This is a genomic window from Sulfitobacter sp., from assembly GCF_036961165.1.
Taxonomy (GTDB): Bacteria; Pseudomonadota; Alphaproteobacteria; order Rhodobacterales; family Rhodobacteraceae; genus Sulfitobacter.
In genome coordinates, this window is sequence record NZ_JBALVJ010000017.1 from 1 (window position 1) to 55,097 (window position 55,097).

Sequence of the window (55,097 nt, forward strand, 5' to 3'; positions counted from 1 at the left end):
GCAAGGACATCTGTGCCCGCAGACCTCTCGATATCTCTTCTCGGTCGATCAAGGTAAGCGCGAGGCGAGACCGAACGCGATCTGGTGGACGGATGCCGCCCGTGCGCGCAAGGAGCGGGTAAATTGACGATGACCCCCGATCAAACACCCGACCAATCGAGCTCATCGACTCTCCGCGCTGCCATCTGTCCCAAATCTCCGACTTCTGCTTGTCCGTGAAAAATACGCGGCGACGATACTTCATTTTGATCACTCCATCTTTGGCTAAAGACTAAAGTGTTGCGTCGACCCGTTGAAATCGCCGGTGATACCTGACATGAAAAACCTTTTAATCGGAACTGCCATTGCGGCACTGACCACCGGTCTTGCCCATGCCGAAGCTTGGAAGATGTCGGTTGACGCGCCAGACGGCACCTATCTGACGAAAAACATCCGCGCCGTTGCCGAAGATGTGGCCCCCTGTCAAACGGTGTGTTGGAAATCGACGTTGTTTCGTAAACGGTATTGCTGAACCCCGCTAACTAACGCGCGGGGTTCAGTGCGGCATCTTACCAATCGGTGAAGTTTTAATTTAAGCGCTTGGCAACGAAGATCCGACCTATTCCGCTAATGCGGTGCTGTTTCTGTCGACTACGCTTGATGAAGCACGCGTTCTCTGGGAAGCATCGCGTCCGATCTATGAGGAAAAGCTTACGTAGGACGGGCTTGTTTTGTTGTCTGCCGCGCCTTGGCCACTACTGGGTATCTACATGAAACAGGAAAGACCGGTGCAACCTCGTTCGACGGCGTGAAATTTCGCGCCTACAATCCCTCAACAGTGCGTCTGGCAGAACTGCTGGGTGCCGTGCTAGCAACAATCGTCACGTCTGAAATCAGTCAGGCATTTTCGACAGGCGTGATCAACGGCATGATTACGTCACCATCAACCGGTGTGGACAGTCAGGCGTGGGCAGTAGAACGCCGGACCTTTGTGCAGCCGGTTGAGATGTAGGCACCTCGAACGCTTTCCTATTTTGGAGCCCCCTGAGATATTGCTTTACGCGCCATCTATATAACTTTTGCGGAGCGTTGGCCGCGCTATCCCTATCGGGAGTTGCAGTCCTGATCCTCTCGCAAAACGGCCTTTGCCTGATGGGAAGCCAGATCCTGTCAGCCGATGATTTCGCGCCTTAGGGGCTCAGCGCTTCGACCTTCCTCGCACTGTCTGCCACACTGATGCAAGTGGATCATATTCGCGCGACCTCTTTGCTGCAACTGCTGCCAGAGCGGCTGGGCCATGTCGCCGATATTCTCGCGACAGGCTTTGCCACCATGATGATGGGCTTGGGCGATCTTTGACTATGTCTTGGAAAGTTGAGCTTATCACGCATTCATCCAAGGCGTAGTGGCTGTACCGCCTTGGATAAAGAAATCAGCAATGGTGCCGGGATCAACTCTATTCGCACTCGACTTTGCAGAGCACACCTTGCGCCTGATCCTTGGTTTGCCAGTGGCAATTTGATGGCACTCACGAACAAGGCCAGGAAAAACAGGCATGCCTATTATTCTGCAATATTTCGTTCTCGTCTTAATCTTACGGGTGCGGTTAGCGCTGGGCGTTTGGGTCGGCGTGGCACAGATGGCTTCGGGCGTTGTCATATTCATGATGTTCACCTCGACACCGGTCGATGCAATTCTTGACACTACCATGTGGGCACATTCGACAAGCTGGATATTGACCGGACGGCCGCTGTTCATCTGAAAGGATGAAATATTGTATCGCACCCGTTTGACCAAAGACCCGTTTTCGGGCCTCGCCCCTTGGGTCGGGTAGCTGCCAGACGGTCTGGCGCACGTTAATGTCGTGGGCTGCGGAATCTTTGCCGTGTGTCCGTATCTCTGCGGCGACCACGGCCACAGGGGGCCCTATTTCCCTGCCTGAGTTGAAATCACGTGGCTATGCTGCCCGCTTGGTCATCGGGTCTTTGGCAGGGTCGAGTACGCTGGGGCTTTTGATACCGCCATCGATCGTGATGATCGTCTACGGAGTTGCGGCCCAAGTGTCGGTCAACCGTCTGTTCACTGCCGGTCTAGTGCCTAGCTGGATGCTGATGGCGCTATTTTCCGGCTATATCGCGATCTGGTCTAAGTTGAACCCGATGGCGTTCAAGCGAACGAACTGCGGATTTCTATGGGCGAACGCTTGTGCCGCCTGCGGATGTTGTTGCCAGCGGTCGGTTTGATCAGCAGGGAAATTGGTTCGATATGCAGGCGTTGCCACAGCGACCGCCGCCGCCGTTGGTGTGGCCGGAGCATCGATCATCGCCGCCCTCGGCCGCTCCCTGAACACTCGAACATTCATCGCTTCACCTATAGGGCCTCCGCGATAATCCGGCTGTGCACGGCTTTTCTAATCTCCACGATGAACTTTTCCGGCTTGCACGGATAACTTGCTGAAATCATCTCGGCCAGTAGGTTCGGTCCGTCGGGCATGATCGCGGTGCTGACAACCTCCGTTGTCATGCCTGTCGTGGCCACAGTGGGAATCGATCCGGTCTGGTTCAGCATCTATCTGACTATCGTTGTCGATCTGGCTCAGATCACGCCACTGCCGGGGTTCAACCTGTTCGTGCATCCTCGTGCTGGCTGTGAACTTTCTGACCGTCTTTCCAGGCATCGCGACCTGGCTTGAACAGAAAACACGTTGAAGGCTTGCAACATGACCAACACGCCTCAATCCCCTCTGAACGCTGCGTGTGCAAGCGCCAAAGGCCCTTATTTCACCCGTGTTTTCAACGGTTCCGTCGAAGGCGAAGGCCCTTTGTCCGTACTGAACGTTGCAGTCAATGATCTGTTCGATGTGCGCGGCCATATCACCCATACGGGATCGGAGGTGCGTAAAAACACGTTGCCTGCGCTTAAAGACGCAGAGGCAGTTGCCCACCTACGCGGCGCGGGTGTCGGTTTTTTCAGTCACGCCAATATGACGGAATTTGCCTATTCGGGCCTTGGGCTAAACCCGCACAACGGCACCCCGCTCACACCACTGCGTGAGGGTTGCATTGCGGTTGATTCGACCTCGGCTGTAGCCTCTGATGTGGCGCGCGGAGTGGCAAGTATCGCACTTGGGAGGGCAAAGGCGCCCCGGCGCGGTTTCCTGCCGTCTTTTGCGGGTTGTTCGGCTTAAAGCCTACAGCGCAAACCATCCCGCGCGAGGGCACTGTCGCATTCGCTCGACAATGTCGGTGTGCTGATAAGGGACACTGGCCAGCTGCGCTCCGTGCTGAACGCACTGCACGACACGCCTCTTTCAACCACCTCCATGCCGCACTCGGTCATCGTACCGGAAAACTTTGGTATGGGCGATCTAGATGCTGAAGTGGCCGATGCCTTTGAGGCCGGTCTAAGTGCGCTGCGGGCTTCGGGCGCGTGCGTGCAACGGCTGTCTACTCGGTATGTTCGAGCGTTATCGCGCTTTGCCCGCGCGGCAATTTTCAGCCGCATAATCCCGTGCGCATCACGGTAGAAATTTTGACATTGCCCGCGATAGCCTTGACCCACGGCAAGCATCGCGTGTGGCACCGGCAGATGATGTCACCGCCATCGAATATGCCCGCACATTGATAACCCGCGCGGCGCTAATAGCCGAGGCCACGCGATCGTTTAGCGATATAACTGCTATAATGCCCAGCGTGGCCATCATAGCACCAAAGCTCAAAGAATTGCGCGGTGATGCAGCCTATGATCGCATCAATCTGCTGGCTTTGCGGAACACCAGATTCGGGTATCAGATCGACCGCTGGCTCAGCCCATGACTCAATGCAGGTGACGATGGCAGAAACGCTTCATGGCGCGCTGTGACCTCTAAGGTCAAACACACCTCTTCTTATGCCGCCCTAGGCCATCAACGCTACCAAGTGGTCGATGTCACCTATCCAGCACTATCCAGGATCACCGATGTTGCGGTCTAAAGCGACAGGATCGTGGTCCTCAGACGCCGCGCATGAACTGGCCATGCTGGGTCTGGGTAGCACGCTGCTGGACCAAAGCGCAGAGTTGCCGCAGTTTATTCGTGGACACGATCTGCGTGCTGCTGGCAATAACCGGTTGGCTGCCACTATGTCGCTGATGGCTATAGCAATAGCGTGGTTCATATATTTAATTCCGACCAGCGCCATCTAAAAACCATTGGCCAGCCCGGGAATGATCTGGGCGCGTTTTCGACGCCCCAGAGTATAACATTCGACACACAAGGTAGGCTTTGCGTAACGGACCGCGCAAACAACCGCCTCAAACTATTCGACGCCAAGGGCCACTGGTTGGGGCGGATCGAAGGGTTGCACAAAACCATGTATCTGGCCCTGCCCCCCCGATGGCACGCAGCTTGTCAGCAATCAGACGCCGCAACTATCTGCATATGCGCCGAGCGGGGAATTGGTTGGCCGCTGTCGCACCTTTTCCACCTCCGGCCACAGTTTGGCTGTGCAACGAGATGGAACGATCGTCATCGCAGACATGATCCCAACCGCGTGACCCTATTGTGGCCAGTCACCTGGCACTGATGGGCACGTCTCGGGTGTCGGCATCGGAACCCTTTACCAATACTCCCCCATCAAAGAAGCACCCCGTAATATGGTCGACAATGGGTTCAAGGAGACCCCGCCAATTTTCTACAAGCCACTATCACGCTTCATTTGCCTTGCTCAAACACTGGAGCACGCAGAGGTACTCTTACCGTTTGTGGAAAAGACTGACGCCCTGAACGGTGCTGCCTTGAACACAGTCACGGGATTTTTCTGCCTACTCTGGCCATCCGGAACCTGAGCAGATCGGACGGGATCTGCAGGCCTTTTTGCGCTGTATCATTGACGCCGCAGCCCTTGCTGGAGAGACAAATAAATCCGCCCTATTTCCACGGGCAAACAATCCGGCAACCGAATATCTCAGCTGACTTCCGAGTCTGTGGATTAAAAAGCGCAAATAAGTCTTCCTGATCCCCATCGCTCGTTCACGATAGCCAACCGATCACCACCGGCAGGGATCTAGCGGACAGTCACTCTGCTTCGGACTGCTCCGAATCTTCAGACTTGAAGCCGATCGCGACCACAAATTTCTCCGAGCTATCCTGTCGGCTCGACGGCGGTTTGTAGTTTGCAACCTTGCGGAAGCGCTTTTTCAGAAGCTGCTGGAGTTCCCCCTCGGCACCGCCCGCCAGAACTTTGGCGATGAATGTACCGCCTTCGTCCAAAACATCAAATGCAAAATACGCAGCGGCCTCGCACAGGGCGATAATCCGGTTGTGGTCGGTCTGCTTGTGCCCCGAAGACGCCGCAGCCATGTCCGACATGACCACATCAGCGCGACCGCCCAGCCATTCTTTTACTATCAGGTCAGCGTCATCTTCCATGAAGTCGAGCTGGTGGATTTCACAGCCGGCAATCGGCTCCATCTCCTGAAGGTCAATCGCCAGAATAGTGCCACGCGATTTACCGCCCTTTTCACCTAATACGTTGGAGCGTTTGACCGCCACCTGACACCAGCCACCGGGGGCAGCACCCAGATCGACAATCCGCGCGCCGGGCACCAAAAAGCGGTATTTGTCATCCAGCTCCATGATCTTGAACGCCGCGCGCCCGCGATAGCCTTCGGCCTTCGCGCGTTTCACGTACGGGTCGTTCAACTGACGCTGCAACCAACGGGTCGAGCTCAGCTTGCGCCCGCGCGCTGATTTCACTTTAACTTTCAGGTCACGTTGTCCGCGCCCTGATATATTCTTTCCTGTCGGCGTTTTGCCCATCAGAATGTTCCTTCTTCAAGCACGCCGTCCGCGCTCATTTGTGCATATAGCAGGCCTTCGCGCAGACCGCGATCGGCCACGCTAAGCCTGTCCGTGGGCCAGCAGCGCATCAGCGCCTGTAAGATTGCAGCCCCCGACATGATTAGGGCAGAGCGGTCATGACCGATACAGGGGTCGACCCGCCTGCCCTCTGGCCCCATGGCGAGGTATTTGTGAATAACTTTGTCGATCTGCTGGCTGGTCATACTCAGCCCGTCCACTTTCGTCCGGTCATAGCGCCGCAGGCCCAAATGGCTGGCCGCGACAGTGGTGACTGTACCTGAAGTCCCGACAATCTGGAACCGTTCTTGCGGCTGGGCAGATTGATAAGGCGTGAAATCCGTCAGGTTCTCCTCAAAGAACCAGCTCATAAGCGCAAAACGCGCTGCGTCGTCTTCGACATCCGAAAATTGGTCACGCAGCGTTGCCACACCCAGCGGTACACTGATCCAGTCCACCACCCTCGCGGCCGGAATATCGGTCGGTGCCTGAACAAACCCGTTATGCAACCGCATGATCGATTGGGCGCGGTCACGCTTGGGCACTTTGGAGATATCGATCCAGACGAGCTCGGTCGAGCCACCGCCGATATCCACCACCAGCAGGTTTTCGGTCTTCGGGCTAACCAGCGGTGCACAGGAGATTACGGCCAACTGCGCCTCTTGTTCAGGCGCGATGATATCCAGACGCAGACCGGTTTCGCGGGTCACGCGGCGCATGAAATCATCGCCGTTGATTGCACGGCGGCAGGCTTCGGTCGCGACAAGGCGCATCCGTTTGACTTTGTTCCGGCGTAGTTTTTGCTGGCAGATGCGCAAAGCCTGAATGGTGCGCGCCATTGATCCGCGCGACAAGCGCCCGGTTTTCTCAAGCCCCGCTCCCAACTGGACGGATTTCGAGAAACTATCCACCACATGAAAACCACCGCCCTTTGGTTGGGCAATCAACATGCGACAGCTATTTGTGCCCAGATCAAGGGCCGCATATAGGTCGTTCGATCTGGACGAAACTGGCGCGGGGCTCAGAACCGTCGGTTTTGTTTGTTCGAGCGCACCCGCACCTTTGGAGCGCTTTGGCGCCATGGTATGCGCCTTTCATTACGAGTTGATGACACGATACGTCTTGCGCGGCTCTGGCGCAAGGACCCGCGTGGGGCAAAGCGTGCCGAATTTAATCAAGCGCATGATCTTCATGTGGGGAATGAGGTTTCGCGCACCTCGCGGCCCTGTAAGGCTTGGGATACACAAAGGTCGCGGATGGTGCCGTTATTGTCGAAAACGACATTCGTGCAGTGCGGCCTATCCGGTAGAGAGATCGAAACGTAATGCAGGTTGGAGGAATCGCGCATGGCTGATGTTGTTGTCGTCTACTGGCGGGATATTCCTGCGCAGGTCATTGTCGGCAAAGGCCGCCGTGGCCAGAAGCGGGTTCTTCCTGAACGCTTCGAGCAGGCCATTGACCGCGCTGCCATGAAAGTGGGCGCAGGCGATACCGATGCCTATCTGGCCGAATGGCGCAAAGCAGCCCCCTATTCAGTTGAAGGCGATGATGCGAACGTGGCTGACGCCGAGGCAGCCCGTCTGGACGCCGAATATGATCGTGACCGTATCAAAGCATTGATTGCAAACGATGGCTGGGCCTGAACGTCCCCGTTTCGATTTTGGAAGGAGCCTGCGCATGGCACTGTTGAATTTTCGCAAAAAATCCGATCCAGCCGATAACGGGGTAAACCCCGAAATCGAAAGCTTTCTTAAGAATTTCTCGATTGAGGTGATGCCCCGCACCGCCGAGAAGATCGAAGACTTCCCCACGCTGCTGCCCACAGGCACCCGCGTCTACATCGCCCATATCGAAGGCACGCCCATCGAAGAAATGGTCGCCACTGCCAAGCGGTTGCACACGGACGGTTATAACGTCATGCCGCACTTCCCTGCCCGTATCATCAAGGACCGTGCCACACTGGCCGACTGGATCGCGCGCTACCAAGGTGAAGCGGACGTAAAGCAAGCGTTGCTGCTAGCTGGCGGTGTTGCTGCCCCCCACGGTGATTTCGCTGACAGTATGCAACTGATGGAAACAGGCTTATTCGATGAAGCCGGATTTACCCATCTGCACGTGGCGGGTCACCCCGAAGGCAACCGCGACATCGACGCGTCAGGCACTGCCAATGTCGATGCTGCCCTGCGCTGGAAGAATGATTTCCAGACGCGCACGGACGCAAAGATGGCCATTGTCACGCAATTCGCCTTTGAAGCCAAGCCGATCATCGCATGGGCTGACAGCCTGCGCGACGCTGGCATCACCCTGCCCGTCCACATCGGCATTGCAGGTCCAGCCAAGCTTCAAACGCTGATCAAATTTGCCATCGCCTGCGGCGTCGGCCCCTCGCTCAAAGTGCTGCAAAAGCGCGCGATGGACGTGACCAAGCTGCTGCTCCCCTACGAGCCGACAGACGTGCTGCGCGAACTGGCTTCCCACAAGGCCGCCAACCCCGACTTCAATATCTCTCATGTGCATTTCTTCCCGCTCGGCGGGATCAAGACCAACGCGACATGGGCGCACACACATGGCGGCGATTCCGCTGTCCCTGCAAACGCCGGATAATTAGGACTGAACATGACCAGAACGATCGTCGAATCCAAAACAAGAACCGCCATCATCGGCTTTGACCAGCCGTTCTGCGTCATCGGGGAGCGGATCAACCCCACAGGTCGCAAGATCCTTGCCGAAGAGCTTGAGCGAGGCGATTTCTCCCGCGTTGAGGCAGATGCGATTGCTCAGGTTGCCGCGGGTGCTAACATCCTCGACGTGAACTCTGGCGCGGTCTTCTCCAACAAGATGGCCGAAGACCCACGCTATGCCGACAACAACTTTGTCGAGCCGATGCTGATGCCGGAAATGATTAGACGTGTCCAAGCTGTCACCGATTGCCCTATCTGCATCGACAGCTCGGTTCCCGGCGCGCTTGAGAACGGCCTTGCAGCTTGCGAAGGCCGTCCATTGCTGAACTCCGTCACCGGTGAGGAAGAGCGGCTGGAGTTGGTGCTGCCACTGGTCAAGAAATACAACGTCCCGGTTGTGGCAATCTCGAACGATGACACCGGCATCTCAGAGGACCCCGATGTCCGCTTTGCCGTGGCCAAAAAGATTGTCGAGCGTGCGGCAGATTTCGGCATCCCTGCATATGACATCGTTGTGGACCCGCTGGTCATGCCGATTGGCGCAATGGCGACGGCAGGCCATCAGGTGTTCACCCTTGTGCGCCGCCTCCGCGAAGAACTGGGTGTGAACACAACTTGCGGTGCGTCCAACATCAGCTTTGGTCTGCCAAACCGCCACGGCATCAACAACGCCTTCCTGCCGATGGCGATGGGCGCAGGCATGACCTCCGCCATCATGAACCCTGTAGCGCTGCCCGTAAACGCCACCAAAATCGCCGAGAAGAAGGCCGAACTGGCTGCCCTTGGCCTAATTTTGCCCGAAGACATGGATGACGAAGCCTTTGTGAACCTGTTCGGTATGGGCTCCACCCTGCCCCGTCCGGGCAAAGAGATGGAAGCCATCCGCGCTGCCAACTTCCTGTTTGACCGTGACCCGCACGGTGGCGACTGGATCAAATTTAACAAAGTTGCTCCTAAAGCAGGCCATGAAGGCCGTGGCCGTGCAGGCCGTGTAGGCGGCCGTCGTCGCGGTTAAGTCGATCAAAAAATTAGATTGGGGGCAGTGCATCGCACTGCCCCCTTTGCGTTACTACAACAGGTTTTTCGCCAGCATCATATGCACGCCTTTCTCGCGGTTCACCGTCTGGGTGATCCGCAGATCTCCAGCGAGCGAACAGAGCATATAGGCCTGCGCACGGCTAATCCCTGCCTTTGCCGCGACTACGGCAATCATGCGGCGCAAGGCAATCTCGACGCATTGATCTAGGTCCGCGTGCATCCCCATGGTGATGATGTGGGTGGGCGTCTCTGCCTGCGGATAGCTCACATCCATTTCGCGCCGAACGGTCAGGCGGAACCGCCCTTGCAGCGCGGTCTCGATCGCTGTCACGCAGACCTCACCATCCCCCTGCGCTCCATGGCCATCCCCGCAAGAAAACAGCGCACCATCAACATGCACCGGTAGATAAAGCGTGCTGCCTACCACCAGTTCCTTATTGTCCATATTGCCACCATGAGCGCGCGGCTCAATCGTTGAGATGCGGCCCCATTGACGCGGCGGCGCCACGGCCATCACACCAAAGAACGGCGCAAGCGGCAGCTTCAGTCCCCAAGGCATCGTCGCCTCCCCCGTCTCAGCATCCAGCGGCAGGATGTTCAGGTGCGTGTCGTCGAAATCCAGCGGAAGCGTGCCAGCCAGCGGGCGGATCACGTTATAACCCCAGTCCTGCCGAAGTTGCACATCAAGGATATCAACCTGCAAGACATCACCCGCCTGCGCGCCGACAACCGTCACAGGACCAGTGAGGATATGACCGGGCATCGCGGGGGGCCCCTCTGCGTGCAGTTCCAGCAACTCGGTCGGGATATGGAAACCTTCAGGGGGCAGCACCTGCGGTCCGCCGCTGACGGTGTTAATGGTGACTTCTGCGCCACTTTCAACCGTCGCGACGGGCGCAAGGCCGGCGTCGAAAAAGCCCCAGTGGCAGGTCTTTGGTCCAGCTTCGATCAGCATTGAAGTATCTCCTTATCGGCCAATGGCATAGGCTTGCATCAAGCGCGGCGTGGCAGTTGCGCGCAGCATGCCATCGGGCGCACGCATGGCGGCAGTCAGACGCCCCACGGTCCACGGCTCTGCCACGGTGACGATATGGCCGCGCGCGCTGATCAGCGATCACCGCCTCGCCCACGTTTGGTTCAATCATCATTTCGCCTGTGGGCACCTCACGCGGGAAAAACGAGCCCTGAAAATGCATTAAGCGAAACAGCGGCGCGTCCATGCCTTCCTGCAAGCCCAACCCGTGATGCACAAAGCGCAAGAACCAGATCAGTTGCCACTGGTCCTGCTGGTCGCCCCCCGGCGTTCCGAAAGCCAGCTGGGTGCCGTCCTTTTCCGCAAGGCTTGGCGTCAGCGTGGTGCGTGGCCTACGACCCGGTGCCAACGAGGTCGGTAGGCCGTCTTCAAGCCAGAACATCTGCGCGCGGCTGTTCAGCGGAAAGCCAAGGCCGGGGATCACGGGGTTGCTTTGCAGCCACCCACCCGACGGCGTGGCGCTGACCATATTACCCCAACGGTCGATCACATCCAGATCCACGGTATCGCCGCGCTTTTCGGTGAGATGGGACATGGTCGGATCTTGTGCAGCGACCTCGCCCACGTCGAAGTCTCGCGCAGCGCGTTCGATATAGCGCTCTGCCAAATGCTCGAACCCAAGCACACGGCCCGGACGTTGTTCCAGCGACGCCTGAGATGTAATAAGCGGACGGCGCGTGTCGTTGTAAGCGTCGCTCAGCAGCTGCTCTATCGGGATGTCGCTTTGCGTGGAATCGCCGTGATATGCCTCGCGGTCGGCATGGGCGAGCTTCATCGCCTCGATCACCGTATGGGTAAACTCCGCCCCCATCGGGTCCATCCCGCCCAGATCAATGCCCTTGAGGATCGCCGGCGCCTGCAACATGACTGGTCCCTGACTCCACGCGTGGGTCTTGTGGACCGTCCAGCCGTGGTAGTCATAGCTCAACGTGTCTTCATACGGCGCTTCCCATCCGGCCATATCACCGCGCGCAAGCACGGCGCAGTGAGCCTGATAAGAGACATCCATGACGCACGCATCGTCCAGATAGTCAAAGATCGCATCGGCAACAAACCCTTCGCGCCACGCTTTGCGCGCGGCATCAATCTGCGCGGTGCGGGTTGCCCCTTCGCTTTGCGCCAAGCGGGCATAGGTCGCCGACAGATCAGGGTTCTTGAACATTGCATGCGGGTCCGGAGCGATACCTTCAGGCGCCCAGACCGCCGCTGAGCTGGGCCAATGCTCGGCAAAATATTCGACCAAACCCGCAATGGTATTGGCCACGCGCGGCAGCACCGGATGACCGTCACGTGCATAGTCAATCGCGGGCTGCATTACCTCATACAACGACAGCGTGCCGTGGTCACGCAGCATCAACATCCAGCCGTCAAACGCCCCCAGAACCACGGTCGCCCAAAGCCCCGAGCCGGGCACAAGCGTAAGTCCCTGATCCTGATAATGCGCTATCGTCGCCGCAGCGGGCGCGACCCCTTGTTCACACAAGACTTCGGTTTTGCCTGTCGTGACTGAATGGAAGATCGCAGGCATATCCCCTGCAGGACCATTGAGGTGCGGCTCTACCACTAGCAAGACCAATGCGGTGGCTACGGCCGCGTCGAATGCGTTGCCACCTTTTTCCAGCATCCCCATGCCGACCGCTGAGGCAATCCAATGGGTCGAGGTGACGACGCCGAAACTGCCTCTGATCTCCGGTCTGGTGGTGAAATCTGACACAAACGCTCCCTCATGGGACAGCCAATCACAAGCTTTCCATGACGTTACGCGCGTATCTGCAAAAGGGAAAGCGGTGAACCCGGCCCAATCCAAGCCCGCAACCATTGCGTTCGTAAATGGACAATGGCGCTATCCAAACAAGCCAACGACCGGCCTTCAGCTGCTTTGCATCCTCCTTTTCAGCACCTCGGATTGCAAGGTCGCGTCAGATTACATCTGGGCCTCCGTTAGAGGATTGGGCATTCTGGGCGGTATTGCACTCCGGCTTCTGTCGTTTCCAGCATACTGCTTGCCCCTGCCGATTGATGGGATTCACAGCCTCATCGTCAGGATCTGGGGACGGCAGGTTACAATCGAATATTCACTCTGAGCTTGAAACTCATTTGCCCCACCAATGCGTGCTCGTGAATGTCGTTCGAACACTTGGATTCAGCACGATCAGCATAATGACGATTGAGAAAAGACACCAAATTGCAGGCATCTCGTTCGGATTGCTGGTAAGTGAGGCCGCCAGAATGGGACCTGCAACCGCGTGAACGACAACAAAGCGCCATGCGCCATACAACAGCGGCACGACGAACGCAGCCACCAAATAGGTCGGAAAGCCGGCATAGAAGCCGTAGATGCGTTCAAAGCCCAGCATCACCCCATTATAGGGAACATCCCATGCAATGTGCCAATCACCGGAGACAGTGCACCATCTGTCAGCACAAAGCGGGCTGCCCGGCAAACACGCCCCAAGAGGCTGATAGGGCACGATCTGTAAAAGCATGACCGCTGTGGATACCGCACATGCAGTATATACCCAACGTTGCGCGCACAGCTTGACCGTCTTTGGGACAAGCTCCATGCCAAAAGCGTTGATGAAGAATGGTTGAATGGCGATGTGCAGATAAGACAGGACCGTCACCGACCGGTTTTCGAGCGTTCCGCATTGGTCCAGCACAGTGTAACCCCAAACCTGCAGCGCCTCCATCAGCGTAAAAAACGCCAGCGTCAGCCAAAATGCTGGCGGATCGCCGCGCCGGAAGGTGATGGCCGTGGCCACCGCACCTACCGCGACCATGGTGGCCGATGCACCCGTGCTCCAACACATAATAATACTCCAGGGCACCTCGATTTTTGACTGTTTTCGCGACGACAGAGCGATTTGAGTACCCTGAAACGCGTCTCAAGACCGTCAGCTGACGGATTGTTGCACCGGGTCTGTTGACGCGCTGCCTATTTTTAGGTGGTTTCTCATGACCTGCGCCTTTGCCCGAGCGTTTCTCACGCCGGGTTTGGGTTGATGCGACGCAACTGGCAGATCGGCGGATGTTGTAGGCGAGATGGAGTGGTTGCCACCCTCCCCAGACGGCATCGGAATGTGCCAAGGTTGTGGTGTTCAACGCCACGCAAAAAAGGAGGACGGCGAAATGAAGTATATGATGATTGGAGTTGATCTGGCAAAGGCAGTTTTCCAGGTCCATGGCGCGCGTCGGACAGGGGAGGTCCAGTTCCGCAAGAAACTCACGCGCAAGCAATTTCCTGCGTTCATGACGCAGCAGGAGCCCAGTATGGTCATCTTCGAGGCGTGTGGCAGCGCACATTATTGGGCTCGTGAGATGGAGGCGCTTGGGCACGAGGTGAAGCTGATCGCACCAAAATACGTGCGCCCGTTCGTGAAGCGGCAGAAAAATGATGCGGCGGACGCCGAGGCAATCGTCATCGCGGCACGCCAGCCGGAGATGCGCTTCGTGGCCCCCAAGACGGTCGAGCAGCATTGCCGGGCGGCGGTCTTGGGGGCCGGGAGCGGCTCGTGCATCAGCGGACCGCCGATGTGAACGCGCTGCGGGCACTGCTGTATGAGCATGGCCATGTGTTTCCCGCCGGGATAGGCCATCTCGATCGCGTGGCAACGCTTCTGGAGGACGAGGCCTCTGATCTGCCTGCGCTGATCCGGGAGGAGTGCCGGGACCTGCAGGCGCAGATTGCAGAGAAAACGGCGCGTATAATCGAGCGCACCACAAAACTGAAGATGCTGGCAGCCCAGTCAGACAGGGCGCGTCGGCTCCAGACCATGCCTGGTGTTGGGCCGCTGACAGCCATCGCGGTGGAGACGTTTGGGCCTGACATGGCAGAGTTCAAGACGGGGCGCGCCTTTGCGGCTTGGCTGGGCCTTGTGCCCAAGCAGCATTCTTCGGGAGGCTTGGGACGCATGACCAAGGCTGGCCAAGCCGATATCCGACGCCTGCTGATCATTGGGGCAATGTCGCGCCTGAATTGGCTTGAGCAGCGCACCATTACGGAGGGCAGCTGGCAGGCGCGCATGTTGGCGCGTAAGCCCAAGATGCTGGTCGCGATCGCGTTGGCCAACAAGATGGCCAGGCAGGTCTGGGCGATGCTAACGAAAAACGAAGACTACAAGGATCCGGCGCTGGCAGTCGCGGCATGATACTCATGTCGAACCGTTAGTACCGGTGCCAAGGGGGTGTGAGAAGACGACGACCTGAATGGGCAAGACGATCGAACAGATCGGGATTGGGAAAACCAGTAAGAACCTGAGAGCAGAAAGCTCGGAGGCGAGATTTGGACCCGATCCGCTGATCACCATCCCGGCCTGCGGCTTTTGAAAATGCCGCATCTTGAGGCCTGACAAAAGTGCGCACTCGATCACACGCCAACAGGGTCAGAAACTTCTTGCATTACGGGCGGCAACCACAAAAGGTACTTCATCCCTATCTTGGCCTTGGCCCGCACCAGACCAATGGTTTTCACGATGGTGCCGCCCATGTCATTCGTCTGCGCGCCAAAGACATGTTCGACCCGGACGCGCACCGATGATTTGGTCTTGTTGCCCTGCTTCGCCCGCTCGCTCAGCGGCTTGCCCCGTTTTCCTTTCCGGTGGATGCGGCTGGTCAGGCCTCGGGCTTTGAGCGTCTTCTCAATCTCAGCGGACCGATAGGCAGAATCTGCCCAAACCCCAGAGGCTGTGTTGCCGCGCATCAGCAACATGCCCACTGCCTGACTGTCGTGGACAGCGGCGTCGGTGACATGATAGCGTCGGATCAGCTTGTGCTTGCGGTCGACGTTCACGTGGTTCTTGTAGCCGTAGTGGCTCTTGCCGTGTTTCTTGGTCCAGCGCGCGTCCGTATATTTCTGTGACCGCTTTGCAGGCTTGTTTTCCCAGCCTTCCGGTTCGTCACCGCCCTTGATCGCCGCATTTTCCTCGCGGGTGTTGTGGTTGCGCGGCACCGGTACGATGGATGCGTCCAGTATCTGCCCGCCCCGCGCGATATACCCCTGCCGCGCAAGGTGACCATCAAAGAGCTTGAACAATTCCTCCACCTTGCCCGCTTGCGCAAGCGCCTCGCGATACAGCCAGACGGTCGTTGCGTCTGGGACCCGATCTCCAAGGCCAAGGCCCAAAAACCGCGTGAAGGAAAGCCGGTCCCTGACCTGATACTCGACCTGGTCGTCTGAAAGGTTGTAGAGCGCGCTCAGGACAAGGGTTTTGAACATCAGCACCGCATCCATCGGCTTGCGCCCGGCGCGGGATTTCCGCTCGCTTTCGGGCTTGCGCCAGACCTGCTCCAGAAGTGGGCGGAACTCCTCCCACGGCACCACGGCATCGATCTCAAGCAGCGGGTCTTTCTTAGCGTCCAGGCTCGCGTAACGGTCCGAAAGATCAAAAAAAACCATCTGCGCCATCACCACATTCCCCTGCCAGTTTACGGTTCAATCATATCGCAGAACCAACGTCAGGGCAATTTTTAGAGGTGCCCTCCATTTTGTATGAACCATGGCGCATTGAAACCGGTTATTCTTGACCTCGATCAATCCGTTCTGCCGCATGGGCGATATTGTCGCTGCCATATGCTGAGCGTTTGCCAGAGGGAGGACCATCATCTTGGCACACGGACAAGGTCGATCGAACCAGCTGCCTGAGAACCAGTTTGTCGCTTCAAAACTTGAAGAGATGGCGGATGTGCTGGAGCACCAATCCGCCTCTGAGTTCCGCATTCGCGCTTACCGAGATGCCGCGTCTTATGTAGCTGCGCTGCCCCAGCCCATCATGAAAGTTTACCAAAAAGAGGGGCGACGTGGGCTGGAGGATCTGCCGACGATCGGGACCTCGATAGCTGCGGCAATTGCCGAGCTTCTGGACAGTGGCAGATTCAGCGTGCTGGATCGCGTGCGCGGTTCAGCTAACTCCGAAAAATTACTGCAAACAGTGCCAATGATTGGTCCTGCGCTTGCTCATCTCATCTACGACACCTTGCACATAGACACGCTCGAGGCATTAGAGGCTGCCGCTATAAATGGGCGCCTAAGCGCAATCAAGGGCATTGGCAAACGCAGGGTAGAGAGCATTCGGCACTCTCTGAACGACATGCTGGCACGGCGACGGCCCCGCAAAACACCGGTGGGCAGCTCCCTCCCCCCGGTTTCGGATATCTTGGCCGTTGATCAGGAATATCGCGAAACTGCCGAAACCCTCCCTGTCATCAAGCCACGCCGCTTTAACGAGACGGGTCTTGCACGCATCCCGATCCTGCATACGGAACGGGGACCCTGGCGGTTCACCGTGATTTTCTCCAATACCGCCTCAGCCCATAAATACCACAGAACCCGCGACTGGGTCGTGATCTACTGTGACCGCGATGACCATCCCGAATTGCAATTGACCGTAGTGACGCAACATGGGGGCCCGCTGGACGGGCGACGCGTCATTCGGGGGCACGAAGGAGCCTGCAAGCAGCACTATGGGCTTTAAACGTCCGTTTTGGTGACCTGTAGAAATGCCTTGCCAGAATTTGAAATGCTCCGTGTCTCCTGCGCACAATCAACATCTACGTCGCTTGGTCGTCAGGTCCCAGTGCTCTTCGGATGTTTCGCACGAATTTGGCCCGCGCCTTTTCGTCAGAGGCCTTTTCAAACGCATCCCGCATTTCAAAAACCAATTCCGTCAGATCATTATGCCAATCCGGCTGACCGATTATACCTGTTGGTATCCTTTGCTTCTGTGCCGGTATCAAAACAGAGCTATCGTCGTGCGACAGGGTCACTTCATCATCGAGTTCCGGCATCACAATGGAATCCGCGACAAGGCCCCGCGCCACCAAGGCCTCTTTCAATGCGATCATCTGGGGTTCTTCGCCATGTGCAGAAACAGCTTCTGGCGGATGGGTTGCCGTTCGGTGATCCAATCAGCGAGTTCCGTTCCGTCGGCATGACCTGAGTAGGCATCAATCGTTCGAATACGGGCTCTGACACTAATCTCTTCACCGTGGATCTTTACGTTTCTTGCACCTTCGGAAAGAATGCGGCCCAACGTGCCAACCGCTTGATATCCGACGAAAAGCACTGTTGCCTGATGCTGCCACAACCATTGCTTGAGGTGATGACGAATGGGGCCCGCCTCACACATACCGCTGGCGGCCATGATAATTGCAGGGCCCGTGATCTTCCCGATCCGTTTGCTTTCGTCGACAGTTTCGGTCGGATGGATCATGGGGCTGTTCAACAGCTGGGGCCCCGCGCTCAGATCCTCCAGATCGCCGGCGTGTTTCTGAAAGACTTTGGTGACCCGAATAGCCAGTGGGGAGTCGAGAAATATCGGGACACTCGGGATTTCGTCAGCGGCCTGCAGCGCCAAAAAATCAGTGATCAACTCTTGGGTACGCTCCACCGCAAACACCGGAATCAGCAGGTGGCTACCATTTTTCAAAGCTTCACAACTTCGGTACGCAGGACACTCCGGCGCGCGATTGTGGTCGTATCGGCCCGCTCGCGGCCACCATAAGTTGCCTCTGAAACCACGTAGTCAAAGTTGGCAGGCGCGTCTGGGTCAGGGTGAAACAGCTTATTGTCAGGACCCAGATCACCGGAGAACAAAAGCCGGAGCGGCTGGCCTCCCTCCCCTTCAATCTCTATCGAAGCAGAGCCCAGAATGTGTCCCGCGTTCCAGAACCGCGCCCGGACATCAAGCCCGACCTGTATCCATTGCTCATAATCCACGCCGCGAATAAGCGATAAACAATCCTCGGCATCCTGTTTGGTGTATATCGGAGAGACCTCAGGCTTTCCGTGACGCAAATTGCGATAGTTGAGCCTTTTGACCTCCATTTCCTGAATGTATCCGCTGTCTGGCAGCATGAAGGTCAGCAGGTATTTTGTGCCTTCGGTGGCAAAGATCGGCCCCTTGAAACCAGTCGAGCCAAGCTTGGGCAACAAACCTGAGTGATCGATATGAGCATGTGTCTGCAACACGAAATCGATTTCGTGCGGATTAAATGGAAATGGCTTGTAGTTCAGCTCTTTGACCGTCTTCGGCCCCTGAAGCAGGCCGCAATCCAAAAGAAAAGTGCATTTTGGCGTTTTCAGGAGGTAGCACGATCCCGTCACGCTCCGCTCCGCAGAATTTGAGACTGACACCATTCATACGTGATCCTGCCTTTTCAAAATAATGTCTTCATTCCGAAGCACCAATCGTCGCAGCCCAAGGGCCGCAACCTTTCCCTGCCAAACCGAAGGTACTTGAAGCTACCCGCAGCTTGCCAGCAACGGATTGATCCATATCAAGAGCCCTTCGCTCATTGATACGGCACTGAACCTGTTCCAAACCTGAACGTCTTGACCTCACCGTGAGGTGAATCGAACCGCCACTTAACCCTTCGCTGCAATCCATTTGAGCTCATTCAGTCCACTCCACAGACACAGACCGTCGACTCCGAACCGGCAATGATCCTACCGGCCGGAACAAGCCCCAGATAAACCGCAACAACATCGCCGACTTCCAAATGCACGATGCACGCGGGAACCAAGCCATCCGCAGGCAAAGGCGCAAACCTGCCGTCCCGCAGCACAGGCGTCACGCGACAGCCAGTAATTGAACAACCCAATTGATGCTGATCAACTGCCCCATATCGGAATGTGAGATGCTGGTGCGAGCGTAACAATCAGGCCTGCGCGGACCCCGAGTTTCCCTGACCACAGCAACGAGAACAGAAAAAGGTCGAACAGATGAAAAATGCCGCCCAGCACAAACAGAACATTGAAATCCGCCTTACAGAGCTTTGGGCACGTCTGGAAAAAGTCGAAGCCGCGCTCGATGAGCCTGCCGATCCAGACCTTGAAGATCAGGCGATCGAACTCGAAGACGATGAGGTCCTTGAGAGTGTCGGCCGCGCAGGGCAACTTGAAATGCGGCAGCTTGAGGACGCGCTAAAGCGGATTGCGAACGGAACCTACGGCGACTGTGCAAAGTGTGGGAAAGAGATTTCCGAGGCGCGTCTGGAAGCTGTGCCGTATACGCTCTTGTGTCGAACCTGTGCCAACAGTGCTGCCAGTTAATCCATTGCTGGCAAACGACTGACTAGGCACGCCTGCCGTCCGGATTGCCTTTCGCGCAGGCGCGTCCGGATTGCTGTCCCAACTCGCTCGGCTCCAGAAGAAATTTTCGTCGTCATGGCGTGCGCGGCACTTCCTGGCCCGCTTTCCAGCTTCGCCATCTTGATTGCACGGCGTCTTGTCTCTGTCTGAGCTTTTGCATCCCGTCCAATACAAATACTCCAGCTGGACCACAGGCATTTGAATAATCGCAAACGACCCGCGATTGATCGAAATCAAGGCCCGCCGCAGGGCGGCGCACCATATTGCATATGAAACCTACTCAAGGAACGTCGAAATGAAAAACGAAAGCCTCTTGGTTGTTATCGGAAAGTCCGCTCGGCCGGTCGATCTGGAACCGCTGAGCGAGAGTGCCCGTGAACACAACCTGCACTTGATCGTCTTGATCGTGGGCGCGATGCCACCGGTCCCAGTCTACACTTACGGTGTCGGCGGATATGGTGCGTATGCTCTGCCTTATGACTGGCAAGCTGAGGTCGATAGTTTGAATTCCGAACTGGAGGAGTTACGAACCGCAACGTCTCAGTATCTTGCCGATCAGGGCGCAAGTGCCGATGTGCGGATCATCAGCGGCGAAGCTGCAGCATTGCCGACCGCCATAGCGCGCGTCGGCCTGACATCAGACACGATCCTAATTGGCGATGACCTGCGCAAGGACGATCGCCTGTTCGCCGATGTCATGCGCGCCACCTTGTTTGGTACGCCTGCAGGTGTGATGCTAAACGCATTTAGATCACCCAAGGCCCTGCAACCCGGATCAGTTTTCGTGGCGTGGAAAGCTGGAGTTCCAGCCGCCCGGGCAGCCCGCGCTGCCCTTCCGCTCCTTCGTACCGCCGAAACTGTTACAATTGCCCTTTTCGATCCGGTCGCGACCCATATGCAGGATGGAGAAAATCCCGGGACGGACGTTGCGGCTTGGCTAACGCATCAAGGATGCAACGTGACGGTGCAACAATATCCAAGCGGCGGTGAAGAAATAGGAACCGTCATGTTGAAACGTGCCAAAGAGTCTGCCGCAGAACTGATCGTCATGGGCGCCTACGATCACTCGCGATTGCGCGAGACCGTTTTCGGGGGAACCACGCGGACACTGATCGACCAACAGGGCTACCCAGTCCTGCTTTGCCACTGATCAGTTTTAGTATCAGGGCCGACCATTAAGGTTTGGGGTGCCGCAAGTTCGCTGCTAAGCACCCCAATTCCAGAGGCAGACCCCCTTCGAAATCCCATAGATACCACGCGTTCAGGAATGCACGGCCATCGGGAATGAATGTGTTCGCCGCGCCCGACCTCGCTCACGAAACTCATGCTCGCTTAGCGGCACCGAGCCATCCAATCGGCCAGCGGGCGTAGAAATTGGTCCATCACAGTCAGCATTCCAGCCAAACCCAATGCGCCGCCAGGCACCCGCCCACCATCACCCCTTCAGCATGGCCAACGATCCACGAGAAGAGCGTCACCCTAACACAAGGGTCGGCAGCATCAGCCTCGGCGCCGGAACACCGGACGCGATGGATACATTCACCGGATCACGATGATCCCGGTGTGTACCAAGGCCCTTGCTCTAACCACCGGCATGCGGCGCCATCTCAGCACAATGTCGCAGGTCTTCCCGCCTAACAGTCATTTGCCTCTCCCGATTTTCGACGTCGTGCAGAAGCGTCTGAATATTCCCAGCATCCTCGTCGCGCGCCCTTCTCGATCATGCAGAGGAAACTGCCCCAGCCGCCAAGGGTCACTTTAAGACGACCGCTAACTAGGATAAGCTGGATAACAGCAACGCCATTTTCGACCGGTTGTCCAAGGGCGCCAGACACGGTCGCGTAATTCTGAAAATCTGACCGGAGGTCACAGCTCCACCGATGGGAAACAACGCAGAACAATCCGATGGTGATGGTAACGGCATTGCGTCACTGATCTGGGCGTTGAACCTCCGGTCACTGTCCGGCAGGACTGTGACACTGGGGGATGCGCTGGATCTTGCGGGTGCGCGGATACACGGAGTTGCAATTCTTCTTATGGCTTTACCCGAGACCATGCCACTTCCCATCCCGAGCTTCGGGGCGATTTTGGGTATTCCGCTCCTCATCGCATCGCTGCACCTGATGGCCTACGGCGAGCGTGGCAACCTGCCAGATCGCGCCCGACGGATACATCTCCCGCCGCGAATGATCGAGATGATGGTGCGGTACCTGACTGACCCGCTCACCCGCGTAGAGCGGATAAGCCATGAACGGCTGCCCGCCCTTGCCCGTCGGGAACGACTGGTGGGCGTGATGTGCGTACTGATGTCCGTGTTGCTGCTAATGCCGGTCCCGCTGATGAATGTACCGCCTGCTATTGTATTGGTTTGCCTTTCTTGGGGCCTTTTGCAGCGTGACGGTCTACTTGTCGGCTTAGGCATTGCCATGGCAGTCGGCGTTGTGATGACGGTCTTTGCTCTTGCCGATCTGATTATTGCAGCCCTTGCCGGGATCGCGACCTGATAGAGCGATCAATGACCGGACAAATGCATTCAGAGATCAGAGCTTCTGAAGTGGAGCGATCAGGATATCGACATCGAAAAACGCCAACGGTTCTGCCTCCGCGCAACAGCTGACCATATCTGCCGGACACGTTAACCTACATCGGCCTCCGGTCCCGCGGCCCAGATCGCCAATGATCTGTTACCCGAGCGGCAATAGGCGAGCACGGGCTTGGGCAGGTTCGCAAATATCCTTTGAAACTCGGAAATATCCGCCTCAACAGGCCCAGTCGGAGCAACGGGCAAGTAGGCCGTTTGCAGCCCCGCGCGGCCTGCGACATCCTCGATCACCTCGAAAAGCGGCTGATCGTCCGCTTCCCCGTCGGGCCGGTTGCATACGATAGATTTAAACCCCATCGCCGCGATTACGGCGATGTCATTTGTTCCGATCTGCGCCGAGACCGAGAACGTGTCGCTTGCCTTACGGATATCCATGATTTTGATCCTTTCACAAACTGTTAAGTGGCACTTTGAGGAAACGCTTCCCGTTTTTGTCAGGATCGGGAAGATGCCCTCCCCGCATGTTCACCTGAAGAGACGGTATGATAAGTTTCGGCATGTCCAGCGCAGCATCGCGTTCGTTGCACATGGCGATGAATGCGGCACGCGTCGTACTGCCCTCGACGTGAACGTTATGTGCCTTCTCATCGCCAACGGTCGTCTCCCACCGGATGTCACGCCCGTTCGGACCGTAGTCGTGGCACATGAACAATCGTGTCTCGTCCGGCAATGCGAGCACTTTCTGAATGGAATCGTAGAGCGTACCGACATCCCCGCCCGGAAAATCCGCCCGCGCCGATCCACCGTCCGGCATGAACAGAGTATCGCCGACAAACGCCGTATCGCCGATCACATAGGTAAGACAGGCGGGTGTGTGGCCCGGAGTATGCATCACCCGCACGTCAAGCGCTCCGACGCCGAATGTGTCACCATCCTCGAACAGGCGGTCGAACTGACTGCCATCACGCTCGAACTCGGTGCCTTCATTGAAGACCTTGCCGAAGGTTTCCTGCACCACCGTAATTTTTGCACCGATACCGATCTTCCCGCCCAGCTTTTCCTGAAGATAGGGTGCAGCGGACAGGTGATCGGCGTGGACATGCGTTTCCAGCAGCCAATCGACTGTCAGCGCGTGTTCGCGGACATGGGCCACGATCGCATCGGCGTGATTATAGGCGATCCGCCCTGCGGCATAATCGATGTCCATGACAGAATCGATGATCGCGCAGCTGTGCGACTTGGGGTCCTTGACCACGTAGCTGATCGTATTGCTCGCTTCGTCAAAGAAGGCGGTAACGTCGGGATTTGGTGGCTCGGCGGACATTGTATCTCCTTTCCTGATTTTCAGGTCGATTTCGTGATGGCGCATGTCATGCCCCGCATCGCGCCGCGCCCGGCAAAAGTGCCCCCCCCACAAGCGCTAGAACGAACAGTGCGACGTGCGGGTCGAGTGCTCTGATACAAACGTTGCGCCCACGCCAACACTGAAACTGCCGACCAAGAGTGCGGGCTAGCAGGCCAATACAGTATTCACCCGCCAATCCCCCCGTCAGCAGTTGCAGCGACACAGGCCCAGTATCAGCGCAATCCTGACGATGAGACGGATACCCTGCCCGCCGCGCGCATATTGATAGTCATTGGTAAACTCTTTTCATTCTCTTCGTTTAGGCGGCTCCCATGCGCCACCTCCGTAATTTTGTCGCACTGGGGGCCTCGGTCTGACTGCCCGTATCCGCTGAGTGCTTCTGTGTCCAACAGGCGCATGATCCCGCGCTTGACCTCTCCCCATCCACGTCGCTGCCCCTCGCCTCGCTGGCGGGACATGACCCCGTGCGGTCGCCGCTTTGGCCGAAATCTGCCGCTGGGTCGCGTTGATCCGTGTCCCGTCGCCCGCAAAGTCAATCAACCGGCCTGCCAACCGCATGTTGATCCGGCGGCACGCCACATTCTCGACCATTTGCATCAGATCCGTGATCCTTTTGGAATATGTCTGAAAGATCAGTCTACGGAACTCTGACGAGCGGATCATCAGATCGTCAAACACTGTCTTAGGAAACAAAAGAAGATCGAGGTCGGTTTCAGTGATTGCGGTCGCGGCGAATGACGAGTCTTCAGGCAGGCAAGCTGTCGTTAGGACGCAGTTTTCACTGGCCTGTGAGCGGTAAAGTACGATTTCGCGCCCCGTTTCTGCCTCCTGCTCTACCCGCAGCGTGCCTGGAAGCAGGATCAGCAAGGCTGCCACATCCCTGCCGGGTGCAAAGACCTCGGCCCCCTGCGGCACGTGCAATTGTCTTGATCGTTTCACGAGGTCTAGGCGCAGATCTGCGGTGACACCCGGAATGTCCGGAAATTCGAATATGCGGGTCAATGAAGCCATTCCTGATCTGATTGACAAGATGGGTCCACTCTAAAGCGGATGTCACGTGCCGAATTGATTTCGGTCAACCTGAACAACAGCATCTTGATACAGGGTTAGAAAGACTTTTCCCCCGCTGGAGATCGCAATGCCACCAGAACCGCGCAAGCACGCCATCGTTTATTACTCCCGCGACGGCCACACGCACCGGCTGGCCCGCCAACTGGCCGATACTCTGGAAGCGGACTTGTTCCGGATTGTCACCAGCCGCTACTCCAGCAATGTTCTGGGCTATTTGCATGCCGGGTTCGACAGCCTGACCGGATGGCTGCCGAGCATCAGCCCGATCCCGGACCTCTCCGGCTATGCGAGCGTGTCACTTGGTGCGCCGATCTGGACGTCCTATCCGGGGACGCCCCTACGCACCTATCTGGCGACCCGCCCAAAGCTTCCTGACATCGTCGGTATGTTCGCGACCAGCGGCGGGAACTCTGCACAAGACAAGGCCTTTTCAATAGCATGCGGCACCATGGATCGCCCGTTTGTCGCGACATTCAGCGTTCCCAACTCCCTCGATCAGGCTGCGGCCGATATGCGGGTCACCGACTATTGCAACGCGCTCGTGACTGCTGTGGGTACGGATCTTTCGACATGAAGGATGCCGCGCTGCAGACGGTATTCAGAACCGAAGGGATAACGAAGGTCTATGCCTCCGGCGTACTTGAAGTGCGTGCACTCGACGGCGTCGACCTAGAGCTGTTCACCGGCGAAATGACCGTCCTTCTGGGCCCTTCCGGCAGCGGAAAATCGACTTTGCTCAACATTCTCGGGGGGCTGGATCATGTGACGTCGGGTCGGGTCTGGTTTCGCGATACCGAGCTGACAGGAATGACCGACCGCGGTCTGACCAGTTACCGGCGCGACCATGTAGGTTTCGTGTTTCAGTTCTACAACCTCGTGCCCAGCCTGACGGCGCGGGAGAACGTGCAACTGGTCAACGACGTGGCCCGCGACCCGATGCCCGCCGAAGACGCGCTGGCACTTGTCGGGCTTGAGGCGCGCATGGACCATTTCCCATCCGAGATGTCGGGGGGCGAACAGCAACGCGTCGCGATCGCACGCGCCATCGCAAAACGCCCCGAAATTCTGCTCTGCGATGAACCGACGGGCGCATTGGACAGCAAGACGGGCGTTCAGGTTCTCGAAGCTCTGAGGCAGACAAACGACCGGTTCGGCACGACGACTGTGATCATTACGCATAACGCCGAGATCCGGAAAATGGCCCACCGGGTGATCTATTTCCAGGACGGGCGTATCGCCGCAATAGAGCGCAACGAACATCGCCTCGCCCCTTCGGACATCGTGTGGTAAAACAGATGCACGCCATCGACCGCAAACTGCTGCGCGATTTCCGTCGCCTCTGGGCGCAGGTGTTGGCCATCGCGCTTGTGCTGGCTTGCGGTGTCGCCATCCTTCTTACGTCTTTCGGGATGTACCGTGCGCTTGAAGACACGCGCACGGCCTACTATGAACGCAACCGGTTCGCAGATGTCTTTGCCGCGACACGCCGGGGCCCCTTGTCCCTGCTTGGGGAAATCGAGGCGATCCCCGGTGTTCAAAATGTGGAGATGCGGGTCACCGGCGATGTGATCCTAGATATTCCGGATCGCGTTGAACCTGCGGTGGGGCGCATTCTATCGCTTCCCGACGGGGACGAACCCCGGTTGAACCTGCCAATCCTGCGCAGCGGGCGGTGGCCTGAAACCATGTCTGAAATCGCCGTCAACGCCCCTTTTGCCTTAGCCAACGGCTTTGTGCCCGGCGATACACTTGCGGCCAATATTAACGGGCGCAAGCGCGACCTGACGATCACCGGCACCCTGTTGTCCCCCGAATTCATCTATACCCTGGGTCCCGGTGCCCTGATGCCCGACAATCGCACATTCGGCATCTTGTGGATGCGACGGACGGAGGCCGCGGCCGCCTTCGATATGGTCGGCGCTTTCAACGGCGTTTCTTTGACTGTGGACTCCACGGCGCACGTCGAAGCGATTATTGACGCGCTCGACGATCTTCTGGCCCCCTTCGGCGGGTTGGGCGCATATGGTCGCTACCAGCAGCAGTCAAACGCCTTCATTGATGCCGAAATCAAACAATTACGCAGCATGGCTATGATCCTACCGCCAGTCTTCTTCGGCATATCGGCATTTCTGGTCGCGATGGTGATGGGCCGCATCGTGACGCTGGAGAGGTCGGAGATCGGGCTGCTGAAGGCGCTGGGCTACAGCAACCTTGAAATCTGCATCCATTACCTGATGCTGGCCGGACTGATCGCACTGACGGGCATTGTGATCGGTTGGGCGAGCGGAACATGGCTCGCGCGGGAGTTGGTAGTGCTATACGCTGGGTTCTTCGACTTTCCCTTCCTGATCTTCCATGTCTCGCTTTGGATTTATGGGCTGGCGGGACTGTTGGCGGTCACCACGACAACACTGGGTGCTGCGCGCAGCGCGCTGATTGCCGCACGGCTGGCCCCCGCTATCGCGATGCAGCCGCCTGCCCCACCAAAGTTCCGGCGCAACTGGATCGACCGCGCAATGGCCCGCGCGCGTCTTTCGCAACCGACGGTCATGATCCTGCGCAGCCTCACGCGCTGGCCCGTGCGCAGTGCCATGACGTCGCTGGGCCTGTCACTGGCCGTGGCAGCTATGATGACGGCATCGTTCATGACCGACGGGCTGGACTACGTCATCGACAGCGCGTTCTACCAGTCGAACCGGCAGCACGCGATGCTGCTGTTCGCGCAGGACGTGCCGGTGTCGGTCCTACAAGAAGTGGCGCGGCTGCCCGGTGTGCGCCAAGTGGAAGGCCAGCAATATCAAGCCGCGAAGATTCGCTACCGTCACCACGAAAAACGGGTGGTGGTCGAGGCACGGATGCCAGGCCCCGATCTCAGCCGGATCATTGTGCTGGACGGGACGACAGTGGATGCGCCAGCTGGCGGTATCCTTCTATCCGAACGCCTGGCCGGGCAACTTGAAGTCGGTGAGAACGATGTGATCACGGTAGAGTTTCTGAGCGGTAATCCCGGCACCTACGATCTGATCGTTGCAGGTGTCGTGCCACAGTATCTAGGCCTTGGTGCTTATGTCGATCATGCCTATCTCAACCGCCTGTTCCGGCAAGCACCCCGCATTTCAACAGCAATCGTAACACTCGACGAGACCCGCTTCGACGAACTGTATACCGCGATCAAGGACATCCCAAAATTGACCGGCACCATCATGATGACCCAGACCCGCCGGTCGTTTCAGGAAACGATACGCCAGAATGTTAACATCATGATCACAGTCTATGTCATTATTGCCGTGCTGATTTCGATTGGAGTGGCTTACAATAGTGCCCGGATCCTGCTGTCAGAACGCGCCCGCGAGCTGGCAAGCCTGCGTATCCTCGGGTTCAGTCGCGCTCAGGTATCATACATACTGGTGGGCGAATTGATGATACTGGCGGTGATCGCGCAACCCATTGGCTGGATGTTGGGGCGGGTGCTTTCCGAACTGATGGTGCGAGGTTTTTCCAGCGATCTCTTCAGCCTGCCGCTGATCCTCAAGCCCGCGACTTTCAGTACTGCAAGCCTGATCGTGCTGGCGTCTACACTAGCCGCCGTTCTGGTGGTGCGGCGGCGGTTGGACCGGCTTGATCTGGTCGCCGCGATGAAAACAAGGGAGTAACACAATGCTCAACAACGGACCGAAACCAAGAACGATCATCGTCTCGTTGATTGGGATCGCATTTATAGGCGCAGCGCTTTGGGTAAGCTTCCGATCGGATCCCGTGCCCGTCGATCTGCATACGGTCACATCAGGCCCCATGCGGGTTACCATCGATGTTGACGGCAAAACGCGGGTACGCGACGCCTATGAAATCGCCAGTCCGATTGCGGGCTTGACCCGCCGGTCGCCTGTTTCGGTGGGCGATACGGTGATTGGCGGTCAGACCGTGGTGGCTGTCGTGGATCCGGTATCCCCTGGACTACTGGACACCCGCAGCAGGCTTCAGGCCGATGCGCAGATCAGCGAAGCCGAAGCAGCAATGCACGTCGCACAAACCGATCTGCGCCGCGCCCAGCAGGAACAAGCCCACGCGCAGTCACAGTTTGAACGTGCCCACACCCTTGTGCAACGCGGCTTCAGCACCATCACCCAGCTTGAGGACGCCACCCAGAGGCTAGCGGTCGCAGACGCCACCGTTGAGGCTGCCAGCGCCCGCATCGATATGGCGCGCGGGGCCCTGAACCGTGCCGAAGCCGCCCTTGTGGAACACGGCGTACCGGATGGAGCCGATGATGCCTGTTGCGTCCCTTTGCTGGCACCTGCAGATGGTGTGGTCCTTGAGATCGATGTCGTCAGCGCCCGTCCGGTAAGTGCCGGCACCCGTCTGGCGACGGTTGGCGATCCCGGCGACATCGAGATCGTGGCAGACCTGCTGTCGAGTGATGCCGTAGGGCTTTCTCCGGGTGCTCTGGCCATCGTCGAACGATGGGGGGGCGACGCGCCACTGATGGCGCAACTGCGGCGGATCGAGCCGAAGGCCCGCACCGACGTGTCCGCTTTGGGCATCGAGGAACAGCGTGTGGATGCGATGTTCGAACTGACTTCCGAGCCTGCGGAGCACGCTGGTCTCGGTGACGGCTTTTCGGTATTTTTAAGGATTATCGAGTGGCAGGCCGAAGATGTGCTGCAAGTCCCGCTCAGCGCGACCTTCCGGGTAAACGGTAACTGGGCGGTCTTCGTGGTCGAAGATGACGTGGCCAAGCAACGCGCAGTTGTGCTGGGGCCAAGCGCCGCACGAACGGTTCAAGTGCTGGAAGGACTTTCTCCAAGAGAGGTCGTCGTGACCCACCCATCGGACGCCTTGAGACACGGTAAAAGGATTGTTGAACGGTAGTGTGGACACAATGAAGCCGACCTCCGTAGGTCGGCTTCAGGCGGCTCTGATCACGGACTAGACAGGCGACGCGTCAACTCTTGGGTTTCAGGTCGGTCTGCAAATCCTCTGCCATCTGGCCAGTCAATTCCACTAGCTTCCCGGTTTCGGCATGATATTGGTCGAATGCCTTTTGGAGGAATTCGGCCTGCACATGCTGGACCTCGACCATCGACTTGCAATTCAATAGCGCGTGCTGCGTTTTGGCATCTTCCTTGATGCGATCCGCAACGAAGGTCGTGATCTCACTGCCCAGGTCGGCGACACGCTCGAACCATGCGGTGCCCATCCAAGCCGTAGGTGCCAGTGGCTTGAAAACGACAAATGGGTCGAACGCGGCCGATGCCTGCTTTGAGGTTTCGGGTTTCTTTGTCATCTCGTTCTCCTTGGGTTCTGAATCGGGTGCGGTGCAAACTTATGACCTGAGGGATAGTCGGTCTTGATCGAAATCAATCGCCAAGGGCCAGAGATAGCAGCGGCAAAAGCTCGAGCACATCGTTCACACTAGGTCAGGTCGTTACTCGCAATAAAATCCGCGCGAGGAACACCAGTTTTTGATCTCCATCAATCCCTCGGTGTGAAAATGGGCTTCAATAGAAGTCCAGCGCGTGATTTGAGGCGCAAGACAAGGACTGGACCGAGACGATAAAATGCGAAGAAATGACAATGCCCGGTAATCAGATCGCTGGCATCCTATTTCATAAAGTCGGCGCAGGACGGGGCAAACCAATCGACACCCATGGCATGATGAACTCACTGTTCGGTCAGGAGGCGCTGAGGATCAACTCCGATGGAACGCGCGCCCTTGGCGGAGCCAGAGAAGTGCCCGAATGTGTCCCGACCATAAACCGCTTTTCCAAAGAGGTGAATCCAATCCAATTCGCGAAAGACAGGGACATCTGTGACGACCCAGGCGCTCCGGAGGGATCGTCGATCAAACGCTATCACGAAGCCGCAAACGTCAATCGGTTGGATGCTACTCAAGCTACGCGGGGAGGATAATATGTGGGGCAATGCCATGAGGATCGCACGGATACGCGGCTTCGACATCAAGGTCGACGCCAGCTGGTTCCTGATCGCAGCACTCATCGTCTGGAGTCTTGCGACAACCTATTTCCCGACCGAGCTGCCAGACACCGGAACCGCAACGCTTTTTGCATCGGCGGTACTAGCGATGCTGGGTCTTTTCGCATCGCTTATCTTGCACGAACTGGCCCATGCAGAAGTCGCCGCACGTTTTGGGTTACGCATCTCGGGCATAACCCTGTTCTTGTTCGGCGGAGTCGCGGAAATGCAATCCGAACCGGCAGGCGGCACAAGCGAATTCTGGGTTGCCATCGCGGGCCCAATTGCCAGTGTTTGCCTTGCGCTCGCGTTTTGGTTCAGCGCCCAGATCGCTGACGTTATCAGCGCGCCCGACCCCGCGCGTCTAATTCTGCACTATCTTGCATGGATCAACCTGATACTCGCGATCTTCAATCTGCTTCCTGCATTTCCCATGGACGGCGGTCGCGTCTTACGAGCGTGGTTATGGACGCGGTCAGGCAACCTATTAGAGGCGACCAGACGCGCAACAACTGTATCTGCCGCCTTTGCCTACGTCTTCATGGGGATCGGCCTTTTTGCTGCGTTCACAGGCACTCTTGCTGCCGGTCTCTGGCCAGTGCTTATTGGCCTGTACCTGCTCGTCACCTCGCGCGCGGCGCTGGCGCAGCTTGAGACGAAGACTGCGCTGGACGGGCAAACCGTCGCTGAATTAATGACAAAGCACCCCTGGACGGCCAATCCGGGCCAATCGCTCTCGGATCTTGTAAACCGTGTTTTTCTTGCGCATGGCATAAGCTTCGTTCCGGTTGTCGAGCGTGGCACCTTGTTGGGCTATGTCGATCTCCAGATCGTTCGGAAGATTGATCAAGATAACTGGACCACGACGACCGTCGAGGACGTGATAGAAAGCGTCAATGCGGGCAACACCATTCCGCCCCAAATGTCCGGTCTAGATCTGATGTCTCTCATCATGAAAACCGGTCGGAGGAAGTATATCGTTGCAGACGAAAACCAACTGATGGGCGTGATCACCCTATCCGATGTCTTGGGCTATCTGAGCGTTTTCCGCGAGGTTACCACCCCATTACCCAAAACAATGGTCAATTAATCAGGAATTTGCAATCATCGGGCGATAGATGCCAGAATCGGATTGCAAACCATGAACACGGTCGATGACCGCGCGCTTCTGCTCGCATTGCTGGACGCAGCAGTCGATGCCATCATCGTCTCGGACAGGGATGGCACGATTCTGAGATTGAACAAAGCCGCCGCCGCGTTGTTTGGCTATTCCGTCGAACGCCTGATGGGACAAAATGTCCGCGTCCTGATGCCGACAGACATGGCGGTGCGGCACGACGGCTTCTTACACAATCATCTGAACACAGGCGAAAAACGCATAATCGGCATCGGACGCGATGTAGAGGGTTTGCGTGCGTGCGGTAAGGTATTCCCCCTGCATTTGTCCGTCGGACGTGCGGATATCGAAGGCAAGATCGCCTTTGTTGCGATCCTGCACGATCAAACTCGCAGGAAGGCCGCCGAAGAGGCATCGGCGCGGTCACAGCGCATGGACGCCATCGGCCAGATGACCGGCGGGATTGCCCATGACTTCAACAACTTGCTGACGGTCGTGATAGGCAACCTCGAGCTTCTCGAAATGTCAGAGACTGCCGAAAAAAGCGGCGCGCTGATCACCGATGCTCTGGAAGCGGCTGAAATGGGGGCGGACCTAACCTCGCGATTGATGGCGTTTGCGCGCAAGAGCCCCTTGCAATCCGAGGTGATCGCAGTGAGCGATGCTGTCTTGCAGTCTCTTGCACTGCTGAAGTGGACCATAGGGTCGCACATCTCAGTCGAGGCATCTTTGGCTGACGACCTTTGGTCCACGCGCGCCGATGCGACGCTGTTGCAGACCGCCGTCCTGAACCTCACACTCAACGCGCGGGACGCGATGCCGGTAGGCGGCAAGATATTCCTTGAGACCCGAAACGTGACTTTGTATGACCCCTACCTCGCCGAAGAGATCGGTGTAGAGCCCGGTAGCTATATCTGCCTGTCGATCAGCGACACCGGCGAGGGTATGTCTCGCGAAACCCGCATCCATGCGATCGAGCCGTTCTTCACGACAAAGGCTGTCGGCGAAGGCACCGGGCTTGGACTGTCTATGGTTTATGGCTTTGTCAGGCAGTCCGGCGGCCAGCTTACTATCTACAGCGAACCAGGTCAGGGAACGACCATCAGCCTGTATTTCCCGGCGCTGACTGATGCGAGCGTGGATACCTCTGCCGCACAAAATCCAGAAGATGCGCAGACACGTATCGGGACCGGGCAACTAATTCTAGTCGTCGAGGACGACGCTCGCGTGATGCGGCTGTCAGAGGCGCGACTACAATCCCTTGGATTCGGCTGCATAACGGCGACAAGCGCCGACGCTGCATGGGATATTTTGCAGGATCGCGAAGATATTGCATTGGTCTTTACTGACCTTGTGATGCCGGGAACGATGTCAGGGCATGACCTTGCCATCCGCATTGCGGCACAAAAACCGGACGTGCGGGTGTTGATGACATCGGGATTTTCCGAAGGCGTATTGCGAGACGGGCGTATCGGCGCGGCATCCTCGGTCCTGCGCAAACCCTACCGTCAGGCCGACCTAGCCCAAGCGGTTCAAGCCGTGCTGCTAGACCGGTAATCCTGCTCAACCGGGCTTTCGGTAAGAATGTATCCGATGCCGCGTACCGTCTTGATGAGTAATGGGCGTGCCGGATCCCTTTCGATCTTCTTGCGAAGGCGTGCGACCTGATTATCGATGGCGCGATCCAGCGGCGCCCAGTCTGGCCCGTCGATCAGATCCATCAAACGGTCCCGCGACAAAGATCGTTTTGGGTTATGCAGAAAAGCCGAAAGCAATCGGAAGTCGGCAGTCGTCAGATCACAGTCCTTACCGCTACGGTCGGTTAGTACCAAGCGGTCAAGGTCAACAGTGAGACCATCCAAACAAAGCAAGGAGCTGATCGCCGAGGTATCGGAAATCTGAACAGTCTGGCTTTTGGTGCCGTTTTCGGTCCGACGCAGGACCGCGCGCACCCGCGCCAGAACCTCACGCACATGAAACGGTTTTGTCAAATAATCGTCCGCGCCCAGTTCCAGACCCACGACGCGGTCAATTACATCATCCTTACCAGTCACCATCATGATCGGAACGTCGTGATTGCGACGGATATCCCGGGCAATATCCAGCCCGTCCTCATCGCCCAGATTGAGATCAAGCGTCACGAGATCGGGGAAGTCGCGGCTAAATGCACGGCGTACACCTTCGCCATTCTCCGCCTCTTCCACCAAAAAACCGTCCCCTTCAAGGCATCGTCGAAGAAGGGCACGGATTTTGAGGTCGTCATCGACGACGAGAACTTTTTTTTGAGACATGAAGGAAATCCAATCCAATCTATCCACTATACCCAGATTTCCAAGCTATAGCTACCCGCCACGGTTATTCCGGCGGAAAGACACAAATTGATACACTTTGATACCTAAGCCGATGTCCGGCTGCGACGATCAGGCAGGAAAGTGGTTTCGAAGCCAATTGGGGGACGAACCATGTACGTAACACTTTCATCCAAACAAGCACCTGCCTTCCTAGCCTCCGATGTCGACCAGCCATGCCGGTCTGTGGTTACGTCACTAAGTCCGAGGCGGCATGAAGCGGGCACGCATCTATTTCGTGAAGGTGACGAAGCCACCCATGTCTATGAGGTACTATCCGGCGCTCTGCGTCTTACGCGCGTGCTTAAAAACGGGCGTCGGCAAGTCATCGCCTTCGGCCTGCCGGGCGACATTATTGGGTTTCCGAACGGCGATCTGCACCACACCGACTGCGACGTCATCGCCACCGCTGAAATCGTCGCCCTTCGTCGCCGGACACTTGAAACCGGCGAGGGTGATCCGGAAACGCATAAGCGGTTACTTCGCGCCGCATTGCACGAGATAAGCGCCATGCAGGACCATTTTATGATGCTCGCGCGCAAGTCCGCAATAAGAAAGGTCGCATCCTTTTTGATTGCGCTGTCTCAGCGCACTGGCAAACCGATCGGCAATTACACAACATTCCCGTTGCTCATGAGCCGTGCCGATATCGCTGACTTTCTGGGCCTGACCATCGAAACTGTCAGCCGGTCGTTCAGCCTTCTGCGCAAGAACGGGGCAATCACGCTGGAAACGCCACAGATCGTCCTCATCAAGGACATGCAGGCCCTGATCGACGTCTCGCAGGACACCGATTAAGCGCGCAGGTCAGACCACTCCAACCTTCAAGATATGGTCGTACACCAGCTTATCGAAGTCGAAAGCGATATCACCTACGGCTATCTGAAATTCCAGGCAGCACAGGTGATATCGCTTCGATCATCGGGTCAATGACCTTATCCGTTGCGGCGATCGTGCAACTTCAATCCGGCCACATGTCGCGGATCGACTGCGGAAAGCCTGCTTTGACATCACTGACTTCACCCTCTGATATCTTGCTATTGATGGTCCGGAACACGGCGACGATGTCTTCCAGACCGCGCCAGCCCTGAACGTCACCGACCTGTTTCTCGATAGCGCCGATGAAATGAACGGCATTTCTGTCGCGCACAGGGGTATGGGCAGGCTGCCATCCCTCGAAGAACATCCCTCGGATCAGCAGGGGCATCTGTGCTGACAGCTGTGCCATCTCTTCATTGTTAAGATGATCGCGAATGAGCGCCAAGGTCACCCGCAAGAGACGTGCCGCATCGCGGCTGCTCCCCCAATCCAGGCGCTCGCGCAATTCGTTGATCCATTCGTGCGTCAGTTGCACCGTATGGTCGATCACTTCCAATCCCTGAGCAGACATAATGTCCTCCTATTGCGGGTCACGTTCAATTGGACGCATATCGACATCCATCGTAGGGCCGACATTGCCCACCAAAAATTTGAATAGCGCCATTGTCATTCCTCCGACGCCCAGTAGAACCAGCGCGAAATTTGCCATCCAACCCAGCACCGGGATGAAGTTCAACAGCGCGAAGATGGTCACACCAATCACCAGCGCCAGCAGCCGCATCCAAATCTCCGGATGCTCTGCAGAGCCGAGGCCACGCATCACCCGCATTGCCAGAACGTAAACCCCGAGAACGTATCCCAGCGTCCAGAAGGCGACGATGCCAAGCAAAACGATCGGCACAAGCGGGATGCCGACGACCGCCAGTGCGCTGACCGGCACCAGGCCGAACAGTATTGACAGACCGATCACACCCCAGAGCAGCGCCATTCCGGGCCGCGCTTCGATATGCTGCCGCAGATGGCGAACCTGCTTCGGTGCAAGCGTAAGAAACAGCGCGCCGATCACGGTAAACAAACCAAGTGTCACCAGAAAACCGCTCAGCAACGAAAAGAAGGTCGGCAGCACAGGATATTCCCACTCGGACCACATCTCGTGCGCCCCGCCCATCATCTCTCTGCGCTGATAGGGCTCGAAGGTCACGCGATCCGCAGGCACAACACGCTCCGGAATATTTAGGCGCGCGGGTGCAGAATATGTCAGCGTGCCGCCGATACGCGCGTCAGGGCCGAACGTCAGCGTTTCGCCTGCAAGCAAAACATCACCTGAGACTTCGGAGTTAAGTGTTACCTCGCCTCCCGCGGCTACCAGTGCGCCCAAGACGCGACCGTCGATCGTGACCCAGCCCCCCGCAAGGCGGGCGTTGCCCGCGACTTCAGCCCCAGAGCGGGTTCTAACACTGAAACCCGACGCACTAAGATCGCCTCCCACAGGTCCGCGCAGGCTGACGGAAAACCCCATCGCATAAAGATCGCCACCCGTTGTCGCATCCACGTCGATATCGAATCCGGCTGCATGGGTATCCTGTGCAATTGCGCCGTCGAGCGACACAGTTGCGCCGACGACCAGAACATCGCGGGTCGCCTCGATGGGCGATCCTGCCTCGCCAAAGCGCAAGACATCGCCACCGATCGTGCGATCAACCGTATCCGTGAAACCGGGGCCCGCCACGGCAACCAAAAACCCCGCAACAAGTGTGCTCTTCATTCCCATCATTGCCTCCTCTTCCGGTCGGTAGTCCGAAAGAGTGTGCAGGCGCGCGCATACCTGCCAGTTGATCATGATCAATTAAGACTGACGATTCCGCCATAAAACTGTGTGTGCCCAAGAAGGCAACGCACATTTTCAAAACGAAGGTCATTGATATGTCGAAAAAGAACCGCACACCCCAAGCGTCCGCGGATCCGGTTGGATAGCCCTTAATCCAATCATTCCAGACCGAGTTGAACCGCCTGTTCGATCGTTTCAACGCCGCACCACTGGGCGCTGTTCACAAGGTCATGCCGGTGCTCGACATCGCTGAAACCGAGGATGCCGTAGAAATTACCGCCGAGATTCCGGGTGTTAAACCCGAAGATCTGGATGTTTCGATTTCGGACGAAACGCTGATCCTCAAGGGCCAGAAGAGCGACGAAAGAGAAGACCGCAGCAAGGACTGGCATCATGTTGAGCGCAGCTTCGGAAGTTTCCGTCGACATGTCCCTCTCGGGTTTGCGCCCAAGGACGGGAAAGTCGACGCAAAGTTCGAGGGCGGTGTCCTATACCTACGCATTTCCAAGCCTGCAGACGTGGCAGGAACGGCCAGAAAGATCGACGTCACGGGGGCCTGAGAACTGAGCGGACCCCTATTTCATGGGGTCCGCATCACCAGCTCCCCCTCCATTCCTAACAAAAAGGAACATCCCATGACGATCAAGACCATTCTGGCCTGCCTCACAGGCGACACTGGCGCGGACAGCCTTATGCGGGCCGCAAGCGCCCTCGCCCGCCGCCATGACGCACATCTCATCGGACTGCACACTATAGAATCGTTGATGATCTATCCGGGGATCGTAATGCATATCCCCGATACGGTGTACGAAACCTACGGTGTGTCGCAGAAGGAGAAATCCGCCGCGTTGAAGGCACTATTCGAGCGATATACACATGCCGAGGACTTCGTTTCTGAGTGGCGCCTACTCGCGAGCGGCTCCGAAACCGCCGCCGACCGCATCGTTGAAAGCGCACGATGCGCCGACATCGTATTAATGGCCGCCGCCGCCCCAGAAAGCGACAACTACGCCAATGTGCACCTTATCGAAACCGTGATCCAGGATGCCGGACGCCCAGTGATCGTCATCCCGTCAAATTTTGACGCAGACGCGCTGGGGCGCTCTATCCTGATCGGGTGGAACGGCACACGCGAAGCTGCGCGAGCCGCCCACGATGCCCTGACCGTGCTTCAGGACGGCGATACGGCACATATCCTGCGGGTGAACGACAAGAGCCAGATTGCGGATCATGATGCAACATCGAACGATCTGGCGGCTGTCTTTGCCCGCCACGGGATCGACACGACGCTGGTGCACAAAACATGGGAAAAGCCCGGCGTCGCGGGAGCCCTCAACAAAGAGGCCTTTGAGAAGGGTGCGGACATGATCGCAGTAGGCGCCTTCGGCCACTCCCACGCATATGACTTCGTGATTGGTGCCGCCACGCGGGATCTTCTCCGCGGTTCGGACCTGCCCGTGATGTTCTCACGCTGAGTTCGACGCAACGCGGCTACATCGCGGACGACACAACACCGCAAACATGGGTCCGGATCATTGTAGCAGGGTTCCGGCCCACTGTACGCGCACGGGAACAATCCGACGCCGAGCGCCAAAACTCCCTTATCGGGTTTTGCGCTGCTGCTGATTTGACACTGAACGGTTTATGCACATCCGCGTCGCCGTTAGCTCCCGAATGACACGGAAGAACGGTATATAATTGCGCGAAACGGGCGTACTTAAGTGCCGATAAGGGAGTCCTGAACATCGCATACGGGACCGTTCAGGAGCGCGATCACCAGTTGCAGCACCAACGCAGTGGCTGTTGCCTCCTTGTCTGACATAGCCAAGCCGACTGTAGAAAAAATCCAGTTGATCAAGGTGAAGACAACAAAACTGACAGGTGTCTTAGGTCTATTCAGAAGCGAAAATGGTGAACCCAGCTGGATTCGAACCAGCGACCTCTGCCTTCGGAGGGCAGCGCTCTATCCAGCTGAGCTATGGGTCCACTAAGGGCGGTATAGTAGCAAGGACCAGCCCCTGCAATTCAAAAAACGGTCACGCGAAAAGTTCATGCGCCAGTTCAAGCGCTTCGATCAACGTGTCGATCTCTTGGGTGGTGTTGTACATGCCAAATGAGGCGCGACAGGTGGCGTTCAGCCCCAAATGCTCCATCAACGGTCCGGTGCAATGTTGGCCCGCGCGCACAGCGACGCCCTTTTTATCCAGAATGGTCGAGATGTCATGCGCATGGGCCGCACCGTCCATAGTGAAGCTAAAGATCGCCGCCTTGTCTGATGTTGTCCCCTGAACCTGAATCCAGTTGAGGCCTGCCAACTTCGTTACAGCATAATCACGTAACGATGCCTCATGAGTTGCGATATTTTCCAGCCCGACGCCTGTCATATAGTCCAGCGCCACCCCAAGACCGATGGTCTGGACAATACCAGGGGTGCCAGCCTCAAATTTCATGGGCGCATCATTATAGGTCACCGTGTCTTTGGTGACTTCGCGGATCATATCACCGCCGCCGAGGAACGGACGCATCTCGTCCATGCGGTTAGCTTTGACATAGATCGCGCCGGAACCGGAGGGACCATAAAGCTTATGGCCCGTCACGCAGTAGAAATCACAACCGATATCCTGCACGTCGACAGGCATGTGTACCGCCGCCTGAGAGCCGTCCACCAGAACAGCCACCCCTTTGGCATGCGCGGCCGACGTGATGGTTTTCACGTCAACAACAGTGCCTAACACATTGGATATATGGGTAATTGCAATCAACTTGGTGTGCGGCGTAATCGCGTCGATCACCGCTTGAGGGTCGAGTGCCCCAGTGGCGTCCACATCGACCCATTTGATCACCACGCCCTGCCGCTCGCGCAGAAAATGCCAAGGCACGATATTGGCATGGTGCTCCATCACGCTAAGAATGATCTCGTCGCCCGCCTCCATGCGCGGCATGGCCCAGCTGTAGGCAACCATATTGATCGCTTCGGTGGTGCCAGAGTTAAAGATGATCTCATCTTCGGAGGCGGCGTTCAGAAACGCGGCCACCTTGCCACGCACCGCCTCATACTTATCGGTTGCTAGATTAGAAAGATAATGTAACCCACGATGAACATTCGCATATTCGTGGGAGTAGGCGATGGTTATGGCGTCAATCACCACCTGCGGCTTTTGCGCTGACGCCCCATTGTCGAGATAGACCAGCGGCTTGCCGTTCACCTGCCGCGACAGGATCGGAAAATCAGCGCGAATTTCAGCAATATCATACATTTGAAGGTACTCCCAAGGCGCCAAGACCAATCAGCCCCGCCAAAATAGCAAGCCCGAAAACAATTCCCACAGCCGCCAACACCACAACACCAACGGCGTGCAGGACAGTGGGCAGATGGAGCGCTTCGGTAATGAAGTTAACCGTAATCCAAAGCCCCAGAATACCGACGCCGAGCGAAAAAAGTTGCCCCAATACTGGCGAAGCAACCATCAGCACAAACATCACCGCTTGTGCAACAGCACGCAGGGCTTGGAGCCAGACAAGCAGCGCCAAGAGGTCACCCAGATCGCCATGCCCGCCAATAGCGCGGCCGGTCCAGTAGAACCCGTGGATTGTCAGGACCAGAACGCCAGTTACGATGACAAAGAACAGCACCGGATTACTAAACAACGCCGGCAACATCGAGGCATCGCCGAACAACAGTGAAAAGCTGTAGATGATGCTGTTGATGGCAGCCACAAGGAACAAGCTGGACCACAACAAATCACGGCTCAGGTTCAGCGCCATGATCTTTTTCGCGGCGCTACGCGGGCTCTGAATAGTCTCCACAGCCAGATTTACGATCACATCACGGTCAATCATCAGCGTGACCCGTCTGCGCGTAGCAGCCCTGCAGCCCAAAACCAGCCGAATACAGCCAGCCAGACAACGCCAACTGCTTTCACCTGAATGCCAGGCCCGATCATCCCCGCCGTTAACCCCAGCAACAGCGCAACCGGCGTTGCCGCCAGTAGTGCCCAGATCAGGGTAAAGCGTATTTCGAAACCGGTGATCTGGCGGCGGGCAATACGTGCCAGCCCCCAAATAACGATCGCAAAGAGATAGACCAGAATGGGTAACAAAAAGACGTAGAAAAACCCACTCCAATAGAGGCGTGCGGCCAGCGGCACCTCAGGGTCCAGCTGTGCCTCGCGGGCTTGAAATGGCGTGGACGCCACGAACATCAGTATTCCCGCTATAAGCAGGAACAAGAGCGCGCGCACTTCGTTACGGCCCTGCGAGAGGAACCGCTCAACCACACGTCCCGGCCCTTTGTAGGTCGCCATGATATCCTGCGTGAGCGCCATCTCAGCTACGGCGCCGCGTGAGCCATGCACCAAGGCGCGCGGTCATGTCTGCGCGCAGGTCTTCATGCGCGATCTCGTCTACAGCTTCGGCCAGAAACGCCAGTGTCAGCAGATCGGTCGCATCGCTTGTCGGAACGCCCCGCGAGCGCAGATAGAACAGCGCATCTTCATCAATCGCACCCGAGGTCGAGCCGTGGCTACACGCCACATCATCAGCGTAGATTTCAAGCTCAGGCTTGGCGAGGAATTGGCTGTCACCATCCAAAAGCAGCGACTGACTGATCTGGTAACCGTCCGTTTTCTGAGCGCCGGCTTTTACAAGAATTTTACCTTGGAAAACGCCTGTCGCCCCGTTGCGTAGGACCTTCTTGAACACCTGACGGCTTTGGCAGTTCACCGCGTCATGCGTGATGAAGACAGTATCGTCGTGGTGGAAATCACCATCACCAACACAGGCACCAGCGACATGAGCGATGGAGTCATCGCCAACAAGCTCGATCACACAGTCATTGCGGGTGAGTTGACCGTTCACCGTCATGGTGAACGAGCGGAACGCCGCCTCTGCCCCCAAACGCGCAAAGATATGCGTGGCCGCACGCCGTTCATGATCCCGACCTTGGGCGCGGATGTGGTGGAAGGATGCGTTGTCGGCAACCTCCACTTCCATCACTTTGTTAAAGCGCGCTGCTGCGGGACCATTTTCCAGCACCGTCACTTCGGCACCTTCTTCAACCTTAATGCAGTGATGCAAGATCGCATCAGAACTATCTGATTCATGACGATAAATCAGGTTGATCGGCTTACTTGGTTTGCCTGTGACATGAATCAGGATGCCGTCAGTTGCGAAGGCTGTGTTCAGCGCGGCCAAGGGGCGTTCAACGGGGGTCTGGCCCCGCGCCTCAAGCACACCGTAGAGGTTCTTGGCCCAGTGCAAATCACTGTCGGCTGCTGCCAGCCGCTCAATGGTCACGCCTTCGAGGGTCAGATCATCGGAAGCTTCCACGTCATAGACACCGTCGACAAAGACGATGCTCAGCCGATCCACGCCATCATACATCGGCGTTTCATCATTGGTCAAAACAGACGCTTTCGGCGCGCCGATTTGCGTGAGCGTGTCAGGGCGTGTGTACTTCCAATATTCGTCGCGGCGCTGGGGCAAGCCCATTGTACGCAGACGCGCCAAAGCATCCGCACGTGCCGGTGCCGCCCATGTCCCTTCGGGCATGGTTAGCGATGCGATCATCGCTTCGGTAGGATCAGATTTCACTGCTGCGTCTGCCATTACACCACCTCGGCAAGGATATCTGTATAGCCGTTGTTCTCAACTTCAAGAGCCAGCTCAGGACCGCCGGTTTTGATGATGCGGCCGTCCGCCATGATGTGCACCACGTCTGGTTTGATGTGATCCAGCAGGCGCTGATAGTGCGTGATTACCAAGAAACCGCGCCCTTCGGAGCGCAGAGCGTTCACACCATCGGCCACCAGTTTCATCGCATCAACATCCAGACCTGAGTCCGTCTCGTCGAGGATGCACATTTTTGGCTCAAGCATCGCCATCTGCAGGATTTCATTACGCTTTTTCTCACCACCGGAGAAGCCAACGTTGACCGGACGCTTAAGCATGTCAGCATCGATCTTCAGCTCTTTGGCGCGGGCACGGACCACTTTCAGGAATTCGGCGGCGGACATTTCTTCTTCGCCACGCGCCTTACGCTGGGCGTTCACGGCTGTGCGCAGGAATGTCATATTGCCCACACCGGGGATTTCGACAGGGTATTGGAATGCAAGAAACAGGCCCGCCGCAGCGCGCTCTTCGGGCTCCATCTCAAGAAGATCAACGTCTTCGAGAGTGGCGGAACCGCCAGTCACTTCATAGCCGCCCTTACCGGACAGCACATAAGACAGCGTGGATTTGCCAGAGCCGTTCGGACCCATGATCGCATGTACCGTACCGGCTTCGACCTCAAGATTGACGCCTTTGAGGATTTGCTTGTCTTCGTCTTCCAGTTTCACCTGAAGGTTTTTGATGCTCAGCATGGAAATGCTCCTTTTTTTGTTCCGTCTGGCGCATGGCGCCGGTGTATGTTTGGCTCTCAGGCCGTTGATTTCAGGCGCGCGGGAAAGCTCTTGTACAGGGCCTCGCGCGCGGCGTTAATTCCGTCGGTGTAGTCGATGGGGCTACTCTTGTGCCCCTTAGCCTCATCCAGTGACTGAGGCGCGATCATGTCACGCCGCCCGACCGATGCGGCATAGTCGAGGTATTTGAGCCAGCTCTGACCCTCTGGTTCGATCCATGTGTTCGGGACGCCGTAAGCGTCCGCCACGATCAGCCCGTGCAAGGAGGACGCAAACACATGCGAACAGGACGCAATGGCATGGCACACCTGCGCAGGATCACCGCGTGGGTCAATCAAAATATAGGCCGGATCAGACACGACAAAAGCCAACAGATCGCGGTCTTCCATCAGCGTAAAATGCGGGACAATCCCGATACGATCCTGACGTGCGCCGTCGAATGGCAGCACGTCATTGATCAAAAGCCCCGGATCGCCGAACTGCTTCATCTCGCATTTCAGCAGCGCCGCTGTAATCGGCCCGCGCACCAGCGCCAGATCGACCTGTTTCAAGAAGTTATGCCCGAAAACAGGATTTAACAATCCCGTCCCCCAGACACACACCTTTTCAGCGCTCTCGCGCGGCTCTTTGAAGCTGCGTTTGACCACCTGCAACATGGAGCCAATCGCAAACATATCCGCACGGCGCGGCCCGATATGGGTTACCGGACGCCCCGACACATGCCCAACAACCAACGGATTGATCGCATCGCCGAAATTCGGCACCGCCTTCCACCAATGCAGGCGGAGGGGTTTGGAGGTAGCAACGCCTGCCATCAGCTCAGGCTCACCGCTGTGCCAGAGACCGACACCATCATCATCGAATCCGAGATGATCTCGTAGTCGATATCACTCCCCACAACTGCATCCGCACCTTTTGCACGTGCATCATCTTCCAGCTCACGCATCGCCGCTTCACGGGCATCTCGCAGCTTGTTCTCGTACTGGCCAGAGCGGCCGCCGACGATGTCCGTGACCCGCGCAAACAGATCGCGCACGATGTTGGCACCCATGATAGCTTCGCCCACGACGATGCCATGGTATGCCGCTATCGGGCGTCCTTCGACGCTATTTGTAGTAGTAAGGATCATGAATTGCGCTTCTTATACCAAAGGATCAAAAGCCCTACGACAAAGTAGAATCCGGAAAAGATCGCCGCTGACATCAAAGCCTCCGGCCAGCCATCGCCTTCGTCAATTCCGAAACCCAAGCCAAAGCTGAGCGCGAAATAGACGACGGCAGCAATGCCTGTTTCTTTGATAATTTTTGTCATTTTGCACTCTCTGTGTTGATCAGGCCCTGACGGTTTCTCAAAAATGGAGCGCCCTTCAGAAAATTCCGGCGATAGATCCCTGTGATCCAAACCAGATACGCAACCAGCGCAACAGACGCAGGAACCGCAGCGAGAATGCCATTCGCCGCATAGGCTGCTACAACCACACAGACCAAAAACAAGAAAAGCGGCACAAAGAACTTCCGCAAAAGCCACGCCATCCCAACATCACGAACACCGCGTGCAGCATTTACGCTGAACACCCGCGCTTCTTGATGTTGAAATGTTGGTTTCATCAGTCTTCTTTCACAGATTCGGTTGACGGCACAGAATGGTGGTGTGGACGCTTAGGATTGCCTCGTTAGCAAGCGCTCCGTTACCCCACAGAACCTTCGAGAGAGATCGCCACAAGCGCTTGTGCTTCCATGGCGAATTCCATCGGCAGCGCCTGAAGCACGTCCTTACAGAAACCGTTCACCACCAGCGCCACGGCCTCTTCCTCATCCATTCCACGGGAGCGGCAATAGAACAGCTGTTCGTCGTCGACTTTGGATGTGGTCGCCTCGTGCTCAACACGTGAGGAGTTATTTTTGACCTCAATATACGGCACAGTGTGCGCACCGCATTTGTCACCGATCAGAAGGCTGTCGCACTGCGTATAGTTGCGGCTTTCTTTGGCTTTCGGGTGCATGGAGACCAGACCACGGTATGTGTTCTGCGCCTTACCTGCCGAGATGCCCTTCGAGACGATGCGCGACTTGGTGCGCTTTCCGAGGTGCACCATTTTCGTACCGGTATCGGCCTGCTGCATGTTGTTGGCGATTGCGATGGAATAGAACTCACCTTGGCTGTCGTCGCCGCGCAGGATGCAGGACGGGTATTTCCACGTCACGGCAGAACCTGTCTCAACCTGTGTCCACATCACTTTGGCACGGTCACCACGGCAATCGGCGCGTTTGGTTACAAAGTTATAGATGCCGCCCTTGCCGTTCTCGTCACCGGGATACCAGTTCTGCACGGTGGAGTATTTCACTTCTGCATCTTCCTCGATGATTATCTCGACCACGGCTGCGTGCAGCTGGCTCTCATCACGCTGAGGCGCGGTACAGCCCTCAAGGTAGCTCACGTATGAGCCCTTGTCGGCAATGATCAGCGTGCGCTCAAACTGGCCGGTGTTTTCTGCGTTGATGCGGAAATAGGTCGACAGTTCCATCGGGCAGCGGACACCGGGCGGCACATAGACGAACGAGCCATCCGAGAAGACAGCAGAGTTCAGCGTGGCATAGAAGTTGTCCTGCACCGGCACGACCGAGCCGAGGTATTTCTTAACCAGCTCGGGATGTTCGCGGATCGCCTCCGAGATGGAGCAGAAGATCACGCCGGCCTTCAACAACTCATCCTGAAAGGTCGTACCGACAGAGACACTGTCAAACACCGCGTCCACAGCAACCTTGCGCGGCGCATCAGACATCTCTTCAGCGCCCTCGACACCGGCCAGAATAGCCTGCTCTTTCAGCGGGATACCCAGCTTTTTGTAGGTCTCAAGCAACTTGGGATCAACATCATCCAAAGACTTCGGCTTTACGGCCATGCTTTTTGGGCGCGCATAGTAGTATTGGTTCTGGAAGTTGATCGTGGGGTAATCCACCATCGCCCAATCAGGCTCCCGCATTTGCTGCCAGCGTGCATAGGCCCCAAGGCGCCATTCGGTCATCCACTCAGGCTCTTCATTCTTTGACGAGATCAGCTTGACGATATCTTCGTTCAGACCCAGCGGCGCATAATCCATTTCGATATCAGTGGACCAGCCATGTTTGTAGGCGCCGCCAACTTCGCGCACCGCATCCACTGTTTCCTGATCTACACCGTCTTTTACGATTGTATTATCCAAGGTCATCTTCCTCTCGCGTCGGGCTTATGCCGCCCGCATCTGGTGTTTTTCGAATTTCGCGCCCCAAGAATCGGCAAAGCGCACTACATCTTCTTCTGTCGTCTCAAGCCCCAGCGATACACGGATCGCACTAGCGGCTTCAGCCTCGTCATATCCCATGGCCAACAGCACTTTGCTGGCATTCACCTTACCGCTGGAGCACGCAGACCCTGCGGAGATCGCAAAGCCCGCCAAATCCATCTGCATCACCTGCGTTTCCCCCTTCCATCCGGGGGTCAGCATGCAAGATGTATTCGGCAACCGTGCAGCGGCTTTCCCGACAAAAATAGTCTGTTTTGAGACAGCCGCAATAGCCTTTTCTAGAATATTTCTAAGTTTGGCCACTTCACCCCACTTGCCCGCCGCAACGTCATGCCCCGCGGCCTCGGCCGCCGCGCCAAAACCAGCGATGCCAATGATATTTTCCGTCCCAGAGCGGCGGTTCATCTCTTGCCCACCTCCACGCAACATCGGTTCCGGATCGTCGGCAGTGAAATTGATCAACGCGCCCACGCCTTTAGGACCACCCATTTTGTGGGCTGAGAGAATTGCATAGGACGGCGTCACCTCGTCGTACACCACGGGCATCTTACCAGCCAATTGCGTGATATCGCAAAGCGTTGAATACCGCGGCCCATCATTAACATGGCCACTGCCGACAACTCTGCCTTCACCGCCTAATATCCCCGTCTCACTGTTGGCCGCTGACATTGCCAGCAGCGCAACCGGACCCGGATCCGAATGCCAATCTTTGCCTGCAAGGGAACTCACAGCCTCCGAAAGACCGGACATCCCATGCGCGTCCAGTCCACCGTCCTGCAAGGCAGGCAGGTCAGCATCGCTCCAAACCGCCAAGCAATCATGCTCTGTCGGCAGCGCACCAAATATCCCGCCATGCCGCCCCTTCTGGGACACAGCAAGAGCGGCTGCTTCTGTGGCACTTGAAGTGAAGATCACCTGCTGCGGCTTGCAACCAACCAACATTGCGACCTGCGCACGTGAACGCTCAATCAACATCTTTGCTGCGCGCCCTTCGGCATGCACCGAAGACGGATTGCCAACGACATCCATCGCGTCGATCATCGCAGCCCGTGCTTCATCGCGCAAAGGCGTGGTCGCATTATGATCAAGGTAAACCCTGCCCACGGTCACTCCGCCTAAATCTTTTGGCCAAAAATACGCAAATCAAACACCCTACTCATCCACAACAGCGAAGAGGTTCGGCACCGCTGGACAAGGGGTCATCTGGTTGCTCACCACATCCGACAACCGCGTCTGGTGCAAAAACACATAGACATGCGCCGACAGCCCCTGCCACAAGCGATTGGTCAGTGATTGCGCACGTGAGCCAGACGCCCCACCGGAAGCGCCAGCACCTTTGTGCATCGCATCCACGCTTTCATCCACCGCAGCAAGGATATCCACCACACGGATTTCCGAGGCGGGTTTGGCCAGTCTATAGCCACCGCCAGGCCCCCGTACGGACGCCACCAGTTCTGCCCGGCGCAACTTCACGAACAGCTGCTCAAGATACGGAAGCGAAATCTGCTGCCGCTCAGCAATATCACCAAGCGAAACCAATGCGTCGGCCGGTTGCAGCGCGATATCGGCTAATGCCACCATCGCATAACGCCCTTTTGTCGATAGCTTCATCGCCACTTCCCTATTCAGCTAAGGCTTTTAATTGACCTTGCTGGCCTAAATGCCTACATCCCTCAGACGCGATCCGCTTGATGTGGATTCACATATTAGAACTGTTCTAAGGTTTCCGACCGATTTCGTCAAGAATATCATCTGACCCTTTGAACCCTGCAAGAGAGTACATGCATGCCAGAGGTGATTTTTCCCGGACCCGAAGGACGTCTAGAGGGTCGTTACCACCCCCAAAAAGAGCGTGACGCACCGATTGCCATCGTCCTGCATCCGCACCCGCAATTCGGCGGCACGATGAACCATAAGGTCGTCTACAACCTGCATTACGCCTTCTACAAGATGGGCTTTACAGTATTGCGGTTTAACTTCCGCGGTGTTGGACGCAGCCAAGGCGAATACGATCAGGGCATTGGCGAGCTGTCCGATGCGGCATCCGCGCTCGATTATCTGCAGTCGATGAACAACAACTCCAAGCATTGCTGGGTTGCAGGTTTCTCGTTTGGTGCGTGGATCGGCATGCAGCTGCTGATGCGCCGCCCCGAGATCACCGGCTTCATCTCTGTCTCACCACCGGCCAACATGTATGACTTCAGCTTCCTTGCGCCCTGCCCGGCGTCTGGCCTGATCATCAACGGCACCGCCGACCGCGTGGCACCGCCCGCTGATACGGTCAATTTGGTGAACAAGCTACACGAACAAAAGGGCATCACCATAACTCACCAAGAGGTAGAGGGTGCAGGCCACTTCTTTGAAGAGCCGCATATGGATACGCTGATTGATTCGACAACCGAATACGTCCGCCGCCGTTTGACGGAGAACACACGCTAATGGCAGATGACGCCGTCCTGAAAATGGCCAACATGCTGGCCGAAGAATGCCTTGCCGTTCAGAAAGAGACCGGCGAGGACCGCTTGTTCATGGAAGTAGGCGATGTGCTGGGCGCCTCCTCCCAAACTCTTGAAGAAGCGTTTCTTACAGCGATCCGCACACGGATGGCAGAACAGAAAGGCCGCGCCTTCCTCGCGGCCAAGCTTAAGCGCCACCGCGCAACCGCTTCCGAATGACCCATCGGCTTGAGCAGCAAATTGCCTTTCTTAACGAGGCAGACAAGCTCAAGCAGATCATTCGCGGCACCACTTTGTGCGATGCGTCGCGCTATGAAAACTCGGCTGAGCATTCTTGGCATCTGACGCTTTATGCGCTGGTCCTATCGGATCAGGCAGACGCTGACGTTGATATCACCCTCGTGATTAAAATGCTGATCCTGCACGATCTTGTAGAGATTGATGCAGGCGATAACCCCATATTCGGCACTTATGACGCCAGCGATATGGCGGCAAAAGAGCAGGCAGCGGCGGACCGGATATTCGGCCTTCTGCCCGATGATCTGCGAGACAGCCTGCGCGCTATCTGGGAAGAGTTTGAAGCCGCGCAAAGCCCCTCCGCACAATTTGCCAAATCGCTCGACCGGTTCCAGCCACCGATGCAGAACCTCATGTCAGGTGGCGGCAGTTGGGTAGAGTATAATGTCGATGAGCAGACGATCGCCAAACGCGTAGGCTCCAAGATCGCAATCGGCGCGCCAGGCCTGTGGGCCTTTGCCAGTGAGAATATTGCCGGCTATTTCGCCGAGCGGCGCAAACAGTAAAATGCAAACGGTATACCATCGTATACTGACTTCCCCATTTGATAGATATACGCTAAACGGCCTGTAAATAAGCCCCTAGCCAAAGGATTGCCCATGACCAAGATCAAGGTAGAGAACCCCGTCGTCGAGCTTGACGGCGACGAAATGACACGCATCATGTGGGATTTCATCAGGAAGAAACTGATCCTGCCCTACCTTGATATTGATCTGAAATACTACGATCTGGGCATTCAGGCCCGCGATGACACCGATGACCAAATTACCATCGATTCCGCGGAAGCGATCAAGAAATACGGCGTGGGCGTCAAATGCGCGACCATCACCCCCGATGAAGCCCGCGTTGAAGAATTCGGCCTCAAGAAGATGTGGCGCTCCCCCAACGGGACCATCCGCAACATTCTGGGCGGCGTGATTTTCCGCGAGCCTATTATCTGTAAGAACGTTCCGCGGCTTGTACCCGGCTGGACCAAGCCGATTGTTGTGGGCCGTCACGCCTTTGGTGACCAATACCGCGCGACCGACTTCAAATTTCCGGGCGCAGGCAAACTGACCATTAAATTTGTTGGTGAAGACGGCACCGAAATCGAACACGAAGTCTTTGACGCACCAGATTCTGGTGTGGTGATGGCGATGTACAACCTCGATAAATCCATCATCGATTTTGCGCGCGCCTCCATGAACTATGGTCTTACCAAGGGTTGGCCAGTGTATCTTTCTACCAAAAACACGATCCTCAAGCAATATGACGGCCGCTTTCTTGAGCTGTTCCAGCATATTTATGAGACTGAATTTGCAGACAAATTCAAAGAAGCGGGCATCACTTATGAGCACCGCCTGATCGACGACATGGTTGCATGCGCGATGAAATGGAACGGCGGTTATGTCTGGGCCTGCAAGAACTACGACGGCGACGTTCAGTCCGACACCGTAGCACAGGGCTTTGGCTCGCTTGGTCTGATGACCTCAGTGCTGATGACACCAGATGGCCAGACTGTCGAGGCAGAGGCCGCGCACGGCACCGTGACGCGCCACTACCGCCAGCACCAGAATGGCGAAGAGACATCGACCAACTCCATCGCCTCGATCTACGCGTGGACCGGCGCCCTGAAGCACCGCGGCAAGCTGGACGAAAACACCGCACTGACAAACTTTGCCGAGACGCTGGAAAAGGTAGTTGTTGATACAGTTGAATCTGGCGACATGACCAAAGACCTTGCCCTGTTGGTGGGTCCGAATCAGGGCTGGCTGACCACGATGGGCTTCCTTGTGAAGGTCGACGAGAACCTGAACAAGGCGCTCAAAGGCTAAATCCAGCTAGATCACGAAACGGAGGGCCGCATTAAGATGCGGCCCTTTTGCGTTTATCCTCGGCACGCCGAAGTTTTGGGCAGCTCGGACCCCAGTGGCCTGAACTTTCAGCCAAGTCCGCCGCTGACGTTGGGAAATGCTGTCGAGGGATTGGAAGGTCAGCATCCCCGCCCCAAATGACTGTCCATGCATATCGCTGACCCAAAACCCGATCACACGATGCTTGATGATGTCCAGGGACTGTCTCTTGGCGTGTTCCTTTGCGGGTTTGGTGTGCATCTGCTGACACAAGCTGGCCTTGTGACGGGACAAACCGCCGGTGTTGCCGTCATCTTGTCTTATCTGACCGGATACAGCTTTGGCGTCACCTTTTTCGCGGTCAACCTGCCTTTCTACCTTTTGGCGTGGCGCAGATTGGGCGCAGCATTCACGTTAAAATCATTGGTCAGCGTGACAATGCTGTCCATCGTGACCGAGATGCTGCCAGACTACTTCACGATCACAGATCCCAATCCCGTCTTCGCCGCAGTTGCCTTTGGCGCATTGGTCGGCTTCGGATTGCTGGCGATGTTCCGGCATAATGGCTCACTTGGCGGGTTGGGTGTTATCGCGCTGATCGTGCAGGATACCACCGGTTTTCGCGCAAGCTGGGTACAGCTTATGTTTGATGCGGTGATCTTTGGCGTCGCGCTGTTCATCCTGCCACTGTCGGTCGTGGGATACTCGCTGATCGGGGCGGTTGTGCTGAATCTGATCATCACGATCAACCACCGCCGCGACCGCTACATCGCCACCTGAAACGCGGCTCAGGCTGATTTACGCAGCTCTTGCGTACGGGCCACTGGCACGAACTGCGTTATCACACAATCGCGCCCCTCAAACCGACAGAAACTGCCCTTTGGCACCTCAATCCAGCTGTCTGCGGCGGCATCATAAGGCTCAGACACCACAGCCCAGCCCTGCCAAGCATCCGACCATTGGTAAAACAGCGATGGCGCAAACGCGTCAGAGGCGTAGCGCACGGCATAAAGCGCGCGCCCGTCCGTGAAAGCAGCCGTAGAGCGCACATGCGGCCCGCACCCACGCTCTGCCGGCATCTTCTCAAGCATGGCCACCGCTTGCTCCATCGCGGCCTGCGGTGCCGCGTCCAGCCCCAATGCGCTGGCGATCAGGAACAGCACCTCACTATCGGTCGCGCCTTTGCGGTTAGGATATAGGTCATCGGGGATCAACTGCTCGGCATAACGGCGAAAGCCCTCGAAGCCACCAATCTGGCCGTTGTGCATGAAAGACCACGCCCCCTGCAAGAAGGGGTGGCAATTGTTGCGGCTTGTGGCTGTGCCGGTCGAAGCGCGCACATGTGCCATAAACAGCCTCGAGCGGACCTGCTGCGCGATACTGCGCAGATTTGGATCAGACCAAGCGGGATAGACATCACGGTACAGCCCCGGCTCGGGACGCTCGCCGTACCACGCCAGCCCGAAACCATCGGCATTGATCGCGGTCTTGCACTTTGACGCTTCGCGCGACTGGTGGATGAGCGAATGGGCGGGAGCGCAGAGAATTTCAGAAATAAACAGCGGCTCTCCGAGCCACGCAGCCCAACGACACATTCACGCGCCCCGGTTATGGGTTTTGGCGTAAAGATCGGCAATGATCGTACTGGCTGTTTTCTCAAACAGACAAGGGATTATCGCATGAACGAACGCGGCACCTCCGGCCAGAAACAGCTTGCATGCGAACTTGCTGGCAAAAGCCATGTGTTCCAGAAAAGTCTCATCAACCTTTGCGGGGTGCTCTAGAAAGATACGGGTGATCATGGCTGCTCCTTGTGTTTTGGCTATTTGGGCATCCTACCCCGTCAAAGCTGTACATTTATCCCAAAGATTACCCTCGACCCATTGATCTTGGGATTATCTCCCAAGATACTTCTAAAATGAATAACATTGACACAATAGACCGCAAAATCCTGAACGCATTGCAGCGCGACGCCGGCCAGTCGCTGGATACATTGGGCGCCGATGTCGGTCTGTCGCGCAATGCCTGTTGGCGCCGCATTCGCGCGCTGGAAGAGGCCGGCGTGATCACTGGCCGCATTGCCACACTGGATGCGCGCAAGCTCGGGCTTGGGCTAACTGTCTTCATGCAGATCCGCTCCAACGCCCATGCGCCCGACTGGCTCAAGAAATTCTCAACCGCCACTAAAGCCATGCCAGAAATACAGGGTGTCTACCGGATGAGCGGTGATCTGGACTATTTGATCCGCGCGCGGGTTGCCGATATGGCTGGATATGATCAACTGTATCAGCGATTAATTGCCCGCGTCCCGCTTTCTGATGTCTCTGCCAGCTTTGTTATGGAAGAGATCAAGGAAACTGCGCAACTCCCATTGTGAAAGGCGTCCGCAATGCCCGTCTATCTGATCCTTGCCCTTGCAGTTTTGGCCGAAACCATCGGCACAACAGCGCTACAGGCCAGCCAGCAGTTCACACGCGTCGGCCCGTCGGTTTTGGTCGTGCTCGCCTATGGTATTTCGTTCTATCTGCTGTCGATCACCCTGCGCACCATGCCTGTTGGCATCGTCTATGCGCTATGGAGCGGTCTGGGCATTCTGCTAATAGCGACCATCGGCTGGGTTGTATTTGATCAAAAGCTGGATCTGCCCGCGATTGCAGGCATGGGAATGATTATTGGCGGCATCGCCGTAATCCACCTATTTTCAGCAGCAGCGCCACATTAACGTAGCGGAAACCCGCACCGTTGAGCTCTAGGGGGTTTTTTGCTGGCCTTTGCTGCGGATGCACGGTAGAGGCGCTCAATCCCCTGAGACAAGGTAATCCAAATGGACCTGCGCAACATCGCAATCATCGCACACGTTGACCACGGCAAGACGACGCTGGTGGACGAACTTCTGAAACAATCCGGCACCTATCGTGAAAACCAGGCGACCACCGAGCGCGCCATGGACAGCAACGATCTGGAGCGCGAGCGCGGCATCACCATTTTTGCCAAGCCGACTTCGGTCGAGTGGCATGGCACGCGCATCAACATCGTTGACACGCCCGGCCACGCCGACTTTGGCGGCGAGGTAGAGCGCATCCTGTCTATGGTTGACGGTGTTGTTCTGCTCGTGGATGCGGCCGAAGGCCCGATGCCACAGACCAAATTCGTGACATCCAAAGCGCTCAAGCTGGGCCTGCGCCCGATTGTTGTGATCAACAAGGTCGACAAATCCGATGCCGAGCCTGATCGCGCGCTGGACGAATGTTTCGACTTGTTTGCAAACCTTGATGCAACTGACGAGCAGCTGGACTTCCCGCACATGTATGCTTCTGGCCGTTCCGGCTGGGCCGACATGACACTGGAGGGTCCGCGCAAAGACCTGACAGCGCTGTTTGAGCTGGTTCTCAAGCACGTCCCTGCCCCTGCGCAGATCAAAGACACAGATAAGCCGTTTACGATGCTTGCCACCACTTTGGGCGGTGATCCATTCTTGGGTCGTCTGCTGACAGGTCGTGTCGAATCCGGCACGCTGAAAGCAGGTCAGACGATTAAAGCCATGTCACGTGACGGCAAGTTGATCGAGAACTTCCGCGCCACCAAAATTCTTGCCTTCCGCGGATTGGACCAAACCGCGATCGAAGTGGCCTCAGCAGGTGATATCGTTTCCATCGCAGGCATGTCCAAAGCGACCGTTGCCGATACGCTTGCCGAGCAGTCGGTTGTTGACGCAATTCCCGCACAGCCTATCGATCCACCGACGATTACCGTGACCTTTGGCATCAACGACAGCCCTCTGGCGGGCCGTGACGGCAAAAAAGTACAGTCGCGCGTGATCCGCGATCGTCTGATGAAAGAAGCTGAATCCAACGTTGCTATCAAAGTGACTGACAGCCCTAGCGGCGACTCTTTTGAGGTTGCTGGCCGTGGCGAATTGCAGATGGGTGTTCTTATCGAGAACATGCGCCGCGAAGGTTTTGAGCTTTCGATCTCACGTCCGCAGGTTCTGTTCCAAGACATCGACGGTGTGCGTCATGAGCCCATCGAGGAAGCTACGATCGACGTAGATGACGAATATTCCGGCGCGGTGATCGAGAAAATTACTGGCGTGCGTAAAGGTGAACTTG

General features: G+C 56.9%; 65 protein-coding genes, 1 tRNA gene and 3 pseudogenes (1 of these 69 running past the window's edge). 36 read left to right on the forward strand and 33 right to left on the reverse strand.

All coding sequences use genetic code 11. The features are described from left to right. A pseudogene (locus V7730_RS22620) lies at positions 1-244 on the reverse strand (IS30 family transposase); the annotation flags it as partial. Positions 245-316: 72 nt separating this feature from the next. On the opposite strand from V7730_RS22620, the gene V7730_RS09630 reads away from it, so the two are divergent. From V7730_RS09630 to V7730_RS09645, 4 genes are all read left to right on the forward strand, one after another. Continuing rightward, positions 317-511, forward strand: coding sequence for a hypothetical protein (locus V7730_RS09630; RefSeq protein ID WP_335747386.1), 195 nt, complete (start codon positions 317-319; stop codon positions 509-511). Between the two features lie 216 nt (positions 512-727). After that, positions 728-991 (forward strand): hypothetical protein, encoded by a 264-nt coding sequence (locus V7730_RS09635; RefSeq protein WP_335747387.1) that lies wholly within the window; start codon positions 728-730, stop codon positions 989-991. A gap of 543 nt (positions 992-1,534) precedes the next feature. Further along, positions 1,535-1,741 (forward strand): hypothetical protein, encoded by a 207-nt coding sequence (locus V7730_RS09640; protein ID WP_335747388.1) that lies wholly within the window; start codon positions 1,535-1,537, stop codon positions 1,739-1,741. A gap of 97 nt (positions 1,742-1,838) precedes the next feature. Further along, positions 1,839-2,222, forward strand: a complete 384-nt coding sequence (locus V7730_RS09645; protein ID WP_335747389.1) for a TRAP transporter large permease subunit — start codon at positions 1,839-1,841, stop codon at positions 2,220-2,222. A gap of 127 nt (positions 2,223-2,349) precedes the next feature. On the opposite strand, the gene V7730_RS09650 is transcribed toward V7730_RS09645, so the two are convergent. Next, complete coding sequence (locus V7730_RS09650; RefSeq protein WP_335747454.1) at positions 2,350-2,547, reverse strand: hypothetical protein; 198 nt, start codon at positions 2,545-2,547, stop codon at positions 2,350-2,352. Here V7730_RS09650 and V7730_RS09655 point away from each other — a divergent pair. From V7730_RS09655 to V7730_RS22630, 6 genes are all read left to right on the forward strand, one after another. Next, entirely contained in the window at positions 2,501-2,671 is a 171-nt protein-coding gene (locus tag V7730_RS09655) for a hypothetical protein (protein WP_335747452.1), read from the forward strand. The genes V7730_RS09650 and V7730_RS09655 overlap by 47 nt on opposite strands. Positions 2,672-2,698: 27 nt before the next feature. Continuing rightward, a complete protein-coding gene (locus V7730_RS09660; protein ID WP_335747390.1) occupies positions 2,699-3,166 on the forward strand; it encodes an amidase family protein in 468 nt (155 codons plus the stop codon). Further along, complete coding sequence (locus V7730_RS22625) at positions 3,154-3,357, forward strand: hypothetical protein (protein ID WP_443070201.1); 204 nt, start codon at positions 3,154-3,156, stop codon at positions 3,355-3,357. Before V7730_RS09660 ends, V7730_RS22625 begins: the two co-directional genes overlap by 13 nt. A gap of 197 nt (positions 3,358-3,554) precedes the next feature. Next, positions 3,555-3,794, forward strand: coding sequence for a hypothetical protein (locus tag V7730_RS09665; protein WP_335747391.1), 240 nt, complete (start codon positions 3,555-3,557; stop codon positions 3,792-3,794). A 142-nt stretch (positions 3,795-3,936) separates the two neighbouring features. Beyond that, on the forward strand, positions 3,937-4,161 hold the full coding sequence (locus tag V7730_RS09670; protein ID WP_335747392.1) for a hypothetical protein: 225 nt from the start codon (positions 3,937-3,939) through the stop codon (positions 4,159-4,161). Next, on the forward strand, positions 4,125-4,541 hold the full coding sequence (locus V7730_RS22630; protein ID WP_443070202.1) for a hypothetical protein: 417 nt from the start codon (positions 4,125-4,127) through the stop codon (positions 4,539-4,541). Before V7730_RS09670 ends, V7730_RS22630 begins: the two co-directional genes overlap by 37 nt. Positions 4,542-5,032: 491 nt before the next feature. On the opposite strand, the gene V7730_RS09675 is transcribed toward V7730_RS22630, so the two are convergent. Both V7730_RS09675 and V7730_RS09680 read right to left on the reverse strand, forming a co-directional pair. Next, positions 5,033-5,776 carry an RlmE family RNA methyltransferase gene (locus V7730_RS09675; protein WP_335747393.1) on the reverse strand — a complete coding sequence of 248 codons (744 nt, stop codon included), beginning with the start codon at positions 5,774-5,776 and terminating at the stop codon, positions 5,033-5,035. Beyond that, on the reverse strand, positions 5,776-6,897 hold the full coding sequence (locus tag V7730_RS09680; protein WP_335747394.1) for a Ppx/GppA phosphatase family protein: 1,122 nt from the start codon (positions 6,895-6,897) through the stop codon (positions 5,776-5,778). Before V7730_RS09680 ends, V7730_RS09675 begins: the two co-directional genes overlap by 1 nt. A 264-nt stretch (positions 6,898-7,161) precedes the next feature. Here V7730_RS09680 and V7730_RS09685 point away from each other — a divergent pair, with 264 nt between their 5' ends. The 3 genes from V7730_RS09685 to V7730_RS09695 are packed head-to-tail and all read left to right on the forward strand — an operon-like array spanning position 7,162 to position 9,511. Continuing rightward, positions 7,162-7,458 (forward strand): virulence factor, encoded by a 297-nt coding sequence (locus V7730_RS09685; protein ID WP_335747395.1) that lies wholly within the window; start codon positions 7,162-7,164, stop codon positions 7,456-7,458. Between the two features lie 34 nt (positions 7,459-7,492). Continuing rightward, positions 7,493-8,419 carry a methylenetetrahydrofolate reductase gene (locus V7730_RS09690; protein ID WP_335747396.1) on the forward strand — a complete coding sequence of 309 codons (927 nt, stop codon included), beginning with the start codon at positions 7,493-7,495 and terminating at the stop codon, positions 8,417-8,419. A gap of 12 nt (positions 8,420-8,431) precedes the next feature. Next, the gene (locus tag V7730_RS09695) at positions 8,432-9,511 is read left to right on the forward strand and encodes a methyltetrahydrofolate cobalamin methyltransferase (RefSeq protein WP_335747397.1); all 1,080 of its coding nucleotides are present in this window, start codon (positions 8,432-8,434) and stop codon (positions 9,509-9,511) included. Positions 9,512-9,565: 54 nt separating this feature from the next. Here the strand turns inward: V7730_RS09695 and V7730_RS09700 are convergent, their stop codons facing one another. The 3 genes and pseudogenes from V7730_RS09700 to V7730_RS09710 all read right to left on the reverse strand — a co-directional run bounded on the left by V7730_RS09700 (position 9,566) and on the right by V7730_RS09710 (position 13,377). Next, positions 9,566-10,489, reverse strand: a complete 924-nt coding sequence (locus V7730_RS09700) for an acetamidase/formamidase family protein (protein WP_335747398.1) — start codon at positions 10,487-10,489, stop codon at positions 9,566-9,568. Between the two features lie 12 nt (positions 10,490-10,501). After that, positions 10,502-12,281: pseudogene (locus V7730_RS09705) on the reverse strand (gamma-glutamyltransferase family protein). A 379-nt stretch (positions 12,282-12,660) separates the two neighbouring features. Further along, entirely contained in the window at positions 12,661-13,377 is a 717-nt protein-coding gene (locus V7730_RS09710; protein WP_335747399.1) for a DUF5765 domain-containing protein, read from the reverse strand. Between the two features lie 319 nt (positions 13,378-13,696). Here V7730_RS09710 and V7730_RS09715 point away from each other — a divergent pair. After that, positions 13,697-14,715, forward strand: a pseudogene (locus tag V7730_RS09715) (IS110 family transposase). Between the two features lie 218 nt (positions 14,716-14,933). Here the strand turns inward: V7730_RS09715 and V7730_RS09720 are convergent. Further along, positions 14,934-15,971 carry an IS5 family transposase gene (locus tag V7730_RS09720; protein ID WP_335747400.1) on the reverse strand — a complete coding sequence of 346 codons (1,038 nt, stop codon included), beginning with the start codon at positions 15,969-15,971 and terminating at the stop codon, positions 14,934-14,936. A 199-nt stretch (positions 15,972-16,170) separates the two neighbouring features. Between V7730_RS09720 and V7730_RS09725 the strand changes: the two genes are divergently transcribed. After that, entirely contained in the window at positions 16,171-17,037 is an 867-nt protein-coding gene (locus V7730_RS09725; protein WP_335747401.1) for a helix-hairpin-helix domain-containing protein, read from the forward strand. Positions 17,038-17,113: 76 nt separating this feature from the next. Here the strand turns inward: V7730_RS09725 and V7730_RS09730 are convergent, their stop codons facing one another. From V7730_RS09730 to V7730_RS09740, 3 genes are read right to left on the reverse strand one after another with little or no spacing between them, the layout of a single operon-like run. Continuing rightward, complete coding sequence (locus V7730_RS09730) at positions 17,114-17,407, reverse strand: hypothetical protein (protein WP_335747402.1); 294 nt, start codon at positions 17,405-17,407, stop codon at positions 17,114-17,116. After that, on the reverse strand, positions 17,404-17,991 hold the full coding sequence (locus V7730_RS09735) for an MBL fold metallo-hydrolase RNA specificity domain-containing protein (protein ID WP_335747403.1): 588 nt from the start codon (positions 17,989-17,991) through the stop codon (positions 17,404-17,406). Before V7730_RS09735 ends, V7730_RS09730 begins: the two co-directional genes overlap by 4 nt. Further along, positions 17,988-18,668 (reverse strand): MBL fold metallo-hydrolase, encoded by a 681-nt coding sequence (locus V7730_RS09740; protein WP_335747404.1) that lies wholly within the window; start codon positions 18,666-18,668, stop codon positions 17,988-17,990. Before V7730_RS09740 ends, V7730_RS09735 begins: the two co-directional genes overlap by 4 nt. A gap of 618 nt (positions 18,669-19,286) precedes the next feature. On the opposite strand from V7730_RS09740, the gene V7730_RS09745 reads away from it, so the two are divergent. The 3 genes from V7730_RS09745 (at position 19,287) to V7730_RS09755 (ending at position 22,159) form a co-directional block, all read left to right on the forward strand. Continuing rightward, positions 19,287-19,616, forward strand: a complete 330-nt coding sequence (locus V7730_RS09745; RefSeq protein ID WP_335747405.1) for a TraR/DksA family transcriptional regulator — start codon at positions 19,287-19,289, stop codon at positions 19,614-19,616. Between the two features lie 334 nt (positions 19,617-19,950). Next, positions 19,951-20,805, forward strand: a complete 855-nt coding sequence (locus V7730_RS09750) for a universal stress protein (protein WP_335747406.1) — start codon at positions 19,951-19,953, stop codon at positions 20,803-20,805. A 730-nt stretch (positions 20,806-21,535) separates the two neighbouring features. Beyond that, a complete protein-coding gene (locus V7730_RS09755; protein WP_335747407.1) occupies positions 21,536-22,159 on the forward strand; it encodes an exopolysaccharide biosynthesis protein in 624 nt (207 codons plus the stop codon). A gap of 131 nt (positions 22,160-22,290) precedes the next feature. Here the strand turns inward: V7730_RS09755 and V7730_RS09760 are convergent, their stop codons facing one another. The 3 genes from V7730_RS09760 to V7730_RS09770 form a co-directional block, all read right to left on the reverse strand. Beyond that, positions 22,291-22,632, reverse strand: coding sequence for a TIGR01244 family sulfur transferase (locus tag V7730_RS09760; protein ID WP_335747408.1), 342 nt, complete (start codon positions 22,630-22,632; stop codon positions 22,291-22,293). Positions 22,633-22,645: 13 nt separating this feature from the next. Continuing rightward, on the reverse strand, positions 22,646-23,521 hold the full coding sequence (locus tag V7730_RS09765; protein WP_335747409.1) for an MBL fold metallo-hydrolase: 876 nt from the start codon (positions 23,519-23,521) through the stop codon (positions 22,646-22,648). A gap of 327 nt (positions 23,522-23,848) precedes the next feature. Further along, positions 23,849-24,565, reverse strand: coding sequence for a Crp/Fnr family transcriptional regulator (locus V7730_RS09770; RefSeq protein WP_335747410.1), 717 nt, complete (start codon positions 24,563-24,565; stop codon positions 23,849-23,851). 136 nt (positions 24,566-24,701) lie between these two features. Between V7730_RS09770 and V7730_RS09775 the strand changes: the two genes are divergently transcribed. From V7730_RS09775 to V7730_RS09790, 4 genes are read left to right on the forward strand one after another with little or no spacing between them, the layout of a single operon-like run. Next, the gene (locus V7730_RS09775) at positions 24,702-25,208 is read left to right on the forward strand and encodes a hypothetical protein (protein WP_335747411.1); all 507 of its coding nucleotides are present in this window, start codon (positions 24,702-24,704) and stop codon (positions 25,206-25,208) included. Further along, the gene (locus tag V7730_RS09780) at positions 25,205-25,924 is read left to right on the forward strand and encodes an ABC transporter ATP-binding protein (protein WP_335747412.1); all 720 of its coding nucleotides are present in this window, start codon (positions 25,205-25,207) and stop codon (positions 25,922-25,924) included. Before V7730_RS09775 ends, V7730_RS09780 begins: the two co-directional genes overlap by 4 nt. Continuing rightward, positions 25,918-28,287 (forward strand): ABC transporter permease, encoded by a 2,370-nt coding sequence (locus V7730_RS09785; protein ID WP_335747413.1) that lies wholly within the window; start codon positions 25,918-25,920, stop codon positions 28,285-28,287. Before V7730_RS09780 ends, V7730_RS09785 begins: the two co-directional genes overlap by 7 nt. 4 nt (positions 28,288-28,291) lie before the next feature. Then, a complete protein-coding gene (locus tag V7730_RS09790; RefSeq protein ID WP_335747414.1) occupies positions 28,292-29,503 on the forward strand; it encodes an efflux RND transporter periplasmic adaptor subunit in 1,212 nt (403 codons plus the stop codon). 73 nt (positions 29,504-29,576) lie between these two features. Here the strand turns inward: V7730_RS09790 and V7730_RS09795 are convergent, their stop codons facing one another. Further along, positions 29,577-29,918 (reverse strand): phasin family protein, encoded by a 342-nt coding sequence (locus V7730_RS09795; RefSeq protein ID WP_335747415.1) that lies wholly within the window; start codon positions 29,916-29,918, stop codon positions 29,577-29,579. A gap of 290 nt (positions 29,919-30,208) precedes the next feature. Between V7730_RS09795 and V7730_RS09800 the strand changes: the two genes are divergently transcribed. From V7730_RS09800 to V7730_RS09810, 3 genes are read left to right on the forward strand one after another with little or no spacing between them, the layout of a single operon-like run. Beyond that, positions 30,209-30,544, forward strand: a complete 336-nt coding sequence (locus tag V7730_RS09800; protein ID WP_335747416.1) for a hypothetical protein — start codon at positions 30,209-30,211, stop codon at positions 30,542-30,544. A 1-nt stretch (position 30,545) separates the two neighbouring features. Beyond that, positions 30,546-31,697, forward strand: a complete 1,152-nt coding sequence (locus V7730_RS09805) for a site-2 protease family protein (protein ID WP_335747417.1) — start codon at positions 30,546-30,548, stop codon at positions 31,695-31,697. 51 nt (positions 31,698-31,748) lie between these two features. Beyond that, positions 31,749-33,281: a PAS domain S-box protein gene (locus tag V7730_RS09810; RefSeq protein WP_335747418.1), complete on the forward strand. Its 1,533-nt coding sequence runs from the start codon at positions 31,749-31,751 to the stop codon at positions 33,279-33,281. On the opposite strand, the gene V7730_RS09815 is transcribed toward V7730_RS09810, so the two are convergent. Then, positions 33,257-34,015 (reverse strand): response regulator, encoded by a 759-nt coding sequence (locus V7730_RS09815; RefSeq protein WP_335747419.1) that lies wholly within the window; start codon positions 34,013-34,015, stop codon positions 33,257-33,259. The two genes, V7730_RS09810 and V7730_RS09815, sit on opposite strands and share 25 nt — an antisense overlap. A 171-nt stretch (positions 34,016-34,186) precedes the next feature. Here V7730_RS09815 and V7730_RS09820 point away from each other — a divergent pair, with 171 nt between their 5' ends. Further along, positions 34,187-34,870, forward strand: coding sequence for a helix-turn-helix domain-containing protein (locus tag V7730_RS09820; protein WP_335747420.1), 684 nt, complete (start codon positions 34,187-34,189; stop codon positions 34,868-34,870). 163 nt (positions 34,871-35,033) lie between these two features. On the opposite strand, the gene V7730_RS09825 is transcribed toward V7730_RS09820, so the two are convergent. Both V7730_RS09825 and V7730_RS09830 read right to left on the reverse strand, forming a co-directional pair. After that, a complete protein-coding gene (locus V7730_RS09825) occupies positions 35,034-35,462 on the reverse strand; it encodes a DUF2267 domain-containing protein (protein WP_335747421.1) in 429 nt (142 codons plus the stop codon). Positions 35,463-35,471: 9 nt separating this feature from the next. Then, a complete protein-coding gene (locus tag V7730_RS09830) occupies positions 35,472-36,656 on the reverse strand; it encodes an EI24 domain-containing protein (RefSeq protein ID WP_335747422.1) in 1,185 nt (394 codons plus the stop codon). 236 nt (positions 36,657-36,892) lie between these two features. Between V7730_RS09830 and V7730_RS09835 the strand changes: the two genes are divergently transcribed. Both V7730_RS09835 and V7730_RS09840 read left to right on the forward strand, forming a co-directional pair. Then, on the forward strand, positions 36,893-37,279 hold the full coding sequence (locus V7730_RS09835) for an Hsp20/alpha crystallin family protein (protein ID WP_335747423.1): 387 nt from the start codon (positions 36,893-36,895) through the stop codon (positions 37,277-37,279). Positions 37,280-37,354: 75 nt separating this feature from the next. Further along, positions 37,355-38,194, forward strand: a complete 840-nt coding sequence (locus V7730_RS09840) for a universal stress protein (protein WP_335747424.1) — start codon at positions 37,355-37,357, stop codon at positions 38,192-38,194. Between the two features lie 434 nt (positions 38,195-38,628). On the opposite strand, the gene V7730_RS09845 is transcribed toward V7730_RS09840, so the two are convergent. The 13 genes from V7730_RS09845 to V7730_RS09905 form a co-directional block, all read right to left on the reverse strand. Next, positions 38,629-38,705 (reverse strand) — tRNA-Arg (locus tag V7730_RS09845). A 50-nt stretch (positions 38,706-38,755) separates the two neighbouring features. Continuing rightward, positions 38,756-39,976: a cysteine desulfurase gene (locus V7730_RS09850; protein WP_335747425.1), complete on the reverse strand. Its 1,221-nt coding sequence runs from the start codon at positions 39,974-39,976 to the stop codon at positions 38,756-38,758. Further along, entirely contained in the window at positions 39,969-40,559 is a 591-nt protein-coding gene (locus V7730_RS09855) for a YIP1 family protein (protein WP_335747426.1), read from the reverse strand. Before V7730_RS09855 ends, V7730_RS09850 begins: the two co-directional genes overlap by 8 nt. After that, positions 40,559-41,023 (reverse strand): YIP1 family protein, encoded by a 465-nt coding sequence (locus V7730_RS09860; RefSeq protein WP_335747427.1) that lies wholly within the window; start codon positions 41,021-41,023, stop codon positions 40,559-40,561. Before V7730_RS09860 ends, V7730_RS09855 begins: the two co-directional genes overlap by 1 nt. A gap of 22 nt (positions 41,024-41,045) precedes the next feature. Beyond that, positions 41,046-42,326 (reverse strand): Fe-S cluster assembly protein SufD, encoded by a 1,281-nt coding sequence (gene sufD, locus V7730_RS09865; RefSeq protein ID WP_335747428.1) that lies wholly within the window; start codon positions 42,324-42,326, stop codon positions 41,046-41,048. Next, positions 42,326-43,081, reverse strand: coding sequence for a Fe-S cluster assembly ATPase SufC (gene sufC / locus V7730_RS09870; protein ID WP_335747429.1), 756 nt, complete (start codon positions 43,079-43,081; stop codon positions 42,326-42,328). Before sufC ends, sufD begins: the two co-directional genes overlap by 1 nt. A gap of 56 nt (positions 43,082-43,137) precedes the next feature. Beyond that, positions 43,138-43,935, reverse strand: coding sequence for a polysaccharide pyruvyl transferase family protein (locus tag V7730_RS09875; RefSeq protein WP_335747430.1), 798 nt, complete (start codon positions 43,933-43,935; stop codon positions 43,138-43,140). Then, entirely contained in the window at positions 43,935-44,249 is a 315-nt protein-coding gene (locus V7730_RS09880) for a YbjQ family protein (protein WP_335747431.1), read from the reverse strand. The genes V7730_RS09875 and V7730_RS09880 overlap by 1 nt, the downstream gene beginning before the upstream one ends. Further along, complete coding sequence (locus V7730_RS09885; protein WP_335747432.1) at positions 44,246-44,431, reverse strand: hypothetical protein; 186 nt, start codon at positions 44,429-44,431, stop codon at positions 44,246-44,248. The genes V7730_RS09880 and V7730_RS09885 overlap by 4 nt, the downstream gene beginning before the upstream one ends. Further along, on the reverse strand, positions 44,428-44,727 hold the full coding sequence (locus V7730_RS09890; RefSeq protein ID WP_335747433.1) for a hypothetical protein: 300 nt from the start codon (positions 44,725-44,727) through the stop codon (positions 44,428-44,430). The genes V7730_RS09885 and V7730_RS09890 overlap by 4 nt, the downstream gene beginning before the upstream one ends. An 80-nt stretch (positions 44,728-44,807) precedes the next feature. Beyond that, the gene (gene sufB / locus V7730_RS09895; protein ID WP_443070203.1) at positions 44,808-46,322 is read right to left on the reverse strand and encodes a Fe-S cluster assembly protein SufB; all 1,515 of its coding nucleotides are present in this window, start codon (positions 46,320-46,322) and stop codon (positions 44,808-44,810) included. 24 nt (positions 46,323-46,346) lie between these two features. Further along, a complete protein-coding gene (locus tag V7730_RS09900) occupies positions 46,347-47,507 on the reverse strand; it encodes a cysteine desulfurase family protein (protein ID WP_335747453.1) in 1,161 nt (386 codons plus the stop codon). Positions 47,508-47,555: 48 nt separating this feature from the next. Next, complete coding sequence (locus V7730_RS09905) at positions 47,556-48,014, reverse strand: Rrf2 family transcriptional regulator (RefSeq protein ID WP_335747435.1); 459 nt, start codon at positions 48,012-48,014, stop codon at positions 47,556-47,558. A gap of 174 nt (positions 48,015-48,188) precedes the next feature. On the opposite strand from V7730_RS09905, the gene V7730_RS09910 reads away from it, so the two are divergent. From V7730_RS09910 to V7730_RS09930, 5 genes are all read left to right on the forward strand, one after another. Beyond that, a complete protein-coding gene (locus tag V7730_RS09910) occupies positions 48,189-48,842 on the forward strand; it encodes an alpha/beta hydrolase (protein WP_260001075.1) in 654 nt (217 codons plus the stop codon). Next, positions 48,842-49,078 carry a hypothetical protein gene (locus tag V7730_RS09915; RefSeq protein ID WP_335747436.1) on the forward strand — a complete coding sequence of 79 codons (237 nt, stop codon included), beginning with the start codon at positions 48,842-48,844 and terminating at the stop codon, positions 49,076-49,078. Before V7730_RS09910 ends, V7730_RS09915 begins: the two co-directional genes overlap by 1 nt. Further along, entirely contained in the window at positions 49,075-49,662 is a 588-nt protein-coding gene (locus V7730_RS09920) for an HD domain-containing protein (protein WP_335747437.1), read from the forward strand. Before V7730_RS09915 ends, V7730_RS09920 begins: the two co-directional genes overlap by 4 nt. 93 nt (positions 49,663-49,755) lie before the next feature. Then, the gene (locus V7730_RS09925) at positions 49,756-50,970 is read left to right on the forward strand and encodes an NADP-dependent isocitrate dehydrogenase (RefSeq protein WP_335747438.1); all 1,215 of its coding nucleotides are present in this window, start codon (positions 49,756-49,758) and stop codon (positions 50,968-50,970) included. A gap of 186 nt (positions 50,971-51,156) precedes the next feature. Next, entirely contained in the window at positions 51,157-51,768 is a 612-nt protein-coding gene (locus tag V7730_RS09930; RefSeq protein WP_335747439.1) for a YitT family protein, read from the forward strand. A gap of 8 nt (positions 51,769-51,776) precedes the next feature. Here V7730_RS09930 and V7730_RS09935 read toward each other — a convergent pair whose 3' ends face one another. Further along, complete coding sequence (locus V7730_RS09935; RefSeq protein WP_335747440.1) at positions 51,777-52,583, reverse strand: class II glutamine amidotransferase; 807 nt, start codon at positions 52,581-52,583, stop codon at positions 51,777-51,779. Then, a complete protein-coding gene (locus tag V7730_RS09940) occupies positions 52,584-52,790 on the reverse strand; it encodes a DUF6356 family protein (protein WP_335747441.1) in 207 nt (68 codons plus the stop codon). Positions 52,791-52,906: 116 nt separating this feature from the next. Here V7730_RS09940 and V7730_RS09945 point away from each other — a divergent pair, with 116 nt between their 5' ends. The 3 genes from V7730_RS09945 to typA form a co-directional block, all read left to right on the forward strand. Next, on the forward strand, positions 52,907-53,365 hold the full coding sequence (locus tag V7730_RS09945) for an Lrp/AsnC family transcriptional regulator (protein WP_335747442.1): 459 nt from the start codon (positions 52,907-52,909) through the stop codon (positions 53,363-53,365). Between the two features lie 12 nt (positions 53,366-53,377). Continuing rightward, entirely contained in the window at positions 53,378-53,710 is a 333-nt protein-coding gene (locus V7730_RS09950) for a DMT family transporter (RefSeq protein ID WP_335747443.1), read from the forward strand. 102 nt (positions 53,711-53,812) lie between these two features. Next, a protein-coding gene (gene typA / locus V7730_RS09955) for a translational GTPase TypA (protein ID WP_335747444.1) crosses the window boundary here: on the forward strand, positions 53,813-55,097 show its 5' portion. The gene runs 533 nt beyond the window's last position; 1,285 of the gene's 1,818 nt are visible here — the first part of the coding sequence; the start codon lies at positions 53,813-53,815; its stop codon lies off the right edge, out of view.

Coding starts and splice junctions, on each gene's coding strand:
- V7730_RS09630 (WP_335747386.1), top strand. CDS start 317: ATGAAAAACCTTTTAATCGGAACTGCCATTGCGGCACTGACCACCGGT.
- V7730_RS09640 (WP_335747388.1), top strand. CDS start 1,535: ATGCCTATTATTCTGCAATATTTCGTTCTCGTCTTAATCTTACGGGTG.
- V7730_RS09645 (WP_335747389.1), top strand. CDS start 1,839: ATGTCGTGGGCTGCGGAATCTTTGCCGTGTGTCCGTATCTCTGCGGCG.
- V7730_RS09655 (WP_335747452.1), top strand. CDS start 2,501: ATGCCTGTCGTGGCCACAGTGGGAATCGATCCGGTCTGGTTCAGCATC.
- V7730_RS09650 (WP_335747454.1), bottom strand. CDS start 2,547: ATGCTGAACCAGACCGGATCGATTCCCACTGTGGCCACGACAGGCATG.
- V7730_RS09660 (WP_335747390.1), top strand. CDS start 2,699: ATGACCAACACGCCTCAATCCCCTCTGAACGCTGCGTGTGCAAGCGCC.
- V7730_RS09670 (WP_335747392.1), top strand. CDS start 3,937: ATGTTGCGGTCTAAAGCGACAGGATCGTGGTCCTCAGACGCCGCGCAT.
- V7730_RS09675 (WP_335747393.1), bottom strand. CDS start 5,776: ATGGGCAAAACGCCGACAGGAAAGAATATATCAGGGCGCGGACAACGT.
- V7730_RS09680 (WP_335747394.1), bottom strand. CDS start 6,897: ATGGCGCCAAAGCGCTCCAAAGGTGCGGGTGCGCTCGAACAAACAAAA.
- V7730_RS09685 (WP_335747395.1), top strand. CDS start 7,162: ATGGCTGATGTTGTTGTCGTCTACTGGCGGGATATTCCTGCGCAGGTC.
- V7730_RS09690 (WP_335747396.1), top strand. CDS start 7,493: ATGGCACTGTTGAATTTTCGCAAAAAATCCGATCCAGCCGATAACGGG.
- V7730_RS09695 (WP_335747397.1), top strand. CDS start 8,432: ATGACCAGAACGATCGTCGAATCCAAAACAAGAACCGCCATCATCGGC.
- V7730_RS09700 (WP_335747398.1), bottom strand. CDS start 10,489: ATGCTGATCGAAGCTGGACCAAAGACCTGCCACTGGGGCTTTTTCGAC.
- V7730_RS09710 (WP_335747399.1), bottom strand. CDS start 13,377: ATGTGTTGGAGCACGGGTGCATCGGCCACCATGGTCGCGGTAGGTGCG.
- V7730_RS09720 (WP_335747400.1), bottom strand. CDS start 15,971: ATGGCGCAGATGGTTTTTTTTGATCTTTCGGACCGTTACGCGAGCCTG.
- V7730_RS09730 (WP_335747402.1), bottom strand. CDS start 17,407: ATGATCGCATTGAAAGAGGCCTTGGTGGCGCGGGGCCTTGTCGCGGAT.
- V7730_RS09745 (WP_335747405.1), top strand. CDS start 19,287: ATGAAAAATGCCGCCCAGCACAAACAGAACATTGAAATCCGCCTTACA.
- V7730_RS09750 (WP_335747406.1), top strand. CDS start 19,951: ATGAAAAACGAAAGCCTCTTGGTTGTTATCGGAAAGTCCGCTCGGCCG.
- V7730_RS09755 (WP_335747407.1), top strand. CDS start 21,536: ATGGGAAACAACGCAGAACAATCCGATGGTGATGGTAACGGCATTGCG.
- V7730_RS09760 (WP_335747408.1), bottom strand. CDS start 22,632: ATGGATATCCGTAAGGCAAGCGACACGTTCTCGGTCTCGGCGCAGATC.
- V7730_RS09765 (WP_335747409.1), bottom strand. CDS start 23,521: ATGTCCGCCGAGCCACCAAATCCCGACGTTACCGCCTTCTTTGACGAA.
- V7730_RS09775 (WP_335747411.1), top strand. CDS start 24,702: ATGCCACCAGAACCGCGCAAGCACGCCATCGTTTATTACTCCCGCGAC.
- V7730_RS09780 (WP_335747412.1), top strand. CDS start 25,205: ATGAAGGATGCCGCGCTGCAGACGGTATTCAGAACCGAAGGGATAACG.
- V7730_RS09790 (WP_335747414.1), top strand. CDS start 28,292: ATGCTCAACAACGGACCGAAACCAAGAACGATCATCGTCTCGTTGATT.
- V7730_RS09795 (WP_335747415.1), bottom strand. CDS start 29,918: ATGACAAAGAAACCCGAAACCTCAAAGCAGGCATCGGCCGCGTTCGAC.
- V7730_RS09800 (WP_335747416.1), top strand. CDS start 30,209: ATGCCCGGTAATCAGATCGCTGGCATCCTATTTCATAAAGTCGGCGCA.
- V7730_RS09805 (WP_335747417.1), top strand. CDS start 30,546: ATGTGGGGCAATGCCATGAGGATCGCACGGATACGCGGCTTCGACATC.
- V7730_RS09810 (WP_335747418.1), top strand. CDS start 31,749: ATGAACACGGTCGATGACCGCGCGCTTCTGCTCGCATTGCTGGACGCA.
- V7730_RS09815 (WP_335747419.1), bottom strand. CDS start 34,015: ATGTCTCAAAAAAAAGTTCTCGTCGTCGATGACGACCTCAAAATCCGT.
- V7730_RS09820 (WP_335747420.1), top strand. CDS start 34,187: ATGTACGTAACACTTTCATCCAAACAAGCACCTGCCTTCCTAGCCTCC.
- V7730_RS09825 (WP_335747421.1), bottom strand. CDS start 35,462: ATGTCTGCTCAGGGATTGGAAGTGATCGACCATACGGTGCAACTGACG.
- V7730_RS09830 (WP_335747422.1), bottom strand. CDS start 36,656: ATGAAGAGCACACTTGTTGCGGGGTTTTTGGTTGCCGTGGCGGGCCCC.
- V7730_RS09840 (WP_335747424.1), top strand. CDS start 37,355: ATGACGATCAAGACCATTCTGGCCTGCCTCACAGGCGACACTGGCGCG.
- V7730_RS09850 (WP_335747425.1), bottom strand. CDS start 39,976: ATGTATGATATTGCTGAAATTCGCGCTGATTTTCCGATCCTGTCGCGG.
- V7730_RS09855 (WP_335747426.1), bottom strand. CDS start 40,559: ATGATTGACCGTGATGTGATCGTAAATCTGGCTGTGGAGACTATTCAG.
- V7730_RS09860 (WP_335747427.1), bottom strand. CDS start 41,023: ATGGCGACCTACAAAGGGCCGGGACGTGTGGTTGAGCGGTTCCTCTCG.
- sufD (WP_335747428.1), bottom strand. CDS start 42,326: ATGGCAGACGCAGCAGTGAAATCTGATCCTACCGAAGCGATGATCGCA.
- sufC (WP_335747429.1), bottom strand. CDS start 43,081: ATGCTGAGCATCAAAAACCTTCAGGTGAAACTGGAAGACGAAGACAAG.
- V7730_RS09875 (WP_335747430.1), bottom strand. CDS start 43,935: ATGGCAGGCGTTGCTACCTCCAAACCCCTCCGCCTGCATTGGTGGAAG.
- V7730_RS09880 (WP_335747431.1), bottom strand. CDS start 44,249: ATGATCCTTACTACTACAAATAGCGTCGAAGGACGCCCGATAGCGGCA.
- V7730_RS09885 (WP_335747432.1), bottom strand. CDS start 44,431: ATGACAAAAATTATCAAAGAAACAGGCATTGCTGCCGTCGTCTATTTC.
- V7730_RS09890 (WP_335747433.1), bottom strand. CDS start 44,727: ATGAAACCAACATTTCAACATCAAGAAGCGCGGGTGTTCAGCGTAAAT.
- V7730_RS09905 (WP_335747435.1), bottom strand. CDS start 48,014: ATGAAGCTATCGACAAAAGGGCGTTATGCGATGGTGGCATTAGCCGAT.
- V7730_RS09910 (WP_260001075.1), top strand. CDS start 48,189: ATGCCAGAGGTGATTTTTCCCGGACCCGAAGGACGTCTAGAGGGTCGT.
- V7730_RS09915 (WP_335747436.1), top strand. CDS start 48,842: ATGGCAGATGACGCCGTCCTGAAAATGGCCAACATGCTGGCCGAAGAA.
- V7730_RS09920 (WP_335747437.1), top strand. CDS start 49,075: ATGACCCATCGGCTTGAGCAGCAAATTGCCTTTCTTAACGAGGCAGAC.
- V7730_RS09925 (WP_335747438.1), top strand. CDS start 49,756: ATGACCAAGATCAAGGTAGAGAACCCCGTCGTCGAGCTTGACGGCGAC.
- V7730_RS09930 (WP_335747439.1), top strand. CDS start 51,157: ATGCATATCGCTGACCCAAAACCCGATCACACGATGCTTGATGATGTC.
- V7730_RS09935 (WP_335747440.1), bottom strand. CDS start 52,583: ATGTGTCGTTGGGCTGCGTGGCTCGGAGAGCCGCTGTTTATTTCTGAA.
- V7730_RS09940 (WP_335747441.1), bottom strand. CDS start 52,790: ATGATCACCCGTATCTTTCTAGAGCACCCCGCAAAGGTTGATGAGACT.
- V7730_RS09945 (WP_335747442.1), top strand. CDS start 52,907: ATGAATAACATTGACACAATAGACCGCAAAATCCTGAACGCATTGCAG.
- V7730_RS09950 (WP_335747443.1), top strand. CDS start 53,378: ATGCCCGTCTATCTGATCCTTGCCCTTGCAGTTTTGGCCGAAACCATC.